This is a genomic window from Marinobacter sp. G5_S1_61_S3 (genome assembly GCF_054968585.1).
In genome coordinates, this window is the sequence record NZ_JBQKUK010000003.1 from 115,344 (window position 1) to 171,163 (window position 55,820).

At 55.7% G+C, this 55,820-nt stretch carries 56 protein-coding genes and 2 tRNA genes (2 of these 58 cut by a window edge); 21 read left to right on the plus strand and 37 right to left on the minus strand.

The annotated features are described in order from the left end of the window. Positions 1 to 2,900 carry the 5' portion of a methionine synthase gene (metH, locus tag ACTRWH_RS03410; protein ID WP_036207472.1) on the minus strand. 808 nt of this gene lie to the left of the window's left edge, so 2,900 of the gene's 3,708 nt are visible here — the first part of the coding sequence; the start codon lies at positions 2,898 to 2,900; the stop codon falls past the left edge of the window. Positions 2,901 to 3,085: 185 nt separating this feature from the next. On the opposite strand from metH, the gene nfuA reads away from it, so the two are divergent. The 3 genes from nfuA to ACTRWH_RS03425 all read left to right on the plus strand — a co-directional run bounded on the left by nfuA (position 3,086) and on the right by ACTRWH_RS03425 (position 5,532). Beyond that, complete coding sequence (gene nfuA, locus ACTRWH_RS03415) at positions 3,086 to 3,673, plus strand: Fe-S biogenesis protein NfuA (protein ID WP_007152088.1); 588 nt, start codon at positions 3,086 to 3,088, stop codon at positions 3,671 to 3,673. 314 nt (positions 3,674 to 3,987) lie between these two features. Beyond that, positions 3,988 to 5,154, plus strand: a complete 1,167-nt coding sequence (locus tag ACTRWH_RS03420) for a DUF445 domain-containing protein (protein ID WP_041336538.1) — start codon at positions 3,988 to 3,990, stop codon at positions 5,152 to 5,154. Between the two features lie 48 nt (positions 5,155 to 5,202). Next, positions 5,203 to 5,532 carry a hypothetical protein gene (locus tag ACTRWH_RS03425; protein ID WP_075195785.1) on the plus strand — a complete coding sequence of 110 codons (330 nt, stop codon included), beginning with the start codon at positions 5,203 to 5,205 and terminating at the stop codon, positions 5,530 to 5,532. Here the strand turns inward: ACTRWH_RS03425 and ACTRWH_RS03430 are convergent. From ACTRWH_RS03430 to ACTRWH_RS03450, 5 genes are all read right to left on the minus strand, one after another. After that, positions 5,527 to 5,844: a TusE/DsrC/DsvC family sulfur relay protein gene (locus tag ACTRWH_RS03430; protein ID WP_036207462.1), complete on the minus strand. Its 318-nt coding sequence runs from the start codon at positions 5,842 to 5,844 to the stop codon at positions 5,527 to 5,529. The two genes, ACTRWH_RS03425 and ACTRWH_RS03430, sit on opposite strands and share 6 nt — an antisense overlap. Next, a complete protein-coding gene (tusB, locus tag ACTRWH_RS03435) occupies positions 5,844 to 6,125 on the minus strand; it encodes a sulfurtransferase complex subunit TusB (RefSeq protein ID WP_091644655.1) in 282 nt (93 codons plus the stop codon). Before tusB ends, ACTRWH_RS03430 begins: the two co-directional genes overlap by 1 nt. A gap of 32 nt (positions 6,126 to 6,157) precedes the next feature. After that, positions 6,158 to 6,508: a DsrE family protein gene (locus tag ACTRWH_RS03440; RefSeq protein ID WP_036207456.1), complete on the minus strand. Its 351-nt coding sequence runs from the start codon at positions 6,506 to 6,508 to the stop codon at positions 6,158 to 6,160. Between the two features lie 7 nt (positions 6,509 to 6,515). Next, positions 6,516 to 6,932: a sulfurtransferase complex subunit TusD gene (tusD, locus tag ACTRWH_RS03445; protein ID WP_075195783.1), complete on the minus strand. Its 417-nt coding sequence runs from the start codon at positions 6,930 to 6,932 to the stop codon at positions 6,516 to 6,518. Between the two features lie 115 nt (positions 6,933 to 7,047). Continuing rightward, entirely contained in the window at positions 7,048 to 7,743 is a 696-nt protein-coding gene (locus ACTRWH_RS03450; RefSeq protein WP_007152095.1) for a Bax inhibitor-1/YccA family protein, read from the minus strand. A gap of 219 nt (positions 7,744 to 7,962) precedes the next feature. Between ACTRWH_RS03450 and ACTRWH_RS03455 the strand changes: the two genes are divergently transcribed. Then, a tRNA-Ser gene (locus tag ACTRWH_RS03455) sits at positions 7,963 to 8,053 on the plus strand. Positions 8,054 to 8,110: 57 nt separating this feature from the next. On the opposite strand, the gene ACTRWH_RS03460 is transcribed toward ACTRWH_RS03455, so the two are convergent. From ACTRWH_RS03460 to ACTRWH_RS03470, 3 genes are read right to left on the minus strand one after another with little or no spacing between them, the layout of a single operon-like run. Continuing rightward, a complete protein-coding gene (locus tag ACTRWH_RS03460; protein WP_036207449.1) occupies positions 8,111 to 8,845 on the minus strand; it encodes a 5-oxoprolinase subunit PxpA in 735 nt (244 codons plus the stop codon). Between the two features lies 1 nt (position 8,846). Continuing rightward, complete coding sequence (hemH, locus tag ACTRWH_RS03465) at positions 8,847 to 9,956, minus strand: ferrochelatase (RefSeq protein WP_462825892.1); 1,110 nt, start codon at positions 9,954 to 9,956, stop codon at positions 8,847 to 8,849. Positions 9,957 to 10,001: 45 nt separating this feature from the next. Next, positions 10,002 to 10,433 (minus strand): protein tyrosine phosphatase family protein, encoded by a 432-nt coding sequence (locus tag ACTRWH_RS03470; RefSeq protein ID WP_151982267.1) that lies wholly within the window; start codon positions 10,431 to 10,433, stop codon positions 10,002 to 10,004. 417 nt (positions 10,434 to 10,850) lie between these two features. On the opposite strand from ACTRWH_RS03470, the gene ACTRWH_RS03475 reads away from it, so the two are divergent. Then, positions 10,851 to 11,270: a phasin family protein gene (locus ACTRWH_RS03475; protein WP_036207441.1), complete on the plus strand. Its 420-nt coding sequence runs from the start codon at positions 10,851 to 10,853 to the stop codon at positions 11,268 to 11,270. Positions 11,271 to 11,292: 22 nt separating this feature from the next. Here the strand turns inward: ACTRWH_RS03475 and ACTRWH_RS03480 are convergent, their stop codons facing one another. The 10 genes from ACTRWH_RS03480 to ACTRWH_RS03525 form a co-directional block, all read right to left on the minus strand. Beyond that, positions 11,293 to 11,922 carry a TetR/AcrR family transcriptional regulator gene (locus ACTRWH_RS03480; protein WP_036207437.1) on the minus strand — a complete coding sequence of 210 codons (630 nt, stop codon included), beginning with the start codon at positions 11,920 to 11,922 and terminating at the stop codon, positions 11,293 to 11,295. A gap of 22 nt (positions 11,923 to 11,944) precedes the next feature. After that, positions 11,945 to 12,757 (minus strand): exodeoxyribonuclease III, encoded by an 813-nt coding sequence (gene xthA / locus ACTRWH_RS03485; protein WP_126812573.1) that lies wholly within the window; start codon positions 12,755 to 12,757, stop codon positions 11,945 to 11,947. A 107-nt stretch (positions 12,758 to 12,864) separates the two neighbouring features. Beyond that, positions 12,865 to 13,596 carry a hypothetical protein gene (locus tag ACTRWH_RS03490; RefSeq protein ID WP_036207432.1) on the minus strand — a complete coding sequence of 244 codons (732 nt, stop codon included), beginning with the start codon at positions 13,594 to 13,596 and terminating at the stop codon, positions 12,865 to 12,867. Then, a complete protein-coding gene (locus tag ACTRWH_RS03495) occupies positions 13,593 to 14,114 on the minus strand; it encodes a DUF2878 domain-containing protein (RefSeq protein WP_151982263.1) in 522 nt (173 codons plus the stop codon). The genes ACTRWH_RS03490 and ACTRWH_RS03495 overlap by 4 nt, the downstream gene beginning before the upstream one ends. Continuing rightward, positions 14,111 to 15,379, minus strand: coding sequence for a class I SAM-dependent methyltransferase (locus ACTRWH_RS03500; protein WP_462825893.1), 1,269 nt, complete (start codon positions 15,377 to 15,379; stop codon positions 14,111 to 14,113). Before ACTRWH_RS03500 ends, ACTRWH_RS03495 begins: the two co-directional genes overlap by 4 nt. Continuing rightward, entirely contained in the window at positions 15,367 to 16,290 is a 924-nt protein-coding gene (locus ACTRWH_RS03505) for a DUF1365 domain-containing protein (RefSeq protein WP_185906440.1), read from the minus strand. The genes ACTRWH_RS03500 and ACTRWH_RS03505 overlap by 13 nt, the downstream gene beginning before the upstream one ends. Positions 16,291 to 16,292: 2 nt before the next feature. Further along, the gene (locus tag ACTRWH_RS03510) at positions 16,293 to 17,558 is read right to left on the minus strand and encodes an NAD(P)/FAD-dependent oxidoreductase (RefSeq protein WP_127401352.1); all 1,266 of its coding nucleotides are present in this window, start codon (positions 17,556 to 17,558) and stop codon (positions 16,293 to 16,295) included. Beyond that, positions 17,555 to 18,355: an SDR family NAD(P)-dependent oxidoreductase gene (locus ACTRWH_RS03515; protein ID WP_462825894.1), complete on the minus strand. Its 801-nt coding sequence runs from the start codon at positions 18,353 to 18,355 to the stop codon at positions 17,555 to 17,557. Before ACTRWH_RS03515 ends, ACTRWH_RS03510 begins: the two co-directional genes overlap by 4 nt. After that, positions 18,352 to 18,819 carry a nuclear transport factor 2 family protein gene (locus ACTRWH_RS03520; protein ID WP_127401348.1) on the minus strand — a complete coding sequence of 156 codons (468 nt, stop codon included), beginning with the start codon at positions 18,817 to 18,819 and terminating at the stop codon, positions 18,352 to 18,354. The genes ACTRWH_RS03515 and ACTRWH_RS03520 overlap by 4 nt, the downstream gene beginning before the upstream one ends. After that, positions 18,816 to 19,772: an acyl-CoA desaturase gene (locus ACTRWH_RS03525; protein WP_075195778.1), complete on the minus strand. Its 957-nt coding sequence runs from the start codon at positions 19,770 to 19,772 to the stop codon at positions 18,816 to 18,818. Before ACTRWH_RS03525 ends, ACTRWH_RS03520 begins: the two co-directional genes overlap by 4 nt. Before the next feature lie 117 nt (positions 19,773 to 19,889). Here ACTRWH_RS03525 and ACTRWH_RS03530 point away from each other — a divergent pair, with 117 nt between their 5' ends. Continuing rightward, a complete protein-coding gene (locus ACTRWH_RS03530; protein WP_126812585.1) occupies positions 19,890 to 20,903 on the plus strand; it encodes an NAD(P)/FAD-dependent oxidoreductase in 1,014 nt (337 codons plus the stop codon). A gap of 7 nt (positions 20,904 to 20,910) precedes the next feature. Here the strand turns inward: ACTRWH_RS03530 and ACTRWH_RS03535 are convergent, their stop codons facing one another. Then, complete coding sequence (locus ACTRWH_RS03535) at positions 20,911 to 22,377, minus strand: HD domain-containing protein (protein WP_462825896.1); 1,467 nt, start codon at positions 22,375 to 22,377, stop codon at positions 20,911 to 20,913. A 114-nt stretch (positions 22,378 to 22,491) separates the two neighbouring features. Here ACTRWH_RS03535 and ACTRWH_RS03540 point away from each other — a divergent pair, with 114 nt between their 5' ends. The 6 genes from ACTRWH_RS03540 (at position 22,492) to ACTRWH_RS03565 (ending at position 27,136) form a co-directional block, all read left to right on the plus strand. Next, entirely contained in the window at positions 22,492 to 23,700 is a 1,209-nt protein-coding gene (locus ACTRWH_RS03540; RefSeq protein WP_085680588.1) for a PP2C family protein-serine/threonine phosphatase, read from the plus strand. A gap of 14 nt (positions 23,701 to 23,714) precedes the next feature. After that, complete coding sequence (locus tag ACTRWH_RS03545) at positions 23,715 to 24,206, plus strand: STAS domain-containing protein (protein WP_036207409.1); 492 nt, start codon at positions 23,715 to 23,717, stop codon at positions 24,204 to 24,206. A gap of 76 nt (positions 24,207 to 24,282) precedes the next feature. Then, entirely contained in the window at positions 24,283 to 25,350 is a 1,068-nt protein-coding gene (locus tag ACTRWH_RS03550; protein WP_286810015.1) for an NAD(P)H-dependent glycerol-3-phosphate dehydrogenase, read from the plus strand. A gap of 27 nt (positions 25,351 to 25,377) precedes the next feature. Then, a complete protein-coding gene (locus tag ACTRWH_RS03555; RefSeq protein ID WP_036207403.1) occupies positions 25,378 to 25,827 on the plus strand; it encodes a SixA phosphatase family protein in 450 nt (149 codons plus the stop codon). 74 nt (positions 25,828 to 25,901) lie between these two features. Beyond that, entirely contained in the window at positions 25,902 to 26,471 is a 570-nt protein-coding gene (locus ACTRWH_RS03560; RefSeq protein WP_462825897.1) for a DUF1285 domain-containing protein, read from the plus strand. A 203-nt stretch (positions 26,472 to 26,674) separates the two neighbouring features. Then, positions 26,675 to 27,136, plus strand: a complete 462-nt coding sequence (locus ACTRWH_RS03565; RefSeq protein WP_007152117.1) for an FKBP-type peptidyl-prolyl cis-trans isomerase — start codon at positions 26,675 to 26,677, stop codon at positions 27,134 to 27,136. Between the two features lie 67 nt (positions 27,137 to 27,203). Here the strand turns inward: ACTRWH_RS03565 and ACTRWH_RS03570 are convergent, their stop codons facing one another. Beyond that, a complete protein-coding gene (locus ACTRWH_RS03570) occupies positions 27,204 to 28,856 on the minus strand; it encodes a 4Fe-4S dicluster domain-containing protein (protein WP_462825898.1) in 1,653 nt (550 codons plus the stop codon). A gap of 418 nt (positions 28,857 to 29,274) precedes the next feature. Here ACTRWH_RS03570 and ACTRWH_RS03575 point away from each other — a divergent pair, with 418 nt between their 5' ends. Together ACTRWH_RS03575 and ACTRWH_RS03580 are read left to right on the plus strand one after the other, a co-directional pair. After that, on the plus strand, positions 29,275 to 30,024 hold the full coding sequence (locus ACTRWH_RS03575; protein WP_036207392.1) for an electron transfer flavoprotein subunit beta/FixA family protein: 750 nt from the start codon (positions 29,275 to 29,277) through the stop codon (positions 30,022 to 30,024). Beyond that, positions 30,025 to 30,966, plus strand: coding sequence for an electron transfer flavoprotein subunit alpha/FixB family protein (locus ACTRWH_RS03580; protein WP_036207389.1), 942 nt, complete (start codon positions 30,025 to 30,027; stop codon positions 30,964 to 30,966). Between the two features lie 41 nt (positions 30,967 to 31,007). Here ACTRWH_RS03580 and ACTRWH_RS03585 read toward each other — a convergent pair whose 3' ends face one another. Together ACTRWH_RS03585 and ACTRWH_RS03590 are read right to left on the minus strand one after the other, a co-directional pair. Further along, positions 31,008 to 31,472 (minus strand): hypothetical protein, encoded by a 465-nt coding sequence (locus ACTRWH_RS03585; RefSeq protein WP_036207386.1) that lies wholly within the window; start codon positions 31,470 to 31,472, stop codon positions 31,008 to 31,010. An 8-nt stretch (positions 31,473 to 31,480) separates the two neighbouring features. Next, the gene (locus ACTRWH_RS03590) at positions 31,481 to 31,810 is read right to left on the minus strand and encodes a hypothetical protein (RefSeq protein ID WP_036207383.1); all 330 of its coding nucleotides are present in this window, start codon (positions 31,808 to 31,810) and stop codon (positions 31,481 to 31,483) included. A gap of 125 nt (positions 31,811 to 31,935) precedes the next feature. On the opposite strand from ACTRWH_RS03590, the gene ACTRWH_RS03595 reads away from it, so the two are divergent. Next, positions 31,936 to 32,361: a hypothetical protein gene (locus tag ACTRWH_RS03595; RefSeq protein WP_036207380.1), complete on the plus strand. Its 426-nt coding sequence runs from the start codon at positions 31,936 to 31,938 to the stop codon at positions 32,359 to 32,361. A gap of 27 nt (positions 32,362 to 32,388) precedes the next feature. Next, positions 32,389 to 33,630 (plus strand): saccharopine dehydrogenase family protein, encoded by a 1,242-nt coding sequence (locus tag ACTRWH_RS03600; RefSeq protein ID WP_036207377.1) that lies wholly within the window; start codon positions 32,389 to 32,391, stop codon positions 33,628 to 33,630. 5 nt (positions 33,631 to 33,635) lie between these two features. On the opposite strand, the gene cydC is transcribed toward ACTRWH_RS03600, so the two are convergent. The 4 genes from cydC to ACTRWH_RS03620 are packed head-to-tail and all read right to left on the minus strand — an operon-like array spanning position 33,636 to position 39,347. Beyond that, positions 33,636 to 35,249 carry a thiol reductant ABC exporter subunit CydC gene (gene cydC / locus ACTRWH_RS03605; RefSeq protein ID WP_462825899.1) on the minus strand — a complete coding sequence of 538 codons (1,614 nt, stop codon included), beginning with the start codon at positions 35,247 to 35,249 and terminating at the stop codon, positions 33,636 to 33,638. After that, positions 35,242 to 36,912 (minus strand): thiol reductant ABC exporter subunit CydD, encoded by a 1,671-nt coding sequence (gene cydD, locus ACTRWH_RS03610; RefSeq protein WP_462825900.1) that lies wholly within the window; start codon positions 36,910 to 36,912, stop codon positions 35,242 to 35,244. Before cydD ends, cydC begins: the two co-directional genes overlap by 8 nt. Continuing rightward, complete coding sequence (gene cydB, locus ACTRWH_RS03615; RefSeq protein WP_036207368.1) at positions 36,913 to 37,914, minus strand: cytochrome d ubiquinol oxidase subunit II; 1,002 nt, start codon at positions 37,912 to 37,914, stop codon at positions 36,913 to 36,915. Between the two features lie 2 nt (positions 37,915 to 37,916). Then, complete coding sequence (locus ACTRWH_RS03620) at positions 37,917 to 39,347, minus strand: cytochrome ubiquinol oxidase subunit I (RefSeq protein WP_036207365.1); 1,431 nt, start codon at positions 39,345 to 39,347, stop codon at positions 37,917 to 37,919. 181 nt (positions 39,348 to 39,528) lie between these two features. On the opposite strand from ACTRWH_RS03620, the gene ACTRWH_RS03625 reads away from it, so the two are divergent. The 4 genes from ACTRWH_RS03625 (at position 39,529) to ACTRWH_RS03640 (ending at position 43,998) form a co-directional block, all read left to right on the plus strand. Further along, positions 39,529 to 40,161 (plus strand): class I SAM-dependent methyltransferase, encoded by a 633-nt coding sequence (locus tag ACTRWH_RS03625; protein ID WP_462825901.1) that lies wholly within the window; start codon positions 39,529 to 39,531, stop codon positions 40,159 to 40,161. Positions 40,162 to 40,250: 89 nt separating this feature from the next. Then, positions 40,251 to 40,337 (plus strand) — tRNA-Leu (locus tag ACTRWH_RS03630). 137 nt (positions 40,338 to 40,474) lie between these two features. Then, entirely contained in the window at positions 40,475 to 42,217 is a 1,743-nt protein-coding gene (locus ACTRWH_RS03635) for an AAA family ATPase (protein ID WP_462825902.1), read from the plus strand. Then, positions 42,214 to 43,998: a UvrD-helicase domain-containing protein gene (locus ACTRWH_RS03640; RefSeq protein ID WP_462825903.1), complete on the plus strand. Its 1,785-nt coding sequence runs from the start codon at positions 42,214 to 42,216 to the stop codon at positions 43,996 to 43,998. The genes ACTRWH_RS03635 and ACTRWH_RS03640 overlap by 4 nt, the downstream gene beginning before the upstream one ends. Here ACTRWH_RS03640 and ACTRWH_RS03645 read toward each other — a convergent pair. From ACTRWH_RS03645 to ACTRWH_RS03690, 10 genes are all read right to left on the minus strand, one after another. Then, positions 43,977 to 45,746, minus strand: coding sequence for a replication endonuclease (locus ACTRWH_RS03645; protein ID WP_462825904.1), 1,770 nt, complete (start codon positions 45,744 to 45,746; stop codon positions 43,977 to 43,979). The two genes, ACTRWH_RS03640 and ACTRWH_RS03645, sit on opposite strands and share 22 nt — an antisense overlap. Before the next feature lie 259 nt (positions 45,747 to 46,005). Beyond that, positions 46,006 to 46,203, minus strand: coding sequence for a helix-turn-helix transcriptional regulator (locus tag ACTRWH_RS03650; RefSeq protein WP_085680607.1), 198 nt, complete (start codon positions 46,201 to 46,203; stop codon positions 46,006 to 46,008). Positions 46,204 to 46,315: 112 nt separating this feature from the next. Beyond that, entirely contained in the window at positions 46,316 to 47,194 is an 879-nt protein-coding gene (locus ACTRWH_RS03655; RefSeq protein ID WP_462825905.1) for a hypothetical protein, read from the minus strand. Between the two features lie 4 nt (positions 47,195 to 47,198). Further along, the gene (locus ACTRWH_RS03660; protein WP_462825906.1) at positions 47,199 to 48,410 is read right to left on the minus strand and encodes a tyrosine-type recombinase/integrase; all 1,212 of its coding nucleotides are present in this window, start codon (positions 48,408 to 48,410) and stop codon (positions 47,199 to 47,201) included. 291 nt (positions 48,411 to 48,701) lie between these two features. Then, entirely contained in the window at positions 48,702 to 49,112 is a 411-nt protein-coding gene (locus ACTRWH_RS03665) for a DUF6691 family protein (protein WP_462825907.1), read from the minus strand. Continuing rightward, entirely contained in the window at positions 49,109 to 49,561 is a 453-nt protein-coding gene (locus tag ACTRWH_RS03670; protein WP_206512176.1) for a YeeE/YedE family protein, read from the minus strand. Before ACTRWH_RS03670 ends, ACTRWH_RS03665 begins: the two co-directional genes overlap by 4 nt. A gap of 180 nt (positions 49,562 to 49,741) precedes the next feature. Further along, the gene (locus tag ACTRWH_RS03675) at positions 49,742 to 50,608 is read right to left on the minus strand and encodes an MBL fold metallo-hydrolase (protein WP_462825908.1); all 867 of its coding nucleotides are present in this window, start codon (positions 50,606 to 50,608) and stop codon (positions 49,742 to 49,744) included. A 316-nt stretch (positions 50,609 to 50,924) separates the two neighbouring features. Continuing rightward, a complete protein-coding gene (locus ACTRWH_RS03680) occupies positions 50,925 to 53,111 on the minus strand; it encodes an OsmC domain/YcaO domain-containing protein (protein ID WP_462825909.1) in 2,187 nt (728 codons plus the stop codon). 129 nt (positions 53,112 to 53,240) lie between these two features. Continuing rightward, positions 53,241 to 54,113, minus strand: a complete 873-nt coding sequence (locus tag ACTRWH_RS03685) for a DMT family transporter (protein WP_075194878.1) — start codon at positions 54,111 to 54,113, stop codon at positions 53,241 to 53,243. Positions 54,114 to 54,117: 4 nt separating this feature from the next. Next, entirely contained in the window at positions 54,118 to 55,584 is a 1,467-nt protein-coding gene (locus ACTRWH_RS03690) for a DUF3336 domain-containing protein (RefSeq protein WP_462825910.1), read from the minus strand. Between the two features lie 40 nt (positions 55,585 to 55,624). Between ACTRWH_RS03690 and ACTRWH_RS03695 the strand changes: the two genes are divergently transcribed. Next, a protein-coding gene (locus tag ACTRWH_RS03695; protein WP_462825911.1) for an enoyl-CoA hydratase crosses the window boundary here: on the plus strand, positions 55,625 to 55,820 show its beginning. It continues 596 nt past the right edge of the window; 196 of the gene's 792 nt are visible here — the first part of the coding sequence; the start codon lies at positions 55,625 to 55,627; the stop codon falls past the right edge of the window.

The window sequence follows — 55,820 nt, forward strand, 5'->3', positions numbered from 1 at the left end:
GGGTACTTGCCGGACATATCCCAGGAGATAAAGAAGGGCGTCCAGTCGATGTAGTCCACCAGTTGCTTCAAATCATAGGTTTCAAAGGACCGTACACCGGTGAAGGCTGGCTTCGGCGGCTGGTAGTCGTCGAACTGGATTTCCGGGGCGCGGGCTCGGGCCTCCTTCAATGAGACCAGTTTGGTACGTTCCCCGCGGTTTTTACGGCGTTCCCGAATTTCGTCGTACTCCGTGCGTGCACCGTCCACCAATGCGGGTTTGGCGGTCTTGCTCAGTAGCTGGGAGGCCACGTTCACGCAGCGCGAGGCATCGGATACATACAGAGCGATGTCGTTTTTGTACTGGGGTTCGATCTTTACCGCAGTGTGAGCCTTGGAAGTGGTGGCACCACCGATCATCAGCGGGATGTTGAAGTCCAGCCGCTGCATTTCCTTGGCAACGTGGACCATTTCATCCAGCGACGGCGTGATCAGGCCACTGAGGCCGATAATGTCGACGTTTTCCTTCTTTGCCACGTCAAGGATCTTGTCGCAGGGCACCATCACGCCGAGGTCGATGACCTCATAGTTGTTGCACTGCAACACCACACCCACGATGTTCTTGCCGATATCGTGTACGTCCCCTTTGACCGTCGCCATCAGGATTTTGCCCTTGGCTTGCTGATTGCCGGATTTCTCGGCCTCGATATAGGGAATCAGGTGGGCTACAGCCTGCTTCATAACGCGGGCGCTTTTGACCACCTGGGGCAGGAACATCTTGCCGTCGCCAAACAGGTCGCCAACCACGTTCATGCCGTCCATCAGCGGGCCTTCAATAACCTCGATCGGGCGGGCGGCGCGCTGCCGGCAGGCTTCGGTGTCTTCAATGATGTAGTTGGTTATACCCTTGACCAGGGCATGCTCCACCCGTTTCTCAACCGGCCACTCGCGCCAGGCCAGGTCTTCTTCCTGGGTCTTGCCGCCCTTGCTGCGATAGCGCTCGGCAATTTCCAGCAAGCGGTCGGTGCCGTCGTCACGGCGATTGAGCACCACGTCCTCAACCAACTCTTTCAGTTCCGGATCGATCTCGTCGTAGATCACGAGCTGGCCGGGGTTGACGATGCCCATGTTCATGCCGGCCTTGATGGCGTGGTACAGGAACACCGAGTGGATGGCTTCACGCACGGCATCGTTACCGCGGAACGAGAACGACACGTTGCTGACACCGCCGGAAATGGACGCATGGGGCAGGTTGTCGCGAATCCAGCGGCTGGCGTTGATGAAATCCACCGCGTAATTGTTGTGCTCCTCGATACCAGTGGCGATGGCGAAGATATTGGGGTCGAAAATGATATCGCCGGCGGTGAAGCCGATACCGACGAGGAGATCGTAGGAGCGCTTGCAGATCTCCGTTTTACGTTCAAAGGTATCCGCCTGGCCGTCCTCATCGAAGGCCATGACCACGACGGCGGCGCCGTAGCGCATGCAGTCACGGGCACGCTTGAGGAACTCATCCTCGCCTTCCTTCAGGCTGATGGAGTTCACCACTGCCTTGCCCTGTATGCAGCGCAGGCCGGCTTCGATGACCTCCCATTTGGAGGAATCAATCATGATCGGAACGCGGGAGATGTCGGGTTCCGAGGCGACCAGATTGAGGAACGTCACCATGACGTCCTTCGAATCCAGCATGCCCTCATCCATGTTGATGTCGATGATCTGGGCACCGTTTTCTACCTGGTCGCGGGCGACGCTGAGGGCCTCTTCGTACTGCTCCTCTTTGATCAGCCGCAGGAATCGCTTGGAGCCCGTCACGTTTGTGCGCTCACCCACGTTGATGAACAGGGTGTTCTCGTCACCCGTAAACGGTTCAAGGCCGGACAGCCTCAGCGCGGGTTTCTGCTCTGGTATCTTTCGTGGCGGGTATTTGGAAACCGCTTCCGCGATGGCTTCGATATGGTCCGGGCGTGAGCCACAGCAACCACCGATGATGTTCAGAAACCCGTCACGGGCAAAGCCTTCAATAATCTCCGCCATTTCTTCCGGCGTCTGGTCATACTCGCCGAATTCGTTCGGCAGCCCGGCATTGGGGTGGGCGCTGACGTAGGTCGTCGATTTATTGGCGAGCTCTTCCACGTAGGGGCGCAGGGCGTCGGCACCGAGGGCGCAGTTCAGACCGACTGAAACAGGCCTGGCGTGAGATACGGAATTCCAGAATGCCTCGGTGGTCTGGCCAGACAGGGTGCGGCCTGAAGCGTCGGTAATAGTGCCGGAAATCATGATTGGCAACTCAATACCACTGTCGATGAAGTACTGCTGGGTGGCGTAGATCGCAGCCTTGGCGTTCAGTGTATCGAAAATGGTTTCGATCAGGATAAGGTCAGAGCCGCCTTGAACAAGGCCTTCCACCGCTTCGTAATAATTGTCGACCAGGGTCTGGAAATCGACGTTGCGATACCCAGGGTTGTTAACATCCGGTGAAATGGATGCAGTGCGGGATGTCGGGCCAACCGCACCGGCCACGAAACGCGGCTTCTCCGGGTTGCGGGCGGTGAATTCGTCCGCAATCTGGCGCGCCAGTTTTGCCGCTTCAATATTCAATTCCTTCGCAATCGATTCGAGACCATAGTCGGCCTGCGACAGCTGGGTGGAGTTGAAGGTGTTGGTTTCAATAATGTCAGCGCCGGCGTCAAGATAGTCCGCGTGTATATTGCGGAGCAGGGCGGGCTGGGTCAGGTTCAAAAGGTCATTATTGCCCTGAACCTCACGGTCATAATCGGCAAACCGGTCGCCACGGAACGCTGCCTCGTCCAGTTTCAGGTTCTGGATCATGGTGCCCATGCCGCCATCAAGGACGATGATGCGTTCTTTCAGGGCGTTGCCAAGCTGTTCCAGGCGGTCCAGGCGAGCGTTGTGGTCGGTCATATCAATTACTTCCGGAAGTCGTTTTTGTCTCAATGGCGCGCGATCATAGCAAAAATGGCGGTTGTCGTCCCACGGCCTCATGATGTTGATCAATGGACCGATTAAAGTCTGACTATTTTACTTGGTCTTTCATGTTGCAGCGATCTCACTTAAAATGAAGGAACACTTTCAAACGGGTTGCAACTATGGCATTGGTTACGGTGACAGATCCCGCTCGGGATTACCTTGCACAACTTATCGAAAAACAGGATGTGGAGGGCATGGGTGTCCGTATTTTTGTAACCCAGCCCGGCACCAAGAACGCCGAGACCTGCCTTGCCTACTGCCCGCCGAACGAAATTGTACCGACGGACGAGCAGGTTGATCTGGGCAAGTTCACGCTGTTTCTTGATCACAATTCGGTGCCGTTCCTGGAAGAAGCCTTTGTGGACTACTCCAAGGACCAGATGGGCGGGCAGCTGACCATCAAAGCGCCTAACGCCAAGGTGCCCAACGTTGATGAGAACGCGCCCTTGCCAGATCGTATCCAGTATATCCTGGCGTCGGAAATCAATCCCAACCTCGCGGCTCATGGTGGCGAAGTGTCCCTGGTGGAAGTAGCCGAGGAATCCATTGCCGTCCTGCGATTTGGCGGGGGTTGCCAGGGTTGCAGCGCGGTGAGTCTCACACTGAAGCAGGGTGTTGAATCGACGTTGAAAGAGCGTGTTCCTGAGATAACGGCCGTTCGCGACGTTACCGATCATACCTACACAGAAAATGCTTACTATCAGTAAGATAAGGCATGTTCTAAAAGTATGACATGAAGCCGGCCGATGCCGGCTTTTTTGTTTTTGGTGCGGGTGTTTGTCAGTCGCGGTTTGTCAGTATCAGGTTTGTGAGTGCCATGAGTGCCGCGCTATCGTTGTTGCTGTGGCGGAACGGCCAATGTTGGATAATTCGATTTACCTCATTATCCGTCACATAATCTGAATCGAACGATGGGTAAGATACCCGTCATACAAAATTACGGCGCGTCCTCATCACCGTGCCCGCCAATCACACACTGGGGTTTGTCTTGGTTGATGTAGCACTTTTCTCTGTGCCACTCATGGCAGCTATTGTCGGCTGGTTTACCAATTGGCTGGCGATCCAGATGTCATTCAACCCCATCCAGTTTGTGGGTATTGGCGTTATTGGCTGGCAGGGAGTGATTCCCCGCAAGGCCGAGAAAATGGCCCACATCTGTATTGACCGCACCCTGCAGCAGTTTGGTGATCTGAACGCCGTCTACCAGCAGCTGGAACCACAACGAATTGTTGAACAGGTGATTTCCCAGGTGAATCCCCGCATGGACGAATACATTGACGAAGTGATGTATGACATCCAACCGGTGCTCTGGGACAACCTCCCGCTGTTCATGAAGAATCGCATCTATCGGTGGGGGCGGGAACAGCTCCCGTCGAGGATAGAGTCCCTGGTGGAGGATTTCGGGGATGACCTCAATGATCTCGTTGACCTGAAGGCTTTGCTGAGCCGGGAGCTGAAAACCCATCCGGACCTGATGAATCGGATTTTCATGGAAGCGGGCTCAGTCGAGCTACGGTCGGTTATCAATCGAGGGGCGATCATTGGCGGCCTGCTGGGTGCCTTGTTGGCCCCCGCCTGGGTGCGCTACCCCGAACCATGGCTGTTGCCGGTTGGCGGCTTTGCAGTGGGGTTCCTGACCAACTGGATTGCCATCAACCTGATTTTTCGCCCGCTAAAACCCCGGCGCTTCCTGTTTTGGCGTTTGCAGGGTCTGTTCCTGCAGCGTCAGCCGGAGATCAGCGACGTATGGGCAAGGTTGGTGGCGGAGGAACTGATCACCGTTGAGAAAGTGGCTGACGCCATGATCAACGGTAACCGTGGGGATCGCACGCGGGCGATCATCCAGAAGCATCTGAGGCCACTGCTGGACAACTCGATGGTCATGAAGCTCGGCGCCCAGGTTACTGTTGGTATGACCGGGTACACGGAACTTAAAAAAGCCATGAACCATAAGGCGGTGCTGGCCACCCGTGATGTCTTCGGGGACCCGGCATTCAACCGAGAGAGGGCACCGGTGGTGGCCGGGGTGCTGGCCGGGCAGATGAAGTCGCTGGCGCCGGCTGAGTTTCAGGATATCCTGCGGCCGGCATTTCGAGAGGAAGAGATTCAGCTCATGCTGGTTGGGGGAATATTGGGTTCCCTGGCGGGTGCGCTTCAGTTTTTGATCATGAGCAACGTATTGAACTAGGCGCCTGGGACACGGTTCCCTGCGTAATGAGCTGACCAGGAGGGCAGTATGGAATTTGGATGGGCAGTCGCGATACAGGCCCTGGTAACAGGATGCGTCGTACTTTCAGTGCTGGCAGGCTTCTGGTTCGGCATTGTGCGACCACATCTTGATCGCAAGGTGGCGGAGCTTATCGACGCGTCGCGGGAGATAGAGCCCAGAGTCAGGCAGGGTGTACGGGAAGGCGTGGAAGAAACTCTTCGGGAGCTGCCGGAGAGTACGGTGAAAGAATCTACCCGCCAGTTCCTCCGGTTCGGTTCGGGGCTGTTCGAAAACGGCCTCAGTAGCTTTCTGGGAGAGGTATCTGACCCCGGTCGAAAGCCCCGAAACGATTCATAGACAATTCGTCGGCCTTGGCAGACCTGCTATGCGGCAGGCTGTTTTGGCCGGTGTACCGGGAAAGAGCTGCATCAGGTAAATGCTGTTGCCTTTCTCTTCGTTAAACGCCTCCCTGACCGCTTTTACAAACAGCCTGTTTGAAGGTGGTGATATTTCATGTTGTTTGTAAAATTCCCTCAGGAATTCGATGATTTCCCAGTGATTATCGGTTAACTCAATATTGTCGTCCGCCGCAATGTCACGGGCCACGTCAGGTGACCACGTCCAGGCGTCTTCCAGGAACCCTTCGTTGTTTCTCGTTGGAATCGTCATTACCAGCTGATCACTCTGGTTGCCTCGGTGGTCAGGGCCACCATTGTGTCAAAATCAATCGATTGTACGTCAAGTCCATCGACGGCGATGGCCCTGGCCTGCAGGTCAGGGGCCAGCGCATAAACGGTACCCTTCAGCGTTGCTTCACGGTCCGCCAGGGCAAGCACACCTGATTCCGTCAGCAACAGGCCATCCTGGTCTGTGATGCTCGACAGGCACGCTACAAACGCCGGGTGATCCGGCCGTTTGTTGACGATGTGCAGGGTATGGATGGTTGCCATCAATGCGCTCTCCGGGTGTTTGGGTTGCCTGCTCAGCTCAGGTTGACCACGTGGGCGTAGTGTTCGAGCAGTTCGGCACACAGATCTGTCGTGGTAATGCCCGGCATCATATTCTCTTCGTTGAGGCCATACCGCTTACAGGCCTTGTGATCAGCCATCAGGGCGGAAACGCCAAAAATGGGCGCGGCTGACAGGTTCTTCTCCACCGATTTCTGCTGCACGGCGTCCGCCTGTTGGGCCTTGCGAAGCCAGTTAACGCCCTCTCCGGTGAACAGCAACGTCACCGGCTGGTCGAACGCGGCCAGGGAAAAGGCCATGTCCAGCGACTCACGGCCCGTCCAGTCGCAATACGGCGCGCGGCTAATGATCACCAACGTCTCCATACCTGGCTCAACCCCCACTGTGAAAATAGATAACGCGATCAGAATGCGCCACGCTGTCAACCCACTCGCCCAAACCGGCAATGGTGAATGGTGCGGCAAGATTGCTGGCGGGCAGTTCGTAGCGCTGCTGTTCGCTCTGGTCCACAATGCCCCGCCGAAGCGCCGACGCAATACAGGCAAAGCCGGCTATGTTGTGGCTTTCCAGGAAATCATGCCACGCCCGCGACCAGTGCACCTCGTCCGAGGGTGGGCTGGTCAGTGCCGACGCCAGATGAACGCCATCACCGTAGAGGAATACCCGGTCAATTCGATGGCCGCTTGCCAGTACTGCCCTGGCGAAGGCGAGCGCTGTTTGTGGCGCCTGGGAGGAGTAGGGCGCTCCGGTAATGACCAGGGTAAAGGAGCAGGGTGTGTGCGGACTCATATGTGCCTGTTTGCCTGTTGGAGTTCAGAGTACAGTTTACCTCATGAATGAAAAAACCCCGACCGAGGTCGGGGTTCTCTGGCAGTTGCCTGTCATCTGGATGATGCCAAGGCGATCAGTCGTCGCCGCTGAACGCCATCATCAGGTGAAGCAGGCTGACGAACAGGTTGTAGATGGCCACATACAGGCCAACAGTAGCGATGATGTAGTTGCGCTCTCCGCCGTTGATGATCCGGCTGGTTTCAAACAGGATCATGATGGAAGCGAAGATGGTGAAACCAGCAGACACCGCCAGGTGCAGGATGGAGCTCTGCATGAAGAACGCCAGCAGCATCGCGCCGATCAGCACGAAGGCGCCCGCTGTCAGGAAGCTGGACAGGAAGCTGAAGTCCTTCTTGGTGATAATGGCCGTTGCCGACAGACCCACAAACGCGGTCGCTGTCAGAGCCAGGGCATTCGCGACGATCTGGGAAGCGCCCGCTGCCACCATCTGGCCGATGATCGGGCCGAGGGTGAAGCCCATGAAGCCGGTAAGGGCGAACGTGGTTACGATACCCCAGGGGCTGTTCTTCAGCTTGTAGGTCGCGAACAGAAGGCCGATGTAGCCTACGATCGTGATCAGGAAGCCGGGATGCGTGCCGTTCATGTTCAGGAACGCAGTCAGTGCGGAGAATGCCAGAGTCATTCCCAGCAGCATGTAGGTATTGCGCAGCACGTTCATGGCATCTGCGCTGATACCCGTCGCCCGACCTTTTTCTGTGGTCGAATAGGCTCCCTGGTTTTGCTGGACGCCAAATCGTCTGTCTTCCATTGTCTTCTCCGTCTGTGTGTCACAACCGTTTGAATCTAACACTCATCATAATGCCAGATACACAACTTTCAATCATTTACGACAGAAAACGGCCTCGCGGATTCCATTAAATAGAGTTAATGTTGAATCGAAAGGAAGACGATGTGGCCAGGGCGTTGACAGGAAACGGAATTCCGGTATCATGCTCCCCGCTGTCGCAATGACGGCTGTGGAGAAAACGGTGGGCTGGCAGAGCGGCTGAATGCAGCGGTCTTGAAAACCGCCGAAGGTTAGTAGCCTTCCCGGGGTTCGAATCCCTGGCCCACCGCCACTTTCTCTTCCTTCCCTGATATTTCCCGTATCCTTTCAAACTGTTTCGTTAGTGCTTCTAATTCGTGGCCAATGCTTTGCGAATCGCCCGAATGCCACTCAGCGCTGCCTCATTGTCACCGTGTACGCACAGGCTGTCGGCCGGCAGTGTCAGCCAGTTACCGGATGAACTGTAGACTCCACCGTTTTTAGCGAACGATACCGCCTGATTGACAATCTTGTCTGCAGACTGATGTACCGCCCCTGGAAGGCGACGGGATACCAACTGGCCCTCATCGTCGTAGGCGCGGTCGGCAAAGGCTTCCAGCAGGATGGGGAGACCAACATAGTCCGCCAGTTTGCGGTGTTGTTCGTGTTTGACCGTCACCGGGAGCATCAGCGGCAGATCCTGCTGATAGCTTCTAACCGCGGTCATAACGGCTTCCAGGGTGCTCATGTCCCGCATCATGTCGTTGTTCAGGGCACCGTGGGGTTTTACGTAAGACAGTGTCAGGCCCTCGGCCCGACATAGTCCCTGTAGCGCGCCAAGCTGGTAGAGGATCAGAGCGTGAATTTCCTCGGGGCTGTGGCTGATGGAGCGGCGGCCAAAACCGGCGAGGTCGTGATAGGAGGGATGGGCACCGATCTCTACTCCGTGCTTCGCTGCCAGAGCCACGGTTTTCTGCATGACCGAAGGGTCCCCGGCGTGAAAGCCGCAGGCAACGTTGGCCATATCGATAAGGGGCATCACCTGATCGTCCTGGCCCATACGCCAGGCACCGTAGCTTTCCCCCAAATCACAATTCAGTTTCATCTCACAGCTCCCGGCCCGGGTACTGGGCCTGTCTCTGTTCCTCCGCGAGCCTGACCCTCTCTGCCAGTTCTTCGGGTTCATTGCGCGGCACCTGCCAGCCCTGCAGGTTCTCCTCAATCAGCTGCGTCAGGGCGTCGATATGTCCCGGTGTGGCATTGAGGGCGGAAATATAGCTGAAACCCTCGCCGCCGGCTTCCATGAAGTATTCACGGTTTTCCTCGTCAATCTCTTCGATGGTTTCGAGGCAATCCGCCGAAAAGCCGGGGCAGAACACATCTATAGATGTTACGCCTTTTTGGGGCAGTGCTTTAAGGGTTTCGTCAGTATAGGGCTGCAACCACTCTTCCCGGCCAAAACGTGACTGGAAGGTGGTCAGGTATTCATCCTTTCCAAGGCCAAGCCGTTCTGCCAGCAGGCGGGAAGTCTTGTGGCACTCACAGTGGTACGGGTCCCCGCGCTCAAGGTACTTCAGGGGAACTCCGTGATAGGAGAGGATCAGTTTCTGGTTGCGCCCATGCTTGTCCCAGTGCGCCTGGATATGGCTGGCCATAGCCTCAATGTAAGGTGTGTAGTCCGGGTAGTGGGACACAAACCTCAGATCGGGCAGCCAGCGCCGACGGGTAAAATTATGGGCAATGGCATCGAATGTCGAGGCCGAGGTCGAGGCGGAATACTGCGGGTACAGGGGCAGTACCAGCAACCGGCGAACCCCCTGCGCCTGCATTTCATCAAGCACCTTCGGGATTCCCGGGTTGCCATATCGCATGGCAAATCCCACCAGGAGGTTATTGCCGTGTTTCGCCTGCAGTTGTTTGCGAATCGCTTCGGCTTGCCTGGCGGTGTGAATCAACAACGGCGATCCTTCCGGTTGCCACACGCCAGCATAGGCTTTGGCTGACCGGCTGGGACGCAGTCGCAGGATAATGCCATGGAGTATCAGCCACCAGATCGGGCGCGGCACTTCAACCACCCTGGGATCCCAGAGGAATTCCCCCAGATAACGGCGCAGGGCAGAGGTGGTTGGGGCATCCGGTGTTCCCAGATTGGTGATCAGTACTCCGGTTTTTTCGGGATGGTCATGGCGAAAATCGGCGGTACCCTTGTACGGCATGGTTCTGGATCCTGGAGAATGATGGGTGTCCGTTCAGAAAGTGGCTCAGGAGCGTTTCCCTGCCTGCTGGGCCATCCGCGGCGCCAGCCCGCCAACATCGTAACCAGCTTTACGGGCCTTGTTGACAATGTCGTGGGCCGGCTCGGTGCGTGCCGAACTCAGTGCCCAGAGCACGGTGCAGCGGGTTCCGGAGCGGCAGAAAGCAAGTACGGGCTTGTCTGCCTGACGGATCATTGCATCAAAGCGGTCAACGTCGTTGTCAAAGATATTCCCGGACTCGACCGGCAGATACACCCACTCCATCCCGTTTGCGCGAGCTGCGGCCTCTATGTCGGCCATGTCCGGCTGGCCGGGCTCTTCGGCATCGGGGCGATTGGCAACGAGTGTTTTGAAGCCGAGTTTTGCAGCTTCGCTAACGTCCCCCACAGTGAGCTGGGGCGAGACTGAAATCGTGTCGTCGATACGTCTGATGTCCATAAGCGATCCTTTTGCCGGTCACATAAATGCCTCAGCATAATGCCACAGGACATAGCCGCTGTCAGAGCCCGGGCCATGGGAAGTTTTAATCCAGGAGATAAAAAAAGCCCGGCACTGGTGGCCGGGCAGAGGCGTGCGAGTAGTATCCATGAAAGACTTCCAGACAAACCGGCATCAGCAGGGACACCGGTACAGTGAAGTATTGACCATATTTTGAACACTTCAAGCCAGTGAGCGATTCGTTTGATCACATTTTTTCATATTGAAAGTGTGCTTATACTAAAGCCGCTCGCTGTGGGCCTTTCAGGCGATTTGGTTTCAGCCCTGACGCAGAGATATTGGCCTGTTGACTGAAATTCAGTGCCCGCTGTAATACAATAATGAGCCATTGAGAGTCCAACGCCTCCGAGGTTTTGCATGTCTGACGAAAACGAAAACACGCCGGAAAACGACGAGCAGCTGGCGGGTAAAATAAAAGGGTCTGCGCGGCAGATCTGGCTGGCCGGGCTCGGTGCCTACACCAAGGCCGAGGAGGACGCTGGTCGCTTCTTTGAGCGTCTGGTTCAGGAAGGCGAGCAGTTGGAGAGTAAGACCCGCGGCGTGGTTGAAAAGCACGTACGCACAGTGGAAGACCGTGTGGACGATGTGCGGGAAAAGGCCACTGGCACCTGGGACCGCCTCGAGAACATGTTTGATGAGCGCGTGTCCGGCGCGTTGCGTCGATTGGGTATTCACCGTAGGGACGAAATCGAAGCCATGGAACGCCGGATTCAGGCCCTGGAAGCGGAACTCCAACGCCTCAGGGAGCAGACCGAGGACCGCTCCGAAGAGGAATGATGCTCGCTTCCGGCCGTTGATGTCAGAGGTAATCCCGGCTCATCAGGTAAATCTGTTCTTTTTCATCCGGGCCCAGGTAGGGCAATAGCAAGTGCATCATCTGGTAAACACCGCGGCCCGGGTCCATGGAGTCGCGGTCATCCAGATGCGACAGGCTGTCGAAGCTGCTCCAATAGCAGGCGGTGAGCGTCAACTGGTCGCAGAGTGCATCCAGCTCCCCATCGGTAATCTCCATGACGCCCTGGCGGCGAAAGCTCTCGCAGATGACCCTGAAACCATGGGTTTTCTTTTTCAGAATGCGCCGGAAGCGGGTTTGAAGCTGCTCGTATCGGGACAGGACGTTCACCAGGTCCTGATACAGGAATCGGTAGCGGGCGACGGTTTCGAACAACAGATGCAGGAAAAAACTCTGCTGGTCCAGGCTGATGGTCGCGTCTTCCGGAACCGCCAGCAGGTCGTGCATTTCGTGTTCATAGCTGGCAAACAGTTCCCCGACAATATCGCCCTTGCTCTTGAAGTGGTAATAGAGGTTGCCGGGGCTGATCTCCAGTTCGTCGGAAATCAACAGGGTGGTTACGTTGGGCTCGCCGATGCTGTTGAACAGCATCAGGCTGGCCTCAAGTATACGGTCGCGGGTTTTCATTTTTTTCATGTCGCGGCCCGGTGAGGTGGGTTCAAAGCGAGAAACGAGCCCACACCGGACAATGGTCCGAAGGCCGCTCCATGGCGCGAATATCGTAGCTGACGCCTGCTTCTTCCGCCTTGGGTAGAAGCGGGTCACTGGCCATGATCAGGTCGATCCTCAGGCCGCGGCGTGGGTCCCTGTCAAAGCCCTTGCTGCGGTAATCAAACCAGCTGAAGGTGTCAGATTCCTCGGGGTGCAGGTGTCGAAACACGTCCGTGAAACCACGACTTTCGACCTGTCCCAGCCATTCACGCTCTTCCGGAAGAAAGCTGCATTTGCCGGTTCTCAGCCAGCGCTTGGCGTTGTCGGCACCGATGCCGATGTCCTGGTCAGTAGGCGAGATATTCATATCGCCCATTACCACAATCTCACCGTTGGCGGCTTTCAGGTCGTCCAGGTAGCGCATCAGGTCCGCGTAGAATTTTTCCTTGGCGGGAAACTTTATCGGGTGGTCTCGGCTCTCGCCCTGGGGAAAATAACCGTTGATCACCGTAAGTTTGCGGCCATTGACCGTGAAGTGGCCGGTAATCAGCCTGCGTTGGGAGTCCTCTCCGTCCCACGGGTAGCCTTTCTGGACGCTGTCCGGCGCCTGGCGGGAAAGAAGAGCAACGCCGTAATGAGTCTTCTGGCCATGGAAGTGAACGTGGTAGCCGAGTTCGCGAATGGCGTCCTCCGGGAACTCCTCGTCGGTTACCTTGGTTTCCTGCAGGCCGATAAAATCCGGGTTCAGGCTATCAATCACGGCCTCAAGCTGGTGCAGCCGCGTGCGGATACTGTTGACGTTGAATGAGACAAACATCATCGGCGGAAACCTTCTGTTTTGCAGTTTTGGCGATTGTCAGGGTGTGTCAGGAAACCGCAAGTCTACCACAACAGGTCGGTGTGTCCGCCTTGGCTGCAAGGACGGATTCAGCGGGTCAGTTCACAATCCGGAGCGGTGTCCACGGCATAGCGGATATGGGCGGTGTAGTTTGAGTCCTTATCCTTGCGGATATTGGTCAACCCAAGGTAGTCCGTCAGCGCGCCGTTGTCGTTATAGCCCAAGAGGATCGGGTCAACCAGAAAGCTCAGGATTGTGCTCGAGGGCTCTATCAGCACCGTATGTGTGGCGTTGATGCGGTCGTCCTTCGCAGGCTCCAGTACAAAGCCATAGGCTTTGCCCCGTGTGGGCGCCAGAAAGTTGAATTCGATGCGGTCACCGGAAGTGACCTCGGGCCAGTGGTTGCGGACCAGATTGTCGAAGCCCGCATCTGCCACCAGTTTCCGGGTGACCTCCACCGTCGAGTTTTCCGTGTCGCCTTCCGGAGTCTGCCACTCGATTTCCAGCGTCGCGTCATCCCGGTTGCGGATCTCCATGACTTCATTGAAACCCGGCTGTCGGAAGGTCATCGCTGGACGCAACGTCGATTGTTCGTAAGACAGCGTCTTTTCAGCAAATGGCTCACCGTTACTGCGAAGGTAAGTCACGTTGTGGGAGGCGGGTCGGAAAAGGCCATCGGTGCACTTGCCTGTGACCACGTGCTGCTCTTCATAGAGCAGGTTGTCGCCGTTCAACGGCATCGCCTGGCCGGTAAAGCGCATCTCGGCGGCCGCGGCCGACAGGGGCAGGGCGCATGCGAGCAAAAGGGCGCTGGACCTCATCGTATCAGCTCCGGATAGAGGGCCTTGCGGAGATAGAGAAGGCTCGGGAATACAACCAGCCAGCCCAATGCCAGCGCAGCCAGGGAAAGTGTGAGGTTCGGAAGTTGCACGGCGCCCAGCGCGCTGGCGGACCAGTAGGCAAAAGGCCCGGCGATGGGGGCACACACAAAGGGCAGCCAGGGTTTGCTGCCAATCCATGACAGGGAATGGCTCAGGGTGGTCATGAATATGGCCCAGATGCCGACCAGCCAGACCGGTGTGATCTGTACGCTGCCAGTGCCATCATCAAGGATGCCGGTCTGGAACCAGATGCCGTCCAGTACACCGCCCAGAACCGTGCCGGCGCCGATAAACTGCAGTTCGGTGGAGCGGTGCTGGCTGACAAACAGCATGTGGAAAACCAATAGCAGGACCACGAATCCGGCAGCCATCAGGCCCGGATAGAGCACGCATACGAACCAGCCAGCCTGGAACAGGGCGAAGTTCACGACATTGCGCAGGGTATCATTGTGGATCATACGCTCAGGATGTTCTCACGCTTGTTACCTGGCTTGGCGAACAGGATCTGGGAAACTCCAATGGCTCGTTCACTGAAGCCGGCCTCGCAATAGGCGAAGTAGAAATGCCACAGGCGGCGGAAGGCCTTGTCGTAGCCAAGGCTGTCGAGCGTATCCCGGTTCGCCATGAAGCGATCGCACCAGTCCCGCAGCGTGCGGGCGTAATGGAAGCCGATATCTTCAGCGTGGGTCATTACCAGGTCCGAACCGGTGCGGACGGAGTCCAGCATCGCGCCAAAAGAGGGAATGAAACTGCCCGGAAAAATAAATCGTTGAATGAAATCGACGTTCTTCAGGGCGCGCTTGTAGCGCTGCTCGGGCATATTGATGGCCTGCACCAGGGCCAGGCCGTCCGGTTTCAGCAAGCGGCTGATTTGAGAAAAGTAGCTGTCCAGGAATTGCGGGCCCACCGCCTCGATCATTTCGATGGACACCAGCTTGTCGAACTGGCCTTCCAGGTCGCGGTAGTCGTCAAACAGCAGGGTGATCTGCGCTTCCAGGCCCTCGTCGCTGACCTTTTTTCTCGCCAGTTCCAGCTGCTCGGCGGAAATCGTCGTGGTCGTCACATGACAGCCATAATGTTTGGCCGCATGCACGGCGAATCCACCCCAGCCGGTGCCGATTTCGATCACCCGGTCGCCCGGTTGCAGGTCCAGTTTTCGGCAGATGGTATCCAGTTTGTGAACCGCCGCTTGCTCCAGCGTCGCCTCTGGGCCTGGGTAGATGGCGGAGGAATACATCATCGTGGGGTCAAGGAAGGTCTCGAACAGGTCGTTACCCAGGTCGTAGTGGGCGCTGATGTTCTTGCGGGAACCTTCCTTCGTATTGCGATTCAGCCAGTGCAGGCCCTTCAAGGCCGGTTTGGTGACCCAACTGAATCGGTCCTCGAAGGCGTTCATTCGATCAACGTTTCGGGTAAAGAACCGCAACAGGGCCACCAGGTCCGGCGTTGACCAGTCACCTGCGACATAGGCTTCAGCGGCACCCACGCTGCCGCCCGTTAGCAGATCCTTCCAGGTGCTGTGGTCGTGGATGACCAGCTCCGCCGGCGCGAATCGGCTGTCATTGTCTCCAAAGGTCAGGGTTTCCATCCCGGCTTCACGAATCGTCAGTGTTCCCGCTTCAAGAAGCGAAAGCTGTTGGCACACAAGCGCTTTCGCCCACCGGCTGGTGAGCGGCGCCTGGCCAGTGCCAGTGGATTCAAGCGAGGTGTTCAGGTTCTCCATGAGCTTACCTTTCCGGTTGTCTTGTTCTGGGCTGTGGGTTCGGTGACATCCTGGCCTGAGTCTTCTGCGCCGCGCCGGTGCGCCGGGTCGTTTTCAGGCAGCTTGTTTGGATGGGTAAAGAACGGCACCCCTTTGAGCTTGAGCTTCAGGGCGTGCCAGTAAATACCGCCCACCACCTTCAGCGCTTCCAGTGGAAACTGCCTAAGGCTCCTGTGTAGTTCTTTACGATCCAGGGGGGTGCGTCGGACCACCAATGTGGCATCAAAATGCTTGCGTTCGTCCTGTTTCACACCCATGTGGATCCGAAGTTCAGGGCCGCGGAAACTGAACGTCCACTGGTAATGCTGATCCATGGGATTGAAGGGCGATACGTGAAAGCGTTTGCTGAAATCGAAGCGCTCAGTGCGCCAGCCGGCACTGGTTGGTTCCGCGCCTGTGGTTTCGAGGCAGTACACATGGCGATCTTTCCAGGGTGTATTGGTGATCTGAGCCATGATGACCCGGGGCACGGCTCCATGATCCGGGCGGTCGCCGGCGTGGTAGCAGAAGTAGAAACTGACCGGATTGAACACATACCCGAAATAACGGGGATGAGTAATGAGTTGCACCGCGCCGTCCGGGCGCCATCCCGTCGCCTGTTGTACCTGATCGCTCACGGCCTGCAGGAGGTTGTCGGTCTCGGGCCGGAAATAGTCACGGCGGTACAGGGACAACCAGTTGAAGCGTTCCAGGGAAAACAGGCGGCTGATATGGGTTATGGATGGCCACTCGCGCAGGTCCAGGGCCAGCATGCCGGTGCTGTAGCTGAATTCGTGGCGGACCGGTGCCTTGCGACGATGCCGAATCGTGCCCTCCAGCCATTGGCTGTGAAGCTGATTGGCGACCATGTTTTGCGGTAGGGCAGCGTTCATGGCTACAGCTCCACTCCCAAAGCCTGAGTAACGCGGAGCGCACTGCTCACACCGTCCTCATGAAAGCCATTGAACCAGTAGGCGCCACAGAAGTGGCTGCGGTTGTGGCCGCCGATTTCGTCATAGCGTTTTTGGGCCGCCACGGCCTCCAGGGTGAACACGGGGTGTGCGTAGTCGAAGCGTTTTATGATGCGCTCCGGATCAATGTCCTGGCTGCGGTTGAGGGTGACACAGAAGGTTTCCGGTGCCTCATCGAAATTCTGCAGTACGTTCATGTTATAGGTCACAGACACAGGCTCGGTGCTGTGTTGCGGTATGAAATAGTTCCACGCCGCCCACGCCCTGCGATTTGATGGCAGTACCGAACTGTCGGTGTGCAACACCACATCATTGCGTTGATAGGTAATGGCACCAAGAATATCCAGTTCTTCGGCGGAAGGATCGGCAATCATGCCGAGGGCCTGGTCGCTGTGGCAGGCAAACACCACCTGGTCAAAGTGGTGGTGCTCGTTATTGACGGTGACCACCACATGGTCCGGCTCACGGACGACGGAACTGACCGGGCTGTTCAAATGTATGCGTTCGCCCAGGCGTTCCATCATCGCATCGACATAGCGCGCGGAGCCGCCGGAAATGACCCGCCAGGTCGGACGATCGTCTACCGACAACATGCCGTGATTATTGAAAAACTGGAGAAAGAATCGGATCGGGAACTGCTCCAGGACAATCTCCGGCGCCGACCAGATCGCAGCCCCCATGGGGACGATGTAGTATTGGCGGAAGTAGCGCGAGTAGCCGTTGCGGTTCAGGTATTCGCCCAGGGTTTCGGTGTCTGCGATGTTGCCAGCGGCCAGGTCTGCCCGGGATTCGTTATTGAAGCGCAGGATCTCCTGGATCATACGAAGGAATGGTAGATTCAGCAGGTTTCTGCGTTGGGCGAACAGGGTGTTCAGGCTGGTGCCGTTGTACTGTAGCCCGGAGGAATGACAGTCAACACTGAAACTCATGTCGCTGACCTCCGACGCAACGCCCAAGCGGTCCATCAGCTTCATGAAATTGGGGTACGTCCAGTCATTGAAGACGATAAAACCGGTGTTGACCGGCCACTCCCGACCACCGGCGGTGACCATCTCTGTGTTGGTGTGACCTCCGGCATAGTCGCCGGCTTCAAACAGCTCCACATCGTACTTTTCGGATAAGAGCCAGGCTGTGGTAAGGCCGGAGACCCCAGCGCCAATGACTGCAATACGTTGACGTTCGTTACTCATCCACTGGTTTCCTGTTCATTCCTGCTTTTGCGGCTCATGCTGGCGGCCATGCGATCAATCAACCCCTGGGGCAGGGCGCCCAGGGCCTTCAGTGTCCAGGTGAATCGCTTCGGAAAAGCGATTTCGTTCCGGCCTTGACGCAGTCCTTTGACGATACGCCCTGCAGCGTCTTCCGCTGAGACCAGGAACGGCATCGGAAAATCGTTTCTGTCGGTCAGCGGCGTTTTCACAAACCCCGGCGAAACCACCACCACGTCGATGCCTTCGGGCGCCAGATCCGCTCGTAGCGCGTGGGCAAAGTAGGTGAGCGCGGCCTTGGAGGACCCGTACCCCTCGGCACGGCCGAAGGGAAACCACCACGCCGATGAGCTGACAATCACCAGCGTCGCCGGATGGCCCTTCGCGACAGTGCGCCGCAGAGCCGGCAAGGCAATATCCAGACAGCGTGCGGTGCCCACCACGTTGGTGTTGATGTTGTTTTCAATCACAGCGCTGTCGTAGTCGGCGATTTCCAGGTATTCACAGGTGCCGGCGTTGAGGATGGCCATGTTGAGGTCGCCGTGGGTTTCCAGGGTGGAGGAAATACCCTGTAGGTCGTCCCGGCTCGTGGTGTCCGCCCGCGCTGCTACAACTCGCTCTGGCGCCAATGCGCTCAAGCCGTCCAATGCCTCCTGCCGTCGGCCGGTGATCACCAAACGGTGCCCCTGGTCTACCAGCGCGTGGGTAACGGCTTCGCCGATCCCTGAACTGGCCCCGGTAATCCAGATGTTGGATGCTGTTCCAAGCCGTTCACTCATCCCGCCTGATTCCTTATCCAACGGATCACGCCACCCAGTAACGGAAGGTTTTCGTAGAGTAACTGGCCGATGTCGAAATAATCCCGATGGGAGAGAACGCGCCCCTCACGAATAACCAACTGACTAATGCCTTCCACCGCAACCGGGTTGCCCTTCCGAATACGCTTGTGTCGGAGGTGCATCACCCAGGGAATGCACACATCCTCGCCGTTGACCACGGGCTCGCCGAAGTCGAAACCGCAGGAAATCACGTTGGCGTAGGCCCCGGAAAAGTATTCTGTCAGTTCACCAATTCCCCGCACGCTCGTGAACGGATCGGTAAATGTCACGTTTTCGCTGTACACGCTGGACAGCTCCGCCATGTTGCCGGCGCAGAGGTTGTTGAAGAGTTGCGTGAAGCGCCCAAGAGTTTCCTGGACGGATGAATTCTGGTTGCCCATTTCGATGACAGAGGCGGTACTCATGAGTGTTTCCTCCTCATGGAATCCAGTTGGCGGGTTTCTTCCTGAATGTGTTCTGGAATAGGGTTCATGTCCCATATGATGCCAAGACGCGCGAGTAGCCACAGTCCGTACCAGGTCATATCCACCTCGTACCACCGGAATCCCTGGCGCACGGATTGCGGCCAGCGATGGTGGTTGTTGTGCCAGCCTTCGCCCATGGTGATGAGCGCGAGCCAGACGTTATTCCTGCTGTCGTCGGAAGTCTCGAAACGGCGTTTTCCCCAGACGTGAGACAGGGAATTGATGGACACCGTGGCATGGAACAGCAACACCGTTGATATGAAGAAGCCCCAGGTCAGCAGCTGCAAACCATTGGTGCCCAGGCCGGGCGCCCACGCCGCCAGAGCTTCACCCAAGGCATAAATACCGACCGCGGCTGCCGCCGGTACCAATGAGTCAAAGCGGTTGAGAAAGCGGAGTTCGGGAAATTTCATCCAGTCCTTCACCCGGCGCTCATCCATGGCAAAGCCCGCGTCACAGGTAAACCAGCCAACGTGGGACCACCAGAACCCGCCTTGGTGTGGTGAGTGCAAGTCCTTCTCGTCGTCCGAGTGTTGATGGTGGTGCCGATGATGGGCGGCCCACCACAGCGGCCCACGTTGGGCTGCGCTGGCGCCCAGGACGCCGAAGAAAAACTGTGCAACACGGCTGGTCTTGAAGGTTTTGTGGGCAAAGTAGCGATGGTAGAAGCCGGTGATGGCAAACATGCGCACGGCGAAAAAGCCAATTGCAAAGATGACCGCAAAGGTACTGGTGCCCGTGACGATGACCAGCAGACAGGCCAGATGAAGTGCTATAAAGGGAACCACCCTGAGAAAATTGAAAGCCCGCGAGCTTGTGTCGAGGTGATCCGAACCCGCAGCGGAGTCGAACCATCTCAGAATGTTTGTCAGCCAGTGTTGCACTCGGGTCATACCCTGATTGCCCTTTCGTTCGTGGTTTAACCTGTAAAGCCTGGGCGTTGAAGAATCTCAACCAGACGCTTGACGGGTTCTACGTTCCAACAACCGAATTTGGATGCACGTTATACGATGTTTAACCAAACCGATCAGATGCCTGTTATACGCCGGATTGCCATTGTTGGTTCAGGCATGGCCGGCCTGAGTGCAGCACTTCTGCTTCAGGAGCAGAACCATGAAGTGACGATCTTCGAGAAAAGCCGCGGCCCGGGCGGTCGCATGGCCGCAAAGCGTGTTGCGGGTGGCTCCGTAGACATCGGGGCGCAATACTTTACGATCAGGAATCCTGCGTTCTCCGCCTTCCTGAACCGTTATGCCGAAGGCAGTTTCAGGCCGTGGCCCGGGCGGTTTGGTTACCAGACCACCTCCGGGCAATGGGAGCCGTTCCCGCAAGAGACCCGCTACGTCGGCGCTCCCCGGATGACCGCCATCACCCGCGGGCTTTCCACCGCTGCAGACGTCCAGGCGCAAACGCGCATTGATAGCCTGGTTCGCCAGGGTCAACAGTGGTTACTGAACGATACAGACGGCGAGTCTTATGGGCCCTTTGACGCGGTTATCGTCACGGCACCTCCGGCTCAGACCCGGGATCTGTTCAGCAACAGTAGGCTCACAGCGCTCTCGGACCAGATGCAGGACCACGTTAGCCATATCCAGCCGTGCTGGGCAATCGCTGTCTATTTTCGGCAGGCGCTGGAACAGCCCTATGACGGGATGCGGTGCCAGAACCCGATACTCGACTGGATTGCGAATAACTCGAGCAAACCGGGCAGGGACGATTCCGGCCAGTGGTGGGTTCTCCATGCAACGCCTCAATGGTCTCGGGAGCACGAAAATACCTCGGCGGACAAGGTGTCGGCTGCCATGATTGAGGCGTTTAAGAAGGTAACCGGTGTTACTGTCTGCCCTGACGACTGGATTTCGCACCGGTGGCTTTATGCGAAATCCTCGCCCACGGAGCAACCCGGTTTTCGCTGGTATGGCGACCAGCGCATCGGGCTGGCCGGGGACTGGCTGAGCGGCGGCCGCGTGGAGGGCGCGTTCAACAGTGCCAGTGGCCTGGTCGCGCATATGCTGGCGGACTAAACCCAACTTACTTGCCGGTCAGTACGGTTGGCCGAACGTAGAAGTGGGTGATGGTGCCGTCGCTGAACTTGCTGAAGAAGGCGCTGATATCGGTAATCTTGCGCAGGAAACGGGCACGATTGATCGGATCACGCACCAGTACCTTGATGCCGTTGAAATTGTCCTGGATGTTCGAGAACCGTGCCCGCATGGAGCAGGTCACAACCTCGCCCGGGTCCAGGTCCAGCTCCCGGGCCAGCCAACGGCTGTGATCCTCGATGCCGGCGACAGTGAGATCTTCACGGGTGTCCAGGTGGTTCAGTTTGGCCCGGTCCACAATGCTGCGTGAATAACTGCCAGACTTTTTCCGCGCCACTTTGCGAAAAGCCTCCCAGAAGAAGCTGTCTGTCAGTTCTGCGAAGTAACGCATGTCGCTCAGGCAGGTATCCACCCAATCAAATATTTCCGGGTCTTCAAGCACTTCGTTGATCGCTTCCCGCAACAGCCAGTCGAAACCCAGGGCCGTCTTGTGGGCGTAGACCTTGCGGTACATCTGGTGGCGGCTGTAGACGAAGTCCTCCAAGGCGCCAAGACCCTTCTGGGTAATGGCCAGGCCGAGCCAGGGCTCGCGCACGTCCCAGCCGAAGCGCAGGTTGCTCAGCAGGTGGTCAAGGTTGAAACCACCGATGGTGACTGAGGAGTGAAAGCCGTCCCGAAGCATGTAGTCGGCCCGGTCGGCGTCGATTTCACCGGAGACAATGGACGACATCAGGTCCATCACCAGCCGGGGGGTGTCGGCTTCACTCAGAATACCGGAGTCCGCGTCGTTACCGGCGATGAAATTCCAGAAGGTGCGTGCGTGGCGGCAGAACGCATCGCTGGGCCGCACATCCGTGGTCTCCATGATGCCGATCACGTCTCTTGGATCGAGGCCGGCGGTCTCAAGGTCAATGGACGACAGCACTTCGTGGGCAACCCTCACGGAATAGTGCTCGTGCTCCAGTTCTTCCGGGCGTTCACTGTGATACACGGAATAGTCGACACCGCTCCAAAGGTCATCAAACCGGTCGGGCCGCGACATAAGGTCGTGGATGCGCCGCGCCTGGGTGAACTGGTGGGAGAAGCTGGAATGTCCGCTGTCGTGCAGCAGGCAGCCCAGGCGGATGGTCTTGGCCAGGTAGTCAATGGCATCAAGCTGGCTGAGGCTAAGGTCTGTCTGGTCGCTGAGTTGACGTTCCCGCAGGTAGGCGTCGATCATCGAGCGGAACATCCGCGTGCCCACGTGCATCACGCCAATACTGTGAAGGAAGCGTGAGTGGGTCGCCCCCGGGAAAACCAGGCTGAGGATGTCGTTCTGGCAAATGTTGCGCAGGCGCTGGAACAGGGGATGGTCGATAACCTTGATTTCATGCCGGTAAAGCGGAATTCCGCCATGGACCGGGTCCATGATCAGCTTGTCATAAGCCCCGAGCAGGTCATTGACGGCACTTCTCATAGATTACAACCTCCCAAAAACATCAAACATGTCTTGTTATATCACAGGGGCGTGCCAGAATAGGTATCAGAAACCCAATTTCCTGTTTACCGATGGTAGTTTAGGGCAATCGCCATGACATCGCGCACCGAGCGCATTCTTATTATCGATTCGGATGAACGTGCCCGCTCGGAACTGGGTCGATACCTTGAGGCCAGGGGATTCTACGTTACCGGTTATTCGGACCTGGCTTCCGCCCGTTCCCTGTTCGACGATAATATTCCGGACATCATTTTTGCCGACCTGTCGCCGGACGCCATTGGTGAGCTTGCCGGTCGACTGGAAGACGCGGAAACCTTCACCCCCATCGTTGCCTGCTATTCCACCGCAGATGCCTCCGAAATCGTCAATGCGCTGAGAGCGGGCGCGGCCGATATCGTGCTTAAACCCTGTTCCGATGATCGTGGCGCCCTCGATGACGTTATTGGCAAGCTGTTTGATCGGGTACGTGTGAACCGGCTCAACCAGCTTTACCGCCAGGAACTGGAAGAAGCGAACCGGGACTTGCGGGATGGCATTGCGGAATTACGCGCCGACCAGCGCGCCGGCCGTAAGGTCCAGCTCAGAATGTTGCCAGACCGGGAACAGGTGCTTTCCGGCTTTTCCGTCAATCACCTCATCAAGCCCTCGCTGTTTCTCAGCGGGGATTTCCTGGACTATTTCCGAATAACCGAAGACAAGGTGCTGGTGTATATCGCCGACGTGTCTGGCCACGGTGCCAGCTCGGCGTTCGTAACGGTGTTGCTGAAAAACCTGACCAACCGCCTCCAGCGCAATCTCAGGCGTGGCTCCAGTGATGACATCCTGTTTCCCGATCGTTTCCTTGAGCGGATTAATTCCGAACTGCTCGATACCGGGTTGGGCAAGCATGTAACGGTGTTCGTAGGCATCATATCAACGTCTGACAGGAGCCTTCGCTATTCGGTGGGCGCCCATTTCCCGATGCCGATCCTTTCCCTGGAGGGCGGCAGGACAGAGTTCCTCGAAGGCAGTGGCTTGCCGGTAGGGCTGTTCGAGACGCCGGAATGGGAGGTTTACGAAGTTCCACTGGACAAGCCGTTCCACCTGATTCTTTTCTCAGACGGTATACTGGAGGTCATCAAGGCCAAAAGCCTGGATGAAAAGGAAAAGACACTACTTGAACTCGTCTCGGGAGGTAGTCACACTATTGCTTCCCTGGGCGACGCTCTGAATCTCGACGAGATCACAGAGTTACCTGACGATATTGCTATCGTATCAGTAACGGATACCGATCCTGATACCAATGGCCCGACGTCGACATAGTGGCAGTGGATTCAATGGCTGGTTACAAGATCCTGCAAGCTGAAAAACAGGGCATCTATGTCCTTAAGTTTATTGGAGAAATCCGGCTGAACCTGTGTTCGACGCTGGACAATCTGGTTGAGTCCATTACCCAGGATCCTGACTTCAAGACGGTGGTTATTGATCTTACCGAAACCGAGATCATCGACAGCACCACCCTTGGGCTGCTGGCCAAGATTGCCATGGCTGCCCAGAAACGCAGTAATTTCCTGCCCACGATGATATCCACCAACCCTGATATAACCCGAATCATCACCTCCATGGGTTTCGACAAGATTTTCATCATTGTTCGCGAGCCTGCGTCCCGCATCGAAGAACTGGAAGAAATCCCCGTATTGCGCGCGAGCGAGCAGCAGGTCAGGGATAAGGTGTTGGAAGCCCACCGTGTGCTGATGGGCCTGAACAGCCGTAACCGGGAAGAATTCAAGAACCTGGTGCGTGCCCTGGAATGCGAAGAGTCCGGCTGAGCCCGGGGTCATCACTGCGTTCTCCATTCCTGCCGGCCGTTTACCGGGCTGAACCATAAAACATAACGGAACGACTATGCCTGAGAAAAATAACCGTGGGCCCACCGACGTTTCCCAGACCGGCCATGATGTAGCGGTTCTCGGCGGTGGCAGTTTCGGTTCTGCCATGGCCAAAGTGCTGGGGGAGAATGGCCATACCGTCCATTTCTGGATGAGGGACGAAGCCCAGGCGGATGAAATCCGCAACACCGGTATCAACAGCCGCTATATGCCGGATGTCACCCTAACTGGTGATATTCAACCGACTACCAGCCTGCCGGAAGCGGTCGGTAAGGCTGAAATTGTCTTTGTGGCCATTCCCAGCAAAGCCTTCCGCTCCGTCATTCGTGAAAACAGCTCTGAGTTCCGGGAAGGGCAGATCGTTGTCAGCCTGACCAAGGGCATCGAAGAGCATGGCTTCAAGCTGATGAGCGAAATCCTTCAGGAAGAAATTCCGCGTTCCCGCATTGGTGTGCTCAGCGGTCCCAATCTGGCTGGTGAAATCGTCAGTCAGGACCTCACGGCAACCGTTATCGCAGCCAAGGACCCTGACGTGCGCCGCACGGTTCAGGAACTGCTTGGCTGCGAATATCTGCGGGTCTACGCCAATGTGGATGTGTATGGCGTCGAGCTGGCCGGTGCACTGAAGAATATCTACGCCATCGTTGCCGGGCTGGCGTCAGCGCGGAATCTGGGAGAAAACGCCAAAGCGATGCTGATTACCCGCGGGCTGGCGGAAATGAGCCGGTTTGCGGTCAGCCTGGGGGCCAACCCCATGACGTTTATGGGCCTTGCGGGGGTAGGGGATCTTATCGTGACCTGTACGTCTCCGAAAAGCAGGAACTACCGTGTTGGTTACGCCGTAGGTAACGGCCAGGCGCTGGATGAGGCGGTCTCGGAGTTGGGCCAGGTGGCCGAGGGCATCTATACCCTGAAACTGGTCAAGGAGAAATCCGAGGCGATTGGTATCTACATGCCTTTGGTTCGAGGGCTCTATGAGATTCTTTACGATGGCGCCTCGATCAGTGCAGTGATCAACAGTCTGATGATGTCGGTCCAGAATTCAGATGTGGAATTCATTCTTCCACGAACCATCAGTCAGTAAGGTTCGGGTTAGCCGGAGGGAAAGCCAGTGCACTTGATCGTCATGCGCCATGGTGAGGCCGGTTGGCACACTCTCGACAGGGAGCGTGAGCTGACGGAGTTTGGTCGCCACGGGGTGGCGGACGTAGCCGCTCAGATTGCGGAGTCGCCCTGGCGCCCTGAATTTATTTGGTGCAGCCCATTGGTCAGGGCCCGGCAAACCGCAGCGATTGCGTCTGAGATTCTGAATTGCCCGGTCACGGAAAAGGATTATATTACGCCGGATGATGATCCCGGCCGTTGTCTGGATGAGTTGATCGAATCCGCTCCCTCTCCGTTATTGCTGATTTCTCATATGCCCTTTGTTGGCAGCCTTTCGACACTCCTGGTGGATGGTCATCGTAAGGGCATCCCCTTTATGACCGCTCAGGCAGTGGTTCTCGAAATGCCCGTAGCGGGTCCGGGCTGCGCCGACTTGCGGGCACAATTCCTACCCTGAAATCTCTCATAAGACCTTTAAAATCGGTGCCCCAGCGCCCATAGTTTCTGTGAAACCACACAGGAATAACCTTTATGAGCCAGAAGCCCGAGACAATTGCGCAACAAGTGGAAAGTGCACAGGCTCCCGGAAAAGGCCTGCCACCGCTCGAAACATGGAACCCGGAGCTGTCCGGAGACATTGATATCGTGATTGCCCGTGACGGGCAGTGGCTGTATCAGGGCAAGCCCATCGGCCGGGACGCCATTGTTAAGCTGTTCTCGACGATTCTGCGGCAGGAAAGTGACGGGCACCATTATCTGGTGACGCCGGTTGAGAAGTGGCGGATCACTGTCGAAGATACGGCCATTCTTGCTCATTCTCTTGAAGTCTCTGGCAGTGGAAAGGATCAGGTTCTGTCAGTAACTACCAACACAGGAGAGACACTGTTAGTTGGGGACGAGCACCCTCTGCACATTGGGGTTTATGAAGGAACCAGCGAACCACGCCCGGTCATCGGTTTACGCCACGGTGTGGAGGCAAGGCTGGTAACGGTCGCTTATTACGATCTGGCCGACCGGGTGACTGAAGAAAGTTCCGGAGAAGATACCGTTATAGGTGTCTGGAGTAGCGGAAATTTCTATAAAATTGCCGATAACGGTTGAATTACCAGCCGCCGTCCCAACTAACTCACGGTAGAAAACGCAGTCTGACACTTGTTAAACTGTATTTTCGAACTTGTTACCGAGCCTGGCTCTCTAACGAGGCCCGGTGGTCGTAAGTCCCTCTGTGCAGTCTGGCTGTTCAAGATCACTTTCGATTGCCCAAATTTACATCAAACAGTCATTGCGACACGCAAGGAGATCACATGGCCCAACCTCGTGTTGTCACCATCCACTACACGCTCACCAACGACCAGGGAGAAGAGCTGGACTCCTCCCGTGTAGAAGGTCGCGAGCCTCTGTCCTATCTGGAAGGTGCTCAGAACATTATCGGCGGACTGGAAAATGCGCTGAACGAAAAGAACGCTGGCGATCAGGTTAAAGTATCTGTTGAGCCGGGTGAAGGTTACGGCGAAGTCAACGAAGAACTGGTCCAGCCGGTCCCACGTTCTGCGTTTGAAGGTGTCGACACCATCGAGCCGGGCATGCAGTTCCAGGCACAGACTCCGGGTGGCCCCCAGGTCGTTCGTGTCGTGGAAGTAGGCGACGAAACCGTCACCATCGATGCCAACCACCCGCTGGCAGGCCAGACCCTGCACTTCGACGTGGAAGTGGTTGAAGCGCGCGAAGCAACTGACGAAGAGCAAGAGCACGGTCACGCTCACTGATCTCGTCATAGTTGTTCATAAAAAAACGGCCCCTGTTGGGGCCGTTTTTTTTGCTATCCAGAACTATTTACATGTTCGGATAGTTCGGACCACCGCCACCTTCCGGCGTCACCCAGGTGATGTTCTGGGCCGGGTCCTTGATGTCGCAGGTTTTGCAGTGAACGCAGTTCTGCGCGTTGATCTGGAACTTCTTGCCACTGCCGTCATCCGCTTCAACCACTTCGTACACGCCGGCCGGGCAGTAGCGCTGCGCAGGCTCGTTGTACTTCGGCAGGTTATCCTTAATTGGAATGTCCGGGTTGGACAGCTTCAGGTGAACCGGCTGATCTTCCTCATGGTTGGTGTTGGAGATAAACACCGAGGACAGCTTGTCGAAGGTCAGTTTGTTATCCGGCTTCGGATAATCGATCTTCTTGGCCTGGTCCGCAGGCTTTAGCGTGGCATAGTCGGGAGTCGTGTCGTGGAACGTAAACGGCAGACTGCTCCGAAGAATGTTCTGCTCGAAGTAGGCAATCGCGCCGCCCACGAAGTTACCGAACTTGTGCATGCCCGGGCTGAAGTTGCGCTCGGCATACAGCTCTTTATAGAGCCAGCTATCCTTGAAGCGCTCTTCGAAACTGGTGATTTCCTCACCGCTCTTGCCGTCCTTCAACGCTTCAAACACTGCCTCTGCGCCCAGCAGGCCGGATTTCATGGCGGTGTGGGAGCCCTTGATCTTGGAGCTGTTCAGGGTGCCGGCGTCACAGCCCAGCAGCAGGCCGCCCGGGAAGCTCATCTTCGGCAGGGAGTTGAAGCCACCTTTGGTGATGGCGCGGGCGCCATAGGCCACTCGCTTGCCGCCTTCCAGGTGTTTCTTGATCTCCGGATGCAGCTTCAGGCGCTGGAACTCGTCGAACGGGCTCATGTGCGGGTTGCTGTAGGACAGATCGCTGATCAGGCCAACGTATACCTGGCCGTTTTCCAGATGGTAAAGGAAGGAGCCACCGGTAGAGCCGGATTCGTTCAACGGCCAGCCAGTTGTGTGGATAACCAGGCCTGGCTCATGCTTGGCCGGATCGATGTCCCACAATTCCTTGATACCAATACCGTAGTGCTGAGGGTCTTTGCCTTCGTCAAGCTTGAAATCGTTGATCAGGCGCTTGCCCAGGTGACCACGGCAGCCTTCGGTAAACAGGGTGTACTTGGCACGTAGTTCCATGCCCGGCATGAAGCCGTCTTTTTCGGAGCCGTCACGGGCCACACCCATATCGCCGGTGATAATGCCCTTGACCTGGCCATCTTCTACGATGGTTTCGGAAGCGGCAAAACCGGGATACACCTCAACGCCCAGGCCTTCGGCTTGCTCGGCCAGCCAGCGGCACAGGTTGCCCAGGCTGATGATGTAGTTGCCGTGGTTGTGCATGTTCTTGGGCACAAAGGCGTTTGGAATCTTGATGGCGCCTTCCTGGTTCTTTAGCAGGAAAATGTCATCACGGGTGACCGGCGTGTTCAGCGGTGCGCCTTTCTCTTTCCAGTCCGGGAACAGCTCGTTGAGGGCCGTGGGCTCAAACACTGTGCCAGCCATGATGTGGGCGCCGATCTCGGACCCCTTCTCAACGACGCAGACGGTCAGTTCCTGCTCGGCTTCCTGGGCCATCTGCATGACACGACAGGCTGCCGAGAGGCCAGCCGGCCCACCGCCGACGATCAGAACATCAAATTCCATCGATTCGCGTTCCACGTTGGTCTCCTCATCTGTTTTATAGTGATGCCAACAGGCAAATTCTTAGGGGCGTCATCATACCGGTAAAAGCTCGTATAGACGACTCCCTCAAAGCGAAAGCACCTGCCTTAATAGAGTAAAAGGATACCGCAATTGAATAATCAAACAAACGTTTGTTTGAAATTTGGGTCTACCTTTGGCATTGTTTGGTGGCACTGGGCCAAAACGTGTTTTTTGAATCGTTTTTTAGTATCGTCTCACGCTCAGGTGGAGTCAACAGGTGTTCATTGGCCATTGACGCGGCGGTGCAGCGTCTATAGGGACTATTGACCCCGGTAGCCTTTGCCTGCAGTATTATGACGCCCTGACAGACAGCAGATCCTGCAAGTATGTGCTGCTCTCAATTGTAAACTCATCGTAGAAGAACGAGGAATCTATGAAGGTTCTGGTCGCTGTAAAACGAGTAATCGACTACAACGTGAAGGTGCGCGTCAAGCCGGACAACACCGGCGTTGATCTCGCCAACGTCAAGATGGCAATGAACCCATTCTGCGAAATCGCTGTTGAAGAAGCGGTTCGTTTGAAGGAAAAGGGCGTTGCCAGTGAAATCGTGGTGGTATCCATCGGCCCGAAGGCCTGCCAGGAGCAAATCCGTACCGCTCTGGCACTGGGTGCTGACCGGGGTATCCACATCGAAACTGACGAAGAGGTTCAGTCTCTCGAAGCGGCCAAGCTGCTCAAGAGTGTGGTTGAGAAGGAAGAGCCCAAGCTCGTCATTCTTGGCAAACAGTCCATCGATTCCGACAACAACCAGACAGGCCAGATGCTGGCCGCGCTGACCGGTATGGGTCAGGGCACATTCGCGTCTGAAGTGGTTGTCGAAGGTGAGAAGGTCAACGTGACCCGCGAAGTCGACGGCGGCCTGATGACCGTGGCCCTGAACCTGCCGGCGGTTGTGACTACCGATCTTCGCTTGAACGAGCCGCGCTACGCGTCCCTGCCGAACATCATGAAGGCCAAGAAGAAGCCGCTGGATGCCATGAGCCCGGCCGATCTGGGTGTTGAGCTTGCTCCGCGTCTGTCCACCCTGAAGGTTGAGGCTCCGGCTTCCCGTCAGGCGGGTGTGAAGGTCGCTGACGTAGCTGAGCTGGTCGACAAACTGAAGAACGAAGCGAAGGTGATCTAAATGAGCATCCTTGTAATTGCTGAACATGATAACAGCAGCCTGAAGCAGGCTACCCTGAACGTAGTCGCAGCTGCCAAGGCCATTGGCGGCGACATCGACGTACTGGTTGCCGGTGAGAACTGCGGCGCTGTAGGCGAAGCGGCTGCGAAGGCCGAAGGCGTTAACAAGGTACTGGTTGCCGACAACGCTGCGTACGGTCATTTCCTGGGCGAGAACCTGGGTGAGCTGGTTGCCGAAGTGGGCAAGGGCTACAGCCATATCCTGGCCGCTGCCGGCACCACGGGTAAAGACTTCATGCCGCGCGTTGCTGCGCTGCTGGACGTTGCCCAGGTTTCTGACATCATGCGTGTGGAGTCCGAAGACACCTTCGTTCGCCCGATTTACGCTGGTAACGCCATTGCCACGGTGAAATCCGCTGACAGCATCAAGGTTATCACCGTACGCCCGACCGCCTTTGATCCGGTGGCTGGTGAAGGTGGCTCCGCCGCCGTTGAGCAGCTGGACGTGGTTAAAGACGCTGGCCTGTCCACCTTTGTCGGCGAAGAGCTGGCCAAGTCTGACCGTCCGGACCTGGGAAGCGCGGGTATCGTGGTTTCCGGTGGCCGTGGCATGCAGAACGGCGACAACTTCAAGATGCTGGAGCAGGTTGCCGATCTGATGGGCGCCGCTGTTGGTGCGTCCCGTGCGGCTGTTGACGCAGGCTTCGTGCCCAACGACATGCAGGTCGGCCAGACCGGTAAGATCGTTGCACCGCAGCTGTACATCGCGGTTGGTATCTCCGGCGCCATCCAGCACCTGGCCGGTATGTCTGACTCCAAGGTGATCGTTGCGATCAACAAGGACGAAGAAGCGCCGATCTTCCAGGTGGCGGATTACGGCCTGGTCGCGGATCTGTTTGAAGCGGTTCCGCAGCTTGAAGAAGAGTTGAAGAAAGTCCTATAACTTTCTGACTCTACTAAAAAAGGCACCCTAGGGTGCCTTTTTTATTGCTCGTCTTTCGGCTTTTTTCGTGCCGTCAGCTGTTTTTCCTTCTTACCGAAAAACAGGGTGTCCGCCAGTATATGCAACGCCTTGTTGGTGGTGTGCACCGAGCGATAGATCTGGTCACTGGTCTGGTCGTGGGTTTCCCGCGCCCGACGGGCGTTTTCGCGGAACTCCTCATTGCTTGAAAAGCGGTCGATCAGGCTGAACGTTGTGGTGGTAATGGCCTTGTGAACCTTCTCTACCGCGCTGGTGCCATTCTTGACGGTTTCCTCCAGCAAGCGGGCCCGGTTTCGGGTTTCCATCAGATCCATCCGGGTTTTCTGGATATGGCTGTTGGCCGAAATCCGTTGGGAGTGAAGGATACGGAGAGTTCGGGTGTTGCGGCTGTGTTGTCGGAACGCAACCGCCATAAGCCCCGTTGAGGTCACAATGGCGCTTAAACTGAGCAGTGATACGATGTCCATGGCGCCTCCTATCGGTATTCGAGCTTCATTTCCACGTCGATTTCCCGTTCGGCCAGTTCCAGTTCGAGCTCTTTCATGACTTCCTGATACACCAGCCGTTTCACCATCACCGGAAGACGGTCTGCCAACATGCGGGCTGACTTCGATTCGCGTTTTGCCAGGGCAATCGGATCTTTTACTCGCAGCGTAAGTATCAGCTCCGGTTCCCGTGTATTATCAGGGCCATAGCTCTCAGCCATCGCCTTGCCAATGGATCTTTGCTGGAGACGTACCTGCCAGAACAGCCAGGCGCTGAGAGTGGCAAGTATGAGGCTCAGTACCAGAAGCAGGGTGTTCAATGGGTTAACCTCCGGGATTCGGGTTCATTGAGTCTGACAGAGTGTGCAGTATCGGTACGATGATTCGATTGGCCGATGCGACGTTTTGTTGCAACCTCCAGGGAAATAAACGAAAGGATAGTGACATGATCTGGTTAAAAGCATTTGTCAGTGGCCTTCTTGCCACCCTGATCTTTCATCAGGGGCTGTTTGCCGTGTTTTATTTCGTGGGAATGGTGCCATCCGCACCCTTTAACATGGCTGCGGTTCCGCCGCTGGGTATTCCCGCTGTTTTCTCGCTGGCTTTCTTTGGCGGGCTTTGGGGAGTCGTGCTCTGGGCGATCCTTGGCCGCTTTGGCGGCTTTAAGTTCTGGTTGGGTAATGTAATAGTAGGCGCCATCGGGCCGACAGCCGTCGCCATGCTGGTGGTCTTCCCGCTGAAGGGCATCGCTGTCACCGCCCAGACCTGGGTTGGCGGGCTGATACTGAACGGCTTCTGGGGCCTGGGTGTAGCGCTGTTCCTGGTATTGATGGGTGCAAAAGCGTCGCGGTCGACCGCCACCAATTCATAATTGATCCAAATGGATTAAGGACAACGAATGAGCACAAAGACTGACACCACCTACGACATCGTGGTATTCGGTGCCACCAGCTTCGTGGGGCAGATCCTTACCGGTTACCTGTTGGAATCCTATGGTATCGGCAAAGACGTTCGCTGGGCCATCGCCGGACGCTCAGAAAGCAAGCTGGCCACCCTCAAACAGGGCCTGGGCCCGTCGGCGTCTGAGCTGCCCGTCATTGTGGCAGACGCCGCCGATGAAAGCGCCCTGAAAGCCATGTGTGACCAGACACGCGTGGTGATCTCAACCGTTGGTCCCTATGCTCTGTATGGCGAACCGCTGGTCAAAATCTGCGCTGAAACCGGTACGGACTATTGCGACCTTACCGGCGAAGTGCAATGGATCCGCAAGATGGTGGACACCTACGAGGATAAAGCCAAGGCCTCCGGGGCCCGCATCGTCCACTGTTGTGGCTTTGATTCCATCCCATCAGACATGGGGGTATGGTTCCTGCAGGAAAAAGCTGCGGAAACCCTCGGCGCTCCGTGCCAGGACGTGCGGATGCGGGTCAAAATTGCCAAGGGCGAGTTCTCCGGCGGCACCGTGGCCAGCATGATGAACATCGCCAAGGAAGCGGCCGCCGACCCGAAACTGCGTAAGGAGCTGGCCAACCCGTTTTCGATCTGCCCGCCGGAGCACCGCTCCAAAACCCGTCAACCGAGCCTGAAAGGCGCAGAGTTCGATAACGACTTCGGTGTCTGGCTGGCGCCGTTCGTCATGGGGGCCATCAACACCCGGATCGTCCATCGCTCCAACGCTTTGCAGAACGCTCGTTATGGCAAGGAGTTCACCTACGATGAGGCCATGATGACTGGTCGTGGTGTGAAAGGTCGTCTCGCGGCTTACGGAATTACCGGCGCGCTTGGAGGTTTCTTCACCGCGTCTGCGTTCAAGCCAACTCGTTGGGTGGTGGAAAAGTTCGTGCCCAAGCCGGGCGAGGGCCCAAGCCCGGAAGCCCAGAAAAATGGCTTTTACGATCTGCGCTTTGTGGGCAAGACGACCGACGGCAAGATCATCAAGACCAAAGTCACGGGTGACCGCGACCCCGGTTACGGTTCAACCGGCAAGATGCTGGGCGAGGCAGGTATGAGCCTGGCGTTTGATGTACCGGCCGAAAAACAGGGCGGTTTCTGGACACCATCGTCGCTTCTTGATGGCAAGCTCTATGAGCGCCTGACCAGCAAGGCTGGCCTGACCTTCGAAGTACTGGAAACCAGCTGAGGCCGCTAGGCCAGCCGGATGGTACGGTCGGAGGCGGGTAAGGCCTCCGGCGCGTGCCCCAGTGACACCACCGTTTTTCCTGCCAACCACTGCCTCATACCCGTCGCAATGTTGTTCCGGGTTTCGGCGTCCACTCCGGTGAACGGTTCGTCCAGAATCAATAACGGCGCTTTGTTCAATAGCACCCGTGCCAGTGCAATACGCCGGGCTTCACCGCCAGATAACTGGCTACCCATGGAGCCCAGCCAGGAGTTCAGCTGTGCCGGTTCGTGGACAAACCGGTCTGCCATCGCCACCAGCTCCAAAACCCGCCAGAGGTCCGCATCCGTGGCGTCTGGGCGGCCGATCAGCAGATTGGCTTTCAGGGTGTCATCGAACAGTACGGTTTTCTGTGTCAGATAGGCCAGCGGTAACGCGTGAACACGCCCGACTGCCGGCGTCTCAAGGCCTGCGATGATATCCGCCAGTGAGGATTTTCCCGCGCCGGAGTGGCCAATGATTCCCACCCATTCGCCCTTAGCGACCACCATATCGAAATGACTGAGCACCGGCGCATGGTCGCTGAAACGGATCGTCACACGCTCGAGTTCTAGGGCACAGTCACTGCGATGTGGCTGTTGTTCGTGCGCACCTTGGGAGGGATCTGGAGCGCAGTCCCGGTTGAGCGCCGCAGCAGATGCGAGCGTGCCCCCCAGGCGCGCGAATGCATCCGGAAGCATCGAATAGATTTCCTGTAAACCGAGGAGGGCGATTGGCAGCAGCACAACCATCGGGCCTGTCACCGCCCCTGCCTGGAACAACTCTAGCCCCATCCACAGCGCGAGCACCACCGACAGGTTCACCATGACCTGGGATAGCCCGAGGTTCCAGCCGGTGCGCGTGTCAGTGCGGGCTTCGTTGCGGGTGATCTGTCCCGCCTGGCGCAGGCACAGGGCGGCATGTTTGCCAATGCGTCCTGCGGCGGTGAGTTCCCCGAACCCCTCGATGTGCTCGATGACGTCTGTTCTTACCCGTTCGCGGGCCGCCGTCTGCTGGTAGACCAGATGCCGGGTTCGCAGGTAAACCAGCAGCGTTGCTACCAAAAATGCCGGTACCAGCACCAGAGCAAGGCCGACGGCCAGTTCCCCGCGATACATCAACCACGCGGCGATCAGCAGTATCGCCGTTACCAAAGCAGCAAGGGCCGTAGGTGCGATCAGGCGCAGATACAGCGTGTCCAGGGCATCCACGTCGTTGGTCAGGCGGGATAGCCATTGCGGGCCGCGTAAACGGGTTCTCCGGTCCCGGCCGGCGGTGGATAAACGCTCGAACAGGGCCACTCGGATATCCGTCAGCAGGCGCAGCACGGTATCGTGGTTGTATACCCGCTCGGCATACCGCGCGACCGTTCGCGCCACGGCAAAGAAGCGAATGCCACCACCAGGGACATACAGATTGATGGACGCCTGCACACCGGCTGCCAACAGGATGCCGGAGAGCGCCGTGGCGGTAATAAACCAGCCCGACAATGCCAGCAGCCCCATACCCGCAAGCAGGGTGGCCAGTATGAGTAAGCCGCCGGTCACCAGGCGACCGGGGCGACGGAAAATCAATGCCAACCAGGGGCCAAGCTCACGCATCTGCAACGCCTCCTTCCGTCACCAGCAAGGTACGGTTGGCCAGTGTCAGCAGTGCCTGGTGGTGAGTGGCGAAAACCAGAGTCTTACCGGCCAGCGCCAGCTTGTGCAGCGCTTCCAGCACGTATATTTCGCTGTCACTGTCCAGCCCCGCTGTGGGCTCATCCAGCAGTATCAGGTCGTAACTGGCCACAAACACCCGCGCCAGGCTCAAGCGGCGTGCCTGCCCGCCGGAGAGCCCCTGGCCGTCTTCGGTAATGGCGCTGTAGATTCCCCGTTCCCGGCCTTTGATCAGGCTTTCCAGGCCAACGTGATGCAAGGCGGTTTCTATGGCGATGTCGGTCGCGTCCGGCGTGGTCAGGCGCAGGTTGTCGGCCCAGGTACCATGCACCAGGAAGGGGGACTGACCCAGCCAGCCAAAGGCCTCGTCGCCGGCACGTTCTCCAAACACTGAAATACGCCCCCGGTCTGGTCTCATGAAGCCGGCCAACAGATGCAAGAGCGAGGTTTTGCCGCCACCGGAAGGCCCGGTGAGGGCGATGACATCGCCTTTGTTGATCACCAGAGACACGCCGTCCAACACCGGCCTGACGGCATCGTAGGCAAGAGCAACGTCACGAATGGCCACAATATCGGGAGATTCCGGCTGGTGACGGGGCTCTGCCTGCGGTTGTGGTTCATCAACTCCCTGCAACCGATCGACGATTTCAGAACTGGCACCCATCGCCGCAGCGCGATCATGATAATGCTGGGACAACAATCGCAGAGGCTGGAAGAACTCCGGGGCAAGCAGCAGGATCAACAACCCGGAAAACAGTGTCAGGTCGCTGGACGGTCCAAAGGTGATGTACCCCAGCAACCCGAAGCCGATGTAAATGGCCACGACGGCAATGGCCACGGAGGAGAAGAACTCCAATACCGCTGAGGACAGGAACGCAATCTTCAGGGTTTTCATGGTGATGCGGCGGTATTCGTCGGATCGCTTGCGCAGGGTTTTTGCAGCTGGAGCGGTCTGGCCGAACAACTGCAGGGTGGTCAATCCCCGAACCTTATCCAGAAACTGGCCGGACAAACGACCGATGGTCTGGAAATGCTGCTGGTTGAGCTTTTCCGCGCCCATCCCGACCAGTGCCATGAACAATGGTATCAATGGGGCGGACAGCAGGAGGAAGATTCCCGCGAGCCAGTCCAGTGAAAATACCACCACCAGGATCATCAGCGGCACCACCACCGCGAGCATCATCTGGGGCAGGAAACGGGCGAAATACCCATGCAGGGCGTCGGTGTGGTCAAGCCATTCCCGCGCCAGGGTGCCGGCGGAGGTCTGGCTCATCGAAACCGGCCCGCTGGCCTGCCAGCACCGGTTGATACTATGGCGAACCTCGCTACGCACCTCACGGCTGCAGCGGGCTGCGTAGCGGGTCTGTAACCCCTGAGCCACACCGCGGATCAATATGGCGACAATGGCACCGGTGAACAGCAGCGACAGTTCCGCCACTGGTATCTCATCCACAATACCCTGGTGAACAATGCCCGCCAGGAACGCCATTTGCGCGATGGTGGCAAGGGCCACCACAACGCCAGCGGATACCGTCGCCAGGATCAGCCGCCGGCTGTGGGCGGCAAGTGCCCCCAGCCAACGTTTTGACTCGGCTTGTTCAGCCACCTAGTGGTATCCCTCGCCAGCCCGTACCTTGCCCCGGAACACCCAATAGGTCCAGGCGGTGTAGACCAGCACAATGGGAATCACGAACAGCAGCCCCAGCAGCAGGAACAACTGTGAGCCGTACGCGGAGGAGGCGTCCCAGAGCGTGTATTCCGGCGGCACCACATAGGGCCAGCGGCTGACGATCAAGCCCAGGTAGGTAAAGATGAACAGCCCCACCGTGGCGACAAACGGCATGCCTTCAAACCGGTTCCGAACTGACCGGAAGATCTGAAAGGCACAGAGCAGGGCGAGCACGGGCAATATCCAGATAATGCTCAGGTTGGAGAACCAGCGGTTTTTCACCGCTTCATCCACAAACGGCGTCCAGACGCTGATCATCGCGAACACGACCAACACACCCAGCAGCAGCGGAATGGTGATCCGATACGCCCAGTCCTGCAGGCGGCCCTCGGTTTTCATGATCAGCCAAGTGGAGCCCAGCAACGCATAGCCGGCCATCAGACCGAAACCGGTCAGCACCGTGAAAGGGGTCAGCCAATCCAGCGCACCGCCGGTATAGACCCGGTTGGTAATCTCAAAGCCCTGGATATAGGCACCCACCACGGCGCCCTGGGCAAACGAAGCCACCGTGGAGCCACCGGCGAAGGCCCAGTTCCAGAGATAGCGCGAGGTTCTGGCCTTGAAGCGGAACTCAAACGCCACCCCGCGAAAGATCAGACCGGCCAGCAGCAGGAATACACCAATGTACAGCGCCGGCAGAATGGTGGAGTAAACCAGTGGAAACGCCGCCAACAGGCCCGCCCCGCCTAGCACCAGCCAGGTTTCGTTGCCATCCCAGACCGGTGCCACCGTGTTCATCATGGTGTCCCGGTCTTCTTCTTTCGGCGCGAAGGGAAAGAGAATGCCAATGCCCAGGTCAAACCCGTCCATCAGCACATACATAATAATGCCGAAACCGATAATAAACGCCCAGATCAGGGCCAGATCGAACAGTTCCATAATCAGTGGCCTCCCTGGTTCAGTGGCTTTTGACGACCGTTATCATCAATCTCAAACGGCACATGGGTGGCCGAGAAGGGACGTTTCGGCCGTTCGGCTTCATGGCCTTCCTCTGCGTCTTCGTCTTCCATGCCCACGTACAGCACCCGCATCAGGTAATAGACACCGGAACTGAACACCAAAGCATAGACCACGATGTAGCCAATCAGTGAGAACAGCGCCATACCGCCGGTTAATGACGGCGTAACCGACTCGCTCTGGTTCATCAGCCCATACACCAGCCAGGGCGCGCGGCCAATTTCCGTAACAAACCAGCCGGCCAGTACCGCCACAAAGGGTGTCAGGCTCATAAAGCGCAACCCTTGCAGGAACCAGGGGGTTTGCCAGTATCGGCCACCGGCCCGCAATACCAGGCCGGCCAGGCCAAAGAGGATCATCAGCATGCCCAGGCCAACCATCACCCGGAATGACCAGAACACGATTGCGACCGGCGGCTGCTCGTCCACCGTGACTTCGTTCAGCCCGGGCACTTCGCCGTCCCACTCATGGGTGAGGATCAGGCTGGCCAGGCTGGGAATGGCTACCTCGTACCGGTTGGTCTGGTTTTCCTGATCGGGAATCGCGAACAACAGCAGCGGCACATTACGCGAGGTTTCCCAGTTGCCTTCCATGGCGGCGACCTTCATGGGCTGGTGTTCCAGCGTGTTCAGGCCATGGAAATCCCCGATAACCGCCTGGGTGGGGGCAAGAACCAGAATCAGCCACAGGCTCATGGACAACGCGCGTCGGTTCGCCTCAACCTCACGTTTGCGAAGCAGATACCAGGCACTGACACCCGCCACCACGAACGAGCCAGTCAGGAACGAGGCCACCACCATGTGGGAAAAGCGATAAGGAAAGGATGGATTGAATATCGCCTCGCTCCAGGAGGTGACAAAGAACACCCCATCCCTGAATTCCGTACCGGCGGGGGTATGCATCCAGCTATTGGCTGACAGGATCCAGAACGACGATATAAAGGTGCCCGTGGCCACCATCACTGCCGCAAAAAGGTGAACCCCGGCAGGCACCTTGTCGCGCCCGAACAGCAGCACGCCCAGGAAGGCTGCCTCGAGGAAGAAGGCGGTGACCACTTCATAACTCAGCATCGGCCCCAGGAAGTTGGCGGACGCCTGGGCAAAGTTGCTCCAGTTGGTGCCGAACTGGAAGGACATCACAATGCCCGACACCACGCCCATGCCAAACACCACCGCGAACACCTTGGTCCAAAAGGCAGAGAGTTTTGCCCAGGAAGGGTTGTTGGTTTTAAATGCCAGGCCCTCGAGCACTGCAATGTAGGACGCAAGCCCGATGGTAAACACCGGAAAGATAGCGTGGAAGGACACCACGAACGCAAACTGGATTCGCGACAGAAGGACGGGATCAAGTTCCATGCGGAACCTCCGGACACTACAGTGAACAGAATAAACGAGCTTGGCGCCCGCTTGGCCGCTGCCTTGGCTGGGTTGTAGTGTTGTTTTACCGGCAGATAGTAGCCATGCTACCCGTAGCACAGGGAAAACCAAGGGACAGAATGTCGCACCCCTTGATTTAAAACAAGTATAGGAAGGCTCCATGGGTTTCTACGACGAGCGAATACTGCCACACCTGATCGATTACTCCTGCTCAGTAGGGCAGGTAATGAAGCTGCGCAGCCAAGTGGTGCCGAAGGCAAACGGCACTGTGCTGGAAGTGGGTATGGGCTCGGGCATTAATCTGGAGTTCTACAACCCGGATACCGTTAGCCTCGTCTACGGCCTGGAACCGTCCGAAGGCATGCGGCGAAAGGCACAGGACAACCTGGCCAGATCCAGCGTTGCCGTGGAATGGCTGGACTTACCGGGCGAGCAAATTCCGCTACCAGACAACAGCGTCGACACGGTACTGCTTACGTTCACCCTATGCACCATCCCCGATTGGCGAGCCGCGCTGGATCAAATGAAGCGGGTACTCAAGCCCGACGGCGAATTGCTATTCCTGGAACACGGAGAATCGCCGGACGAGGGCGTGTGCAAATGGCAACACCGCATCACCCCAGGCTGGAAGAAAATCGCCGGAGGCTGCCACCTTAACCGACCGATTGCGGAACTGATCCGGGAAGCGGGGTTTGAGATCACCGAACTGGAAAACCTATACGTGCCCAAGGCCCCGAAATTCGCTGGCTATATCTACAAGGGCAGGGCGCGGAAGCCTCAGCAACCTAGCTAAAAACACCTCCACCGCAATCCCAATTGCGTTACCGGGCGCGGCCTTATACAATCCTGCCCCTCAAAAGCTCCTCACAACCCCCTCCGAATGCCCGGATGGTGGAATAGGTAGACACAAGAGACTTAAAATCTCTCGGCCGTAAGGCTGTGCCGGTTCGATTCCGGCTCCGGGCACCATATATTTCAATTAGTTACAGCTACCCTAGAAGTTGGTTGGCTTTCGCCGTCAAGTTATGTAGACACAATGTAGACAGATAATAAATCATGGCCTAGGCTTGTTTATCGGCAAGACAAGATAAACATAGGCCAAAAAAATGTATTTGAGGAATTTAATTTGCCAGGGTTTTCGCTCCTGTCGCGACTCCCAGATTCAATTTCAAAGTGATTTGACCATTCTCGTTGGAGAAAATAACGGAGGTAAATCCAACGTAATAGACGCAATAAGGCTCCTAACTTATCCGTTGAACGGTCGACGGGACCGGTATCCCGATGAAACAGATTTATCTCGTGGAGCCGGTAGTGACAGCTTCGAATTAAGCGCCACTTTTAGTGATCTTAGCGCTACGGCTAGAGCCAATCTGATTTGGGCGCTTGGTGATCCTAGGGGCTCCGATGCGACCTTTGGAGTGAACTATACACTTCAGTCTCCGACAAAGGCTAAAAGTAGTTACTGGGCTGGGCGCTATAAAGAGTCTCACCATGACAGTAGTTACACAGAAGCCGTTCGGCACGTTTACCTACCACCTCTCCGAGACGCACAGAAATCCCTGGGCTCCGGCAGTGCTAAAAATATCGTTACTCTGCTCAAGCACTTCCTTAAAAGCGATGATGAGGCTGCCGATTTTATAAATCACGTAAAGAGAGATGAAACGCCTCATCGCGTAATAAAAGACCTAAATTCAGAAATTGCCGGGGCGCTCGACAATATTACGTCTGGAGTACGACAGCAGGGAGCGACCTTGGGATTTACACAAGAGGAGCTGATCGATGTCGCTCGAGATTTAAGATTTCGAATGGCAGATTCTGGAATCGATCCTGAAGATATCGCTAGGTCAGGGTTGGGCTACGCCAACCTGTTGTATATGGCAACAGTGATGGTAGAACTGTCGAAAGCTAATGATGCCGACTTGACAATTTTCCTGGTAGAAGAACCTGAAGCCCACCTTCACCCTCAGTTACAGTCGTTGGTATTAAGCTTTCTCAGGGATAGGGCCAGAGAATCTCAGCAGACTGTTAAGCCCCCTGGCGAGCCTGAGGGGAAAATTCAAGTTATTGTTACTACGCACTCACCAAACTTGACTGCCAGTATCCACCCGAGTCATTTGGTGGTAGTACGATCTAACCCGGTTCCGGGACAGGAAAAAGAGCGTCAGACCTCCTCAATACCAATAGCTAAAATATCGATGAAAGATGCTCAGCTTAACAAGGTTTCTCGGTACATTGACGTTACAAAATCGTCGATTTTATTTGGAACCCGAGGGATGTTGGTAGAAGGCGTTGCTGAGCTACTTTTGATTCCTGTTCTTGCAAAAAATATTGTTTTCAAAAGTAATCCGGGCGCTTGGCGCCGCTTTACCGGTTCTTCTTTGATTTCAGTGGATGGTGTGGATTTCCTGCCTTATTTACTTCTTTTATTGAGCAACGTTGATGGGTTCTCGATATTCGATAATCTGATAATCGTCACAGATAATGATCCGGACTCACGCGGAGATAGGAGCGCAACATTCAAGCAAATATCGAAGATGCTAGGAAGCGAAGACAAGCTTAATGTGTTTACCAATCGGATCACTTTAGAACATGAGTTATTCATAGCGGAAAACGAAGCGGTTTTGAAAAAGGCTTTCCTAAGGTGCTGTCCTTCTAGCGGAGAGAAGTGGGATCAGTGGATTGATAGCACTGAACAATTACAAAGAGCCAATCAGTTTATAGCACTATTGAAAGATAGTAGAGTTAAAAAAGGACAGTTTTCACAAAATTTGTCATCTTTTATTGAAGACGGCGAAAATTTTATAATTCCAGATTACATTGAAAGCGCAATTCGAGAGTTAGCTGAATGAACTCTTATGATCAACTAACAAAAGAGCAAAAGGCATTTGTAAATAGCGAGCGAGAAGTATTTCTTCTTGCATGCCCAGGCTCAGGAAAGACGAAAAGCATAGCCAGCCGCGTTGAAGCTTTGTCGAGAAATCTCAGACCAAGGCGAGGGGTCGCGGTTTTATCGTTTACCAATTCTGCTGTTGGTGAGATAAAAGAACGTTGTACAAAAATCGGTGTTAGTGGTTTTTCTACCGGTCCTTCCATTATATCAACATTTGATTCGTTTTTAATAAACTTTATTTTTAAACCTTTTTTTGATCCAAGATCAAGCAATGCGCCTCAAGTAGTCGAAAGCTGGAGAGCCTATGGGAGGGAGGTTAGGTTGTCTGGAAGAAAAGCTTTTAGAGGTGATGGAATTAGCCTTGATCTATTCGATAAATATGGATCCATTAAGGATCCTAGTATGATAAAAAATAGAGCTCTTAGAGACCATTTTCAATTATATAAAGATAGCTATGAAGCTTCAGCAAAACGACAGATCACGTCCCTACATAAGCGAGGAATTTTTTCTGTTTCTGATGTGAGAATAGAGATACTTAATATACTGGGAAATGAAGAGGATTTGAATCACGTTTGTAGTATTTTGAATTCTCGATTTGAAGAAATTATTGTCGATGAGGCTCAAGATTGTAACGACTATGATATAGAAATATTGAGCCTGATTAGAAAGACCGGCGTAAAGGTTACGGTAGTATGCGATCCTGATCAAGCTATCTACTCTTTTAGGAATAGCACATCAAACAACGTACCGATTCGTGAATATTTTAGGACCTATCCTAGTAATGATAGGCTTTTGTTAAGTGGTAACTTTAGAAGCAGTCAGATAATTTGCAATTTATCTGGTGCCCTAAAGGTAGATAAAAATATTGATTCAGCTGTAGGAAAAGAAGCAAGCCTTGAAATTCCAATTCATGTGCTAGTTTATCAGGGTAGAGCTGTTTCTGAGAATGTTGGATCTAGATTCCAAAAGCTATTAAACAGATTCGGTATTTCTGCAAGCGAGGCAAAGATTATTTCTCACAGTGGTAAAGATTCACATCGTGCCGTCGGTAAAAAATTAGATTATTCAGGTACTTCGAAAATTTCTTTATTAGCAAACGCGGTTCGACTTTATCATTCTTCGTCTTCCAGCTCTAAAGAAGTGGTAAATGCGGTTAAAATAATAGAGAAGATAATTATTGAGTATATTTCTGAAAGCAAATTGGAAGATATTGACCTTGAACTGATGCTCGAACGGATTGAATCAGAACGGTTTGAGCTTAGGAGGTATGCCGTAACACTTTTGGATCAATTGAATCCAGTTTGTGGTAGTGATGACCAGTCTATGTTGGATTGGATTGAGCACGCTCGTTTGTGCTGGGATGCTCTTGGCTTACCAAATGGCTCTGGGGTAACGCTAAAGCAGTTTTTCAGAAAGCCGGGAAAACCAACCTGGGTCGAAGTTTTAAATGGCTCGCTGGGAGTCTCGATTATGGCAGGAACAATTCACGAGTCAAAAGGTACTGAGTACAGTGGGGTATGTGTTGTTATCCGCCCTAACAGAGCTCCTGAAAATCACACTCAGAGTCTCCTTAACTCTATAGATGTTGGTGATGAGAACGAAGCGCTCAGAGTTTTTTATGTTGGAGTGACTCGGGCTCAACATCTGTTGGCTATTGCAATTCATGATAGAGATTCGGAACAGTTCACAGCGATTTTAGACAGGGAAAAAATAGATTATCAATTGGAAATTATCGATTGAGTACAGTTATTGACAGAACTCCAAGGTGGCGGGTGAATCTCACTATTTAATTTCTCCCAGGTATAAGCGGTATCGGCAGGAAGTGCATCGATTTCCGCTTGTGTCACTTCCCGAATCCGGGTGAGTCGCGAAAGGCGCTCTAGCCAGGCATCGTTAGATGTATCGTGTAGTTCTCTGGTTTGGTTAGGGCGCTGAACTTCCCATCTGAAAAACCGCGTCAACCAATACCTTCCATGAGCGTACAGCCCGAACAGTTTTCCTTTCGAGGGTTCGCCATATTGGTTCACTGGGCAATCCAGGTACTCTCCGGTCTCCTGATCAAACTCGAGCCATTTAGCCGTTTTTATTGGCTGGTCGACTCGTTTCGCGCAGGGGCCGTTCATAGCCTCTATAAAGCCTGCCCAGTCGCTTTTATCCGCCGCCTGCCGGGCGGCTTCGACAGTTTCATCGTCCGCATGTTGGAGTCGACGAAGCTCGCGCCAAACGGTGACAGGCGGCCCGCCAATCTGCTGAAACTGTCTGATCCCGTGAATGCTTGCCCAGGCACGAACTCGAGGCGCCACGTTTTTTGTTAGGTTGCCGTACCAATCCTCAGCGTCCGCGCCATTTTCCTGAAACTCGCCGTCGATGTTCTTGCAGATGTACTTCACGATGTAGCCGGTGGCCGAGCCACGTTCATAATCAATATCAACCGCCTGAAAGCGCGCGTCTTCAGCGCCTGGCTCATTACCATCCTCGAGCAGTGCGTAGGTGCGCATAAGCTCAACCAGGTGATCTTTTTGCCCTGGCTCAACAAACAGCATGAGGTGCCAATGAGGAGTTCCGTCGTGGTGTGGCTCTGCAATTCGAAAGCCATAAGTACGGATTCCATCACGGTTCAGCTGGGCACGTATCCGAGACCAGAGGTTGGTCAAATATTTCTGGGCCGCCTGGGGTGTCGAACCGTTGTATTTTGGGTTCGGTTCGCCTGAGACCTTCACCGGATGGTATTTGCTCGGCGTGGTGAGTGTCAGGAAGACACCAATGTGGTCTAGTTGCCGCGCGATGGTTTCAAAGCCGGCAGCACGAACGATCAGTTCTGATCGTCGAATGTATGGGTTGCTGACTGTTAGCTCTGAAAGTTCAGCCAGTGTGTATTCCTGGCATTGATCGTTAACAGCGATCATTTCCTCCAGGAGAGACCGATTCCGGGTGAGTTGCTCCCGGTGGAGCTTCAGCCCCCAATCAGAGACGTACACACCTTTCTGTTTGGATACCATGCCATAGTCGCGGGCTACGTTATCCAGGGTTTGCTTCTGTACTTTGCGAACCAGTCGCCGCCACCAGCGTTCATTTTTTGTTCGTTCAATTGTGCTCTCGATGGTAAGGCCTTTAGGCAAATCGAAATCGTAGCGGGACAGGAATTTCTCGATGGTATTAAGGGTACGAGCTGGGTCCTTAATTCGTGCGTGGATCTGTCCGCAAGCTCTCGCTTTGGCTTTTGCGAAATCGATGATTTGTGCATCGTCTACGGAAAACTTGAGATCACGTCGCTGGAGTCTGGCGCTGATATTTTCCAGAGCGATTTCCAGCGCAATGCAGTTTTGACCGTGACCTATTAGGTACAGGGCGGGTTCGAGTTTGGGGAACACCTGGGGGAACCGACGTCGGAAATCCGTTACAGCCTGTCGGGTTTGCCGGGTACCAATGGTGTAAAGACGACCCTGGGTACGGTAGTACCGGAAATTCAGCTGGCCTGGGGAGGTCATTGAACCCTCCCGTAACGGTTCGGAGCCGTTACCGTAACGGTTCGTTGGACGGTTGGATTAACCGTTAACGTAACGGTTTCAGACTGTCTATTTGAGTCGTTAACGGGGTTTATAGGTTCGGGCAGGTTCTGTACCCGACTGTATAACCCCAGCAATTCCCAGGGGTACAGCAGGGGAGTACCGGATGTACCAATGGACCTGAACCTATAAGGGGCGAGTATTTCGATTAAACTAACGGCGCCGAATTGGCTGATCATCATCACGCGACCTCAGAGGTCGAGTGTCGAATCTGTCTCTCGATGTAACTCTCAAGATCCGATAGGCGGTAACGAACTGCCCGGCTGCCAACTTTGATAAACGGGACTCGGGCGCCGGCCCATCGATCTCTTTCAAGAAAGGCTTTGCTAACGCCTAGAAGCTCCGCGGCTTCTTTAGTGGTGAAAAGTGCTTTGTTCATTGCGTGTCTCCAACAGAGTTTGTTGCTGTCGGAGACACATTGACGTTAAGCGGGGAGGGTAAATATTCCCGTCTGGTTCAGACGGGGAGTTTCTGGCGCTAGACGGGGAGTTTTAGCTTGATCGGGGTCTGCCGCCTTTCTTGCTTCCCTCTGGCCTTGGGTCCAGGTCCTTAATCCAATCCCTTAAGGTGTCGGGTTTCGTATAGTAACGTCCACCGCCAAAGCGTCGTATCGCCCCATGCTTGCATATTTCGGCAATACTGAGGTTCGGGGACTCCTTCCAAAGTTCCTGGGCGATCTCCCGGCACAAAACCCTATGTTTTTGCTTGTCAGCGAGCTTGGACCAAAATTTGTCGATCTGGTCCTGTTTTACCCGTCCCGGCAATGCATCCTTTTCATTGTCACTGGTTTCGTCAGTCAGTTTGTTCTGATGCTCCTGACGCTCAACCTCGGTAAACCAGAAGGAGGGAAGTGGTAGCTTGAGAATCTCGCACAGCTCGCAAACACTGTTCTTGTCGATATGGACCCGATCGAGTGTTTCGCGCTCAAAGATGCGGTTGTTAAAACAGCTTGGGAAATTCTTAGTAGCGGCTTCATGTCGCCTCAACCATCTCTCCGAGAATTCCTGATACCGTTCCCAGCGCTCATCATCGGTCAACGGGTTTTCTGGATCCTCATAAGTCGTCGATACATTGACGGTCATGGGTTCTCCAGTTTTCTCATTGATCTCTTCGTGCGTCGTTTCTTCAGTTACGGACGATTCGAAATCGACGTAGTCCTCGAAATCAACGAGGGTTCTCTCGTCTTTCAAGACGATTCCATTCTCATTACATACCTGAATCTCGTGCCGGTACTGCATTCGTGTAATCGTCCTGAGCATGTCCTGAACAGGCAGAGGCAGAGCATTTGGATCTGAATTGTTGGGGTCCTGATCGTGCCACCGATGGGCGACTTCCCAAATACTCAGGTGGTCAATTTCGGGGTGCAACATTTAATTATCCTTGTCCGTCGGCGGATGGAGTTTCCTGAAATTTCGAGAGAAAGAAGTCGGTGATCTTTTGCATAGGAACGCGCAGACGCTCGACATCGAAGATGATGTAACCGTCCGTCACGTCATTCGGGTCTTTATGATTCATTAGTCGTTTCAGGGCATAGGCTGGAATATCGAGCCTTTCTGCCGCTGTAACGAAAGTGCGCCGCAAATCATGCAGGGTGAAAGACACGCCTGATAGCTTGGTTACACGGGCAATGGCAGTTCGGGGTTCAGACAGGTGGCCGCGTTCAGAATCGCTTGGAAACACGAACGGGCTAGACTTTTCATCGAACCGCCGCTGTAACAGTTCTTCGATGGCATCACTAAATGGCAACCGGTGAATGCGGTTGTTCTTGGTCGCGGTAATGGTCAATGTCTTTTCTTTGAAGTCGATCTGCTCCCAGGCGAGGGTGGCCGCCTCGGTTCGACGAAGGCCGGTGAGCAGAACCAAGTGGAGGTAATCTCGCGTCGTCTGGTTGTTTAGCTGCATGGTCGCTTCATACCAGGCCTTCAGCTGGTGATCCTTTATCAGCGTCTGACGCCGCTCGACCTTATACCAGGCACGTTGGTGACTCAGAACCTCCACGGGGTTGGCTACCAAAAACGGCTTGCCAGAGGCGTCCTGATAGCGTTGCAGGGCGTGGTTGAATATGGCCCTGAGTATCCGCATTCCGTTATCGGCACGGGCAGGGCTGCGGGCTCCGTATTCGGCGTGGCGGGAAATGACCATGTCGCGGGAAATGTCACTGAGGGCTCTGGTTTGCCAGTCCTTAAACATTTCTTTCATGGACCGCTCGTAGTCATTGAGCGTGTTGGGTTTCAGGTTCTTCCGGGTCGCCAGGTAATCCTGAAAGGCATCATTCAGGGTAATCCGCCTTGCCCGTTTTTCCTGACCCTCTCTGATCGGGTCTACCCCGGAGGCAACTTTTCCAAGAAACTTCTGCGCTTCTTTCCTGGCTTGCTCAACGGTCAGGTTGCCATACCGGCCCAGGGTTATTCGCTTAACCCGTCCATTCACTCGCTTTTCCACGATGAACGATTTTGCGCCGCCGCTGGTCACTCGCAGGCCGAATCCGGCAATGACTGAATCCCGATAAAAAGCCTGGCTGGATTTCCCATCCGGGCCAGTTTCAGGGATGGTCACCTTATCAACAAAGCTCTTGGTGATCCTCAAGGGTAGGGCTCCACTCGAATTCGTCAGAAAGGCTCTTGTGTCTTCGTGTAGACACTATGTAGACAAAATCGGTCAAATTCTAGCGGATTTCTTCAAACAACAGCAAGCAACGATTTTTAGAAAGGCTCTGTAAATAATTGTTTTATAGTGCTTATTAAAACATTGTCAAATTTCTTCAAAGTAGGGCACAAATAACTTAAAATCTCTCGACCTCACGGTCGTGCCGGTTCGATTCCGGCTCCGGGCACCAATTCAAAAGCAAGAAGCCGAATTGGCTTTACGCCGATCTGTTTAATGGGTGGAAAAGCGCCTTGCGAGCCACCAGCCGGCCACCATCGCCACCAGCATGGCAGCCAGGGGAGTGGTTAAACCCGCCATGGAGGCGAAGGCTGGCCCCGGACAATATCCTGATAATCCCCAGCCGATACCGAACAGCGCTGCACCGCCCATCAGTCGCCCGTCCAGATCACGGCGTGTGGGCAATTGAAATTTCTCCGTGAACAACGGATTCGATCGTTTAAAAGCCAGCTGATAACCAATAAAGGTGGTAACCACCGCACCGCCCAGGACGAATAGTAAGGTTGGATCCCAGGCGCCGGAAACATCGAGAAAATTCAGTACCCGAGCGGGGTCGGTCATGCCTCCAATCGCCAAACCAAGACCGAACAGTAGTCCGGCAAGGTAGCCTATGATTACTTTCATACACCACCTCCTATCTGGTGACGAACCAAGTAAACCGTGGCCATGGCGACCAGAAGAAAGGTCAGGGTTGCGATCAGTGACCGGTGGGACAAGCGCGCCAAGCCGCAGACACCGTGGCCACTGGTGCAGCCACCACCGATTCCTGTGCCAATTCCGACCAGTAGCCCCGCCAGGAGCATCAACCCTACATCACCCGCAGGCGCACCAATGATCGCGTCGGGCTCTGCCGCGACATTGCCCAGATCAAGTTTCAGGATCACCAGGGCGAGCGGCCCGCTGACCAGGCCGAGCAAAAAGGCCAATCGCCAGGCGGAATCACCAGTAGGACGCTCCAACAATAAGCCAGAAACAATACCGCTTATCCCGGCGATGCGCCCGATGGTTGCCATCAGCAACACGGCCGACAGACCGATAAATACACCGCCAGCCAATCCGGAGAGATTTGCCATCGTGTTCACATTTTGTCTCCTTTAAGGACTTCTTAGAAGCCAGTACATCACTGTTGAAAACGTCGCGCCCTTAGTGGGGTAGCCAATGCGTTATGGGGAACAACGTTTAAGCAGCTTCATTACGTGGGCAGTTAGAACACTTGGGTACTCTGATGTTCATAAAATCTCCTGACGAGTGGTTCAGAAGCGATTAATGGGTATCTTTAGATAGGCTTGATCTTCATTCTCGGTGAAGAGCATCTGGCCAGCATTCATGTTCACCTGGATTGACGGAAGGAGCAGACGCGGCATTGCGAGTGTGGCGTCACGTTCGGTGCGCATCTTTACAAACTCATCCTCACTTATCCCTTTATGGACGTGGATGTTGTTAGCGGCCTGTTCTGCAACTGTGGTTTCGTGCTGATAGTATTCGCGGTCTGGTGCCTTGTAGTCGTGACACAGAAACAGGCGTGTCTTCGGCGGCAGAGCCAAGACTCTCTGAATCGAGCGATAAAGGGCACGTGCATTACCTCCCGGGAAGTCACACCGTGCGGTACCGTAATCCGGCATGAACAACGTATCGCCAACGAAGGCGGCATCGCCGATTACATAGGTTAGACATGCCGGGGTGTGTCCGGGGGTATGCAGTACCCTTGCTTCAAGGCTGCCGATAGCAAAGGTATCGCCATCCTCGAACAACTGGTCGAACTGACTGCCGTCGCGAGCAAATTCAGTACCGGCGTTGAATACCTTCCCGAAAATGTGCTGCACCTTTTTGATGTTCGTGCCAATGCCGATGCGGCCCCCGAATTTTTCGTTGAGGTATGGTGCGGCGGACAAGTGATCGGCGTGAACGTGGGTTTCCAGAATCCACTCTACTGTTAGTTCTTCGTGCTGGACGAAATCTGCGATAGCGTTGGCCGAGTGCACACTTGTATGTCCTGCGGCATAGTCGAAGTCCTTGACTGAATCGATGATGGCGCAGGCTGTGCTTTCCGGATCCCTCACAACGTAACTGAACGTTTTGCTCGCCTCCTCAAAAAAGGCAGTAACCATCGGTCGACGCATCGGAATGCCTCCTGATTTTCTGGTGAGAAGTCATGCCGATATCGTAACTCACAAAAAGTTATAACAATATATCAATAATGAATTAGCGGGTGTCGGTCAATGATTTGTAAGAACAATAAAGCCAGCTTCATCTTGGTTGTCTTCAGCGATGACAGGTCACTTCAAGTAATTTCACGAATGCAGGGGCGGTTTGTGGGGAGAGTTCACGGCGACCTGTAGCTGATCCACTGAGGCTGCAGGATTACTTTTCTGGGGTGAGCCATTGCCCGAAGGCTTCCATGCCTTCGGGGGTTCAAGCCTGTGAATATTATTCGGCTTATCTCAAACCGGCCTTCACGGCGCGGGTAACATGTAACTTCTTATAGCTATCAACCAACCGCTGATGCTTCTCCAGACCTTCCAGCTTCATGCTTGTGGGTGTCAGGCCATGGAAGCGTACTTCGCCGCTGACTGAGCCAACCACGGCGGCCATGGTGTCTTCGCCGAACATGCGCTGCAGATTGGGCAGGTAGTCGGGCAGTTCAAGTTCGTCACTCAGGGTTATTTCCAGAACGGTGTTAACGGCACGGTAGAACAGGTTGCGCTCTACGGTGTTGTCGTTGAACTGCAGGAACATGTCGACAAATTCCTGGGCTTCTTCGTGCCATTGCAGGGCCAGGCAGATCAGCAGTTTCAGTTCCAGAATGGTGAGTTGGCCCCAAACTGTGTTCTCGTCGAACTCGATGCCAATCAGGCTGATGATGGTCATGTAGTTGTCGAGCTGGCTGGCTTCCAGGCGCTCGGCCAGGTCGGCCAGCTGATCATCGCTGAGGGCGTGGAGGTTGAGGATATCTTCGCGGTAGTCCAGCGCCATGTTGGTGTTGTCCCACACCAGATCTTCTACCGGGTAGACCTCAGAATAGCCGGGTACCAGGATGCGGCATACCGGCGCGCCCAGGTCTTCATGGGTCGCCACGTACACTTCTTTACCAAGGTCTTGCAGAATGCCGAACAGGGTGCTGGCCTCTTCTTCGTTGGTACCGGAGAAGTTCCACTCGCAGAACTCCACATCGGATTTGGCGCTGAAGAACCGCCAGGACACCACGCCTGTGGAATCGATAAAGTGCTCGACAAAGTTGTTAGGCTCCGTCACTGCCTGGGTGCTAAAGGTGGGCGCCGGTACGTCGTTGAGGTTTTCAAAGCTACGGCCCTGCAGCAGTTCGGTCAGGCTGCGTTCCAGCGCCACCTCGAAACTCGGATGCGCGCCGAAAGAGGCGAACACGCCGCCGTTTCGCGGGTTCATCAGCGTCACGCACATAACCGGGAATTGGCCGCCCAGGGAGGCATCTTTCACCAGAATCGGGAAGCCCTGTGCTTCCAGAGCATTGATGCCCTCAACAATGTGCGGGTACTTATCCAGCACACTTTGTGGCACGTCCGGCAGCGCCATTTCCTCTTCAATGATCTGCTTCTTGACGGCGCGCTCGAAGATTTCAGACAGGCACTGTACCTGGGCTTCTGGCAGGGTGTTGCCCGCGCTCATGCCGTTGCTGAGGAACAGGTTCTCGATCAGGTTGGAGGGGAAATACACCGTTTCGCCGTCGGACTGGCGTACGAACGGTAACGACACGATGCCCCGGTCGGTCTTGCCAGAATTGGTGTCGATCAGGTTGGACCCGCAGAGTTCGCCTTCCGGGTTGTAGATGGCCAGACAGTGGTCATCTAGGATGCCGTCAGGCAGCTCGTCGTCCGGCCCTGGCTTGAACCATTTTTCGTTGGGGTAGTGGACGAAATCGCTGTTGGCGATGTCTTCGCCGAAGAACTGGTCGTTGTAGAAGAAATTGCAGCTCAGGCGTTCGATGAATTCACCCAATGCCGAGCATAGAGCGCTTTCCTTGGTAGCACCCTTGCCGTTGGTGAAGCACATCGGGGAGGCGGCATCGCGAATGTGCAGCGACCACACGTGGGGCACGATGTTGCGCCAGGAGGCGATTTCGATCTTCATGCCCAAGTCCGCCAGTATGCCGCTCATGTTGGCGATGGTCTGTTCCAGCGGGAGGTCCTTGCCCTCGATGTAGGTGCTGGTGTCACCTTCCGGGGCCATCAGCAGGGCCTGGGCGTCTTCGTCGAGGTTTTCGACGGTTTCAATCTGGAACTCGGGGCCGGTCTGTACCACTTTTTTCACGGTGCAGCGGTCAATCGAGCGCAGGATGCCCTGGCGGTCCTTGTCGGAAATGTTTTCCGGCAGTTCCACCTCAATTCTGAAAATCTGGTTGTAGCGGTTTTCCGGGTCGACAATGTTGTTCTGCGACAGGCGGATGTTTTCCGTGGGAATGTCCCGCGCCTTGCAGTAAACCCGCACAAAGTACGCCGCACAGAGCGCCGATGACGCCAGGAAATAATCGAACGGGCTGGGGGCCGAGCCGTCGCCTTTGTAGCGAATGGGCTGGTCCGTGACCACGGTGAAATCGTCAAACTTGGCTTCAAGCCTGAGGTTTTCGAGAAAATTAACTTTGATTTCCATGAACAGCGTACCGGGTTTGCAGAATTGAGCGGGCTTTCAAAAGCCGGAAGGCCATTATCCAGTTTTTGCCGCCCGGCGTCTTGGGTGGCTTACAAATCGGCGGGGAATGTCCGTACATCAACGGATGCGTCAGGCCGAACGGGTTTGCCGATACCGTTGTACCTCGATCCAGCCGTGGATCATCAATGCGGAGAAGACAATGGCGCCGCCGATCAGGCTCAGGGTGGTGGGAACCTCGCCGAGGAACAGCCACACCAGGAAAGAGCCCAGTATGGTTTCCAGTAACAGCATCAGGCTGACTTCTGCGGCCGGAATGTAACGCGGGCCAATCTGGATGAGCACGCAGGCCACCGGCAGGAAGAACAGGCAGAGCAGGCCGATGAATACGGCATCCCTGGGTGAGAGCATCACTGCGCCGCCCGCCAGGGCTGCGGCGCCGGCAACGAGCAGCGCGCCGAACATCAGTACAAGGCTCATATCGCTGTCCGGCTTTGAGCGTGCCACGTTGAGATTCAGCGCCAGAGCGGTCGCCGCAACGCCCGCCATGATCAGCCCTAACGGGTCACCACGGCCCCATTCGCCCAGGGCCATCAGGGTGGCGCCCGCCACGCAGACGAGGATGACCACCCAGGTTCGCCACGGCAGGGCTTCTTTCCAGACCAGCCAGGCGATGAGTGCGGCAATGACCGGTGAGGTGTTGAGGATGACCAGTACGTTGCCAGCGGCGGTGTTCTTCATGCCCATCACAAAACCCAGCTGGCTCAACCCGAAGGCGACTGCGCAGAACACCCCTTTCCAGCCGCATCGACGGATCTCCGTCCCCAGGCGGGTGCGATAGCGGACGGAACTGATCACCAGAAAGCTGAACGCCAGCAACAGCCCGCGCCAGAACAGAAACACCACCGGCTCCACGGAGGTGATTTTCACCAGCAGGGCGTCCGGAACGATGAACAGCACACCCAGTGCGGCAATGGTCAGGCCTTTGAGTCGGGTTGTCTGCAAGCCGCTACTCCGCTGCGTTGTCGTTGACGGCGCAGGCTTTCTCAAGCCGGGTGATGCAGTCGCTGAAGGTACGGCTGATGCGTGTCTGATCTCGAATCATGGCCATTCTCGGCCAGGTAGCCTGTTCTCCAAGCCGGATGAACATTTCCAGGTCTTCCTTGTTGGGGTTGGACAATATCTTGCGATACAGCAGCGGCTTGAACGGGAACTGTATGTTGATGTCCCCCAAATAGGTCTGCGTGGCCATGGCATGAGCCTGCTCCAGTAAAGGCCGCAGTACCGTTGATGACCAGTTGTTGCGGGTGAGCTGAAGCGTTGTCGCTACCTGGGCGTGCATCAGCGATGCGGCAGCCTGTTTGGCAGAGGCGCCCGGGCCGCGCTGGTGGTGATGGCTGATAAAGGGCAACACGTGGGGATTCGCCTGGCTGACAATGGTGCGATTAACGTTGTGCAGCCGCGCCATGCGCATCAGCGGCAGGTCGCCATGAACGCTGCCGTCGATCCAGCGCTCTGTGGGCATATAGGGCTTGCCCCCGTTGTCACCCCTATCCTTGTCCCTGGCCTGGAGCGTTACCGGCGGATAGATGCCAGGCACAGCACAGGATGCCAGGATGGCGGAATCCACCAGCACCTCCGGTGAAGCCAGATTGTTCAGCAGGCGGGGTTTCTGGCGAGTGCGGGTCGGCGATACGGAGATATTCAGGGTGCGGCCACTTCGTTCAGCCGCTTCCTGAAAGCTGGTACGGCCGATGTTGGTGCGAATGTGGTGGAGCAGCTGGAACTGGTCCATGGCATGACGCTTTCGCCAGATGCGTTTGGGTTCGAGCCAGCGAAAGGCATCCAGGTGGATCTCCCCGGGTTCGTTGAAAAAGCGTTCGAGCTCGCGATTGTTGCGGGTACAGATGGCGCCGGCGACAATCGCCCCCATGCTGGAGCCGGCAATCACGTCGGGAAGCAGGCCTTCCTGCCAAAGTGCGCGGGTGACACCAATATGATAGATCCCGAAGGCGGCGCCACCGCTCAACATAAGGGCCGGGCGGCCATACACTCGTTCAGCATCCCGGAACAGGCGCAGCTTTTGCTGGTCGGATACGCCCGGCATGGGGTTGTCGCAGAGGAAGTTCATGGAACGTTCCACTTCATCAAGGAACTCACTGACCAGAACTTTGGTGCCGCTCCAGGCGATGGCGTAGAGGTCAGGGTTGCCAATCTCACCCAGGTGGCGATAAAGGCTTTCCTGCAGTACCCGCGTCAGCGCTCGGGTATCGCCTTTGTCGCGGCAGCGTTTCATGGCCGTGATGTGGTCGCGAATCAGGGCTTCGTGGAGCAGTTCGCAGCCATCCTCTTCCCGCCAAGCCAGTGTTCCCTCCAGTTCATCCAGGTTTGTGGCGGTGGCGAGCCAGTGCTTGTAGCAGGAGGCTTCGGTGAGTTGCTTTTCCAGTTCCCGGCGTTGTTTCTTTGTATCTCTCATGGGATAAAGGATACATCAGGAAAACGAAGTAGGGGGGATGATGACTGAGCAAACCGAGGTGTTGGTAAAGAAATACTCCGAAAACGGAATCACCACACTGACGCTGAACCAGCCGGAGCGCCGAAACAGCCTGTCCATGGCCATGCTGGAAGCGCTTTCCGCCGAACTGGAATCTGTTGCGGATGACGTGGACACGCGGGTGGTGGTCATCGCGGCTGCAGGGCAGGTGTTCTGCG

Bases quoted from the DNA above. Each gene is read 5' to 3' on its own strand.
- ACTRWH_RS03535 (WP_462825896.1), bottom strand. From the start codon at position 22,377: ATGAGAAGTGCCGTCAATGACCTGCTCGGGGCTTATGACAAGCTGATC.
- ACTRWH_RS03510 (WP_127401352.1), bottom strand. From the start codon at position 17,558: ATGAGTAACGAACGTCAACGTATTGCAGTCATTGGCGCTGGGGTCTCC.
- ACTRWH_RS03675 (WP_462825908.1), bottom strand. From the start codon at position 50,608: ATGCGTCGACCGATGGTTACTGCCTTTTTTGAGGAGGCGAGCAAAACG.
- ACTRWH_RS03680 (WP_462825909.1), bottom strand. From the start codon at position 53,111: ATGGAAATCAAAGTTAATTTTCTCGAAAACCTCAGGCTTGAAGCCAAG.
- ACTRWH_RS03495 (WP_151982263.1), bottom strand. From the start codon at position 14,114: ATGATCCACAATGATACCCTGCGCAATGTCGTGAACTTCGCCCTGTTC.
- tusD (WP_075195783.1), bottom strand. From the start codon at position 6,932: ATGAGTCCGCACACACCCTGCTCCTTTACCCTGGTCATTACCGGAGCG.
- tusB (WP_091644655.1), bottom strand. From the start codon at position 6,125: ATGGCAACCATCCATACCCTGCACATCGTCAACAAACGGCCGGATCAC.
- cydB (WP_036207368.1), bottom strand. From the start codon at position 37,914: ATGGAACTGTTCGATCTGGCCCTGATCTGGGCGTTTATTATCGGTTTC.
- ACTRWH_RS03625 (WP_462825901.1), top strand. From the start codon at position 39,529: ATGGGTTTCTACGACGAGCGAATACTGCCACACCTGATCGATTACTCC.
- hemH (WP_462825892.1), bottom strand. From the start codon at position 9,956: ATGCCGTACAAGGGTACCGCCGATTTTCGCCATGACCATCCCGAAAAA.
- ACTRWH_RS03425 (WP_075195785.1), top strand. From the start codon at position 5,203: ATGGAATTTGGATGGGCAGTCGCGATACAGGCCCTGGTAACAGGATGC.
- ACTRWH_RS03645 (WP_462825904.1), bottom strand. From the start codon at position 45,746: ATGACCTCCCCAGGCCAGCTGAATTTCCGGTACTACCGTACCCAGGGT.
- ACTRWH_RS03530 (WP_126812585.1), top strand. From the start codon at position 19,890: ATGTTTAACCAAACCGATCAGATGCCTGTTATACGCCGGATTGCCATT.
- ACTRWH_RS03525 (WP_075195778.1), bottom strand. From the start codon at position 19,772: ATGACCCGAGTGCAACACTGGCTGACAAACATTCTGAGATGGTTCGAC.
- ACTRWH_RS03450 (WP_007152095.1), bottom strand. From the start codon at position 7,743: ATGGAAGACAGACGATTTGGCGTCCAGCAAAACCAGGGAGCCTATTCG.
- ACTRWH_RS03420 (WP_041336538.1), top strand. From the start codon at position 3,988: ATGGCAGCTATTGTCGGCTGGTTTACCAATTGGCTGGCGATCCAGATG.
- ACTRWH_RS03520 (WP_127401348.1), bottom strand. From the start codon at position 18,819: ATGAGTACCGCCTCTGTCATCGAAATGGGCAACCAGAATTCATCCGTC.
- ACTRWH_RS03565 (WP_007152117.1), top strand. From the start codon at position 26,675: ATGGCCCAACCTCGTGTTGTCACCATCCACTACACGCTCACCAACGAC.
- ACTRWH_RS03560 (WP_462825897.1), top strand. From the start codon at position 25,902: ATGAGCCAGAAGCCCGAGACAATTGCGCAACAAGTGGAAAGTGCACAG.
- ACTRWH_RS03650 (WP_085680607.1), bottom strand. From the start codon at position 46,203: ATGAACAAAGCACTTTTCACCACTAAAGAAGCCGCGGAGCTTCTAGGC.
- ACTRWH_RS03475 (WP_036207441.1), top strand. From the start codon at position 10,851: ATGTCTGACGAAAACGAAAACACGCCGGAAAACGACGAGCAGCTGGCG.
- ACTRWH_RS03505 (WP_185906440.1), bottom strand. From the start codon at position 16,290: ATGAACGCTGCCCTACCGCAAAACATGGTCGCCAATCAGCTTCACAGC.
- ACTRWH_RS03515 (WP_462825894.1), bottom strand. From the start codon at position 18,355: ATGAGTGAACGGCTTGGAACAGCATCCAACATCTGGATTACCGGGGCC.
- nfuA (WP_007152088.1), top strand. From the start codon at position 3,086: ATGGCATTGGTTACGGTGACAGATCCCGCTCGGGATTACCTTGCACAA.
- ACTRWH_RS03600 (WP_036207377.1), top strand. From the start codon at position 32,389: ATGAGCACAAAGACTGACACCACCTACGACATCGTGGTATTCGGTGCC.
- ACTRWH_RS03620 (WP_036207365.1), bottom strand. From the start codon at position 39,347: ATGGAACTTGATCCCGTCCTTCTGTCGCGAATCCAGTTTGCGTTCGTG.
- ACTRWH_RS03655 (WP_462825905.1), bottom strand. From the start codon at position 47,194: ATGTTGCACCCCGAAATTGACCACCTGAGTATTTGGGAAGTCGCCCAT.
- ACTRWH_RS03575 (WP_036207392.1), top strand. From the start codon at position 29,275: ATGAAGGTTCTGGTCGCTGTAAAACGAGTAATCGACTACAACGTGAAG.
- ACTRWH_RS03545 (WP_036207409.1), top strand. From the start codon at position 23,715: ATGGCTGGTTACAAGATCCTGCAAGCTGAAAAACAGGGCATCTATGTC.
- ACTRWH_RS03480 (WP_036207437.1), bottom strand. From the start codon at position 11,922: ATGAAAAAAATGAAAACCCGCGACCGTATACTTGAGGCCAGCCTGATG.
- ACTRWH_RS03470 (WP_151982267.1), bottom strand. From the start codon at position 10,433: ATGGACATCAGACGTATCGACGACACGATTTCAGTCTCGCCCCAGCTC.
- ACTRWH_RS03490 (WP_036207432.1), bottom strand. From the start codon at position 13,596: ATGAGGTCCAGCGCCCTTTTGCTCGCATGCGCCCTGCCCCTGTCGGCC.
- ACTRWH_RS03635 (WP_462825902.1), top strand. From the start codon at position 40,475: ATGTATTTGAGGAATTTAATTTGCCAGGGTTTTCGCTCCTGTCGCGAC.
- cydC (WP_462825899.1), bottom strand. From the start codon at position 35,249: ATGCGTGAGCTTGGCCCCTGGTTGGCATTGATTTTCCGTCGCCCCGGT.
- ACTRWH_RS03440 (WP_036207456.1), bottom strand. From the start codon at position 6,508: ATGGAGACGTTGGTGATCATTAGCCGCGCGCCGTATTGCGACTGGACG.
- ACTRWH_RS03690 (WP_462825910.1), bottom strand. From the start codon at position 55,584: ATGAGAGATACAAAGAAACAACGCCGGGAACTGGAAAAGCAACTCACC.
- ACTRWH_RS03500 (WP_462825893.1), bottom strand. From the start codon at position 15,379: ATGGAGAACCTGAACACCTCGCTTGAATCCACTGGCACTGGCCAGGCG.
- ACTRWH_RS03665 (WP_462825907.1), bottom strand. From the start codon at position 49,112: ATGAAAGTAATCATAGGCTACCTTGCCGGACTACTGTTCGGTCTTGGT.
- ACTRWH_RS03670 (WP_206512176.1), bottom strand. From the start codon at position 49,561: ATGGCAAATCTCTCCGGATTGGCTGGCGGTGTATTTATCGGTCTGTCG.
- xthA (WP_126812573.1), bottom strand. From the start codon at position 12,757: ATGATGTTTGTCTCATTCAACGTCAACAGTATCCGCACGCGGCTGCAC.
- ACTRWH_RS03430 (WP_036207462.1), bottom strand. From the start codon at position 5,844: ATGACGATTCCAACGAGAAACAACGAAGGGTTCCTGGAAGACGCCTGG.
- ACTRWH_RS03580 (WP_036207389.1), top strand. From the start codon at position 30,025: ATGAGCATCCTTGTAATTGCTGAACATGATAACAGCAGCCTGAAGCAG.
- ACTRWH_RS03595 (WP_036207380.1), top strand. From the start codon at position 31,936: ATGATCTGGTTAAAAGCATTTGTCAGTGGCCTTCTTGCCACCCTGATC.
- ACTRWH_RS03585 (WP_036207386.1), bottom strand. From the start codon at position 31,472: ATGGACATCGTATCACTGCTCAGTTTAAGCGCCATTGTGACCTCAACG.
- ACTRWH_RS03540 (WP_085680588.1), top strand. From the start codon at position 22,492: ATGACATCGCGCACCGAGCGCATTCTTATTATCGATTCGGATGAACGT.
- ACTRWH_RS03550 (WP_286810015.1), top strand. From the start codon at position 24,283: ATGCCTGAGAAAAATAACCGTGGGCCCACCGACGTTTCCCAGACCGGC.
- ACTRWH_RS03460 (WP_036207449.1), bottom strand. From the start codon at position 8,845: ATGAAACTGAATTGTGATTTGGGGGAAAGCTACGGTGCCTGGCGTATG.
- ACTRWH_RS03640 (WP_462825903.1), top strand. From the start codon at position 42,214: ATGAACTCTTATGATCAACTAACAAAAGAGCAAAAGGCATTTGTAAAT.